Origin of the sequence: Rhizobium sp. Root483D2 (assembly GCF_001426685.1) — a bacterium.
Taxonomy (GTDB): domain Bacteria; phylum Pseudomonadota; class Alphaproteobacteria; order Rhizobiales; family Rhizobiaceae; genus Pararhizobium; species Pararhizobium qamdonense.
Map to the genome: position 1 here is coordinate 115,343 of NZ_LMFB01000009.1, position 48,543 is coordinate 163,885.

At 60.8% G+C, this 48,543-nt stretch carries 40 protein-coding genes (1 of these 40 running past the window's edge); 17 read left to right on the forward strand and 23 right to left on the reverse strand.

Going from position 1 to position 48,543, the window contains the following annotated elements; all coding sequences use genetic code 11:
- From ASD32_RS07160 to ASD32_RS07180, 5 genes are all read left to right on the forward strand, one after another.
- Window positions 1–564: the 3' portion of an alkaline phosphatase family protein gene (locus ASD32_RS07160; protein WP_060637330.1), read on the forward strand. 276 nt of this gene lie to the left of the window's left edge; 564 of the gene's 840 nt are visible here — the last part of the coding sequence; its start codon lies off the left edge, out of view; it ends in the stop codon at window positions 562–564.
- 132 nt (window positions 565–696) lie between these two features.
- Entirely contained in the window at window positions 697–1,599 is a 903-nt protein-coding gene (locus tag ASD32_RS07165) for a LysR family transcriptional regulator (protein WP_060637331.1), read from the forward strand.
- Window positions 1,600–1,734: 135 nt separating this feature from the next.
- Window positions 1,735–2,805 (forward strand): aldo/keto reductase, encoded by a 1,071-nt coding sequence (locus ASD32_RS07170; RefSeq protein ID WP_060637332.1) that lies wholly within the window; start codon window positions 1,735–1,737, stop codon window positions 2,803–2,805.
- A gap of 124 nt (window positions 2,806–2,929) precedes the next feature.
- A complete protein-coding gene (locus tag ASD32_RS07175; protein ID WP_060637333.1) occupies window positions 2,930–3,511 on the forward strand; it encodes a nuclear transport factor 2 family protein in 582 nt (193 codons plus the stop codon).
- Between the two features lie 116 nt (window positions 3,512–3,627).
- A complete protein-coding gene (locus tag ASD32_RS07180) occupies window positions 3,628–3,942 on the forward strand; it encodes an Atu4866 domain-containing protein (RefSeq protein ID WP_060637334.1) in 315 nt (104 codons plus the stop codon).
- An 80-nt stretch (window positions 3,943–4,022) separates the two neighbouring features.
- Here ASD32_RS07180 and ASD32_RS07185 read toward each other — a convergent pair whose 3' ends face one another.
- From ASD32_RS07185 to ASD32_RS07220, 8 genes are all read right to left on the reverse strand, one after another.
- Window positions 4,023–4,781 carry an SDR family oxidoreductase gene (locus ASD32_RS07185; RefSeq protein WP_244490118.1) on the reverse strand — a complete coding sequence of 253 codons (759 nt, stop codon included), beginning with the start codon at window positions 4,779–4,781 and terminating at the stop codon, window positions 4,023–4,025.
- A 14-nt stretch (window positions 4,782–4,795) separates the two neighbouring features.
- Entirely contained in the window at window positions 4,796–5,887 is a 1,092-nt protein-coding gene (locus tag ASD32_RS07190) for a glycerol dehydrogenase (RefSeq protein ID WP_060637335.1), read from the reverse strand.
- A complete protein-coding gene (locus ASD32_RS07195; protein WP_060637336.1) occupies window positions 5,878–6,651 on the reverse strand; it encodes an SDR family oxidoreductase in 774 nt (257 codons plus the stop codon). The genes ASD32_RS07190 and ASD32_RS07195 overlap by 10 nt, the downstream gene beginning before the upstream one ends.
- A 26-nt stretch (window positions 6,652–6,677) precedes the next feature.
- Window positions 6,678–7,346, reverse strand: a complete 669-nt coding sequence (locus ASD32_RS07200) for an HAD family phosphatase (protein ID WP_060637337.1) — start codon at window positions 7,344–7,346, stop codon at window positions 6,678–6,680.
- Window positions 7,343–8,845: an FGGY family carbohydrate kinase gene (locus ASD32_RS07205; protein ID WP_060637338.1), complete on the reverse strand. Its 1,503-nt coding sequence runs from the start codon at window positions 8,843–8,845 to the stop codon at window positions 7,343–7,345. The genes ASD32_RS07200 and ASD32_RS07205 overlap by 4 nt, the downstream gene beginning before the upstream one ends.
- Before the next feature lie 74 nt (window positions 8,846–8,919).
- Entirely contained in the window at window positions 8,920–9,843 is a 924-nt protein-coding gene (locus ASD32_RS07210) for an ABC transporter permease (RefSeq protein WP_244490137.1), read from the reverse strand.
- 62 nt (window positions 9,844–9,905) lie between these two features.
- Window positions 9,906–11,417: a sugar ABC transporter ATP-binding protein gene (locus ASD32_RS07215; RefSeq protein ID WP_060637339.1), complete on the reverse strand. Its 1,512-nt coding sequence runs from the start codon at window positions 11,415–11,417 to the stop codon at window positions 9,906–9,908.
- Between the two features lie 137 nt (window positions 11,418–11,554).
- Window positions 11,555–12,535, reverse strand: coding sequence for a substrate-binding domain-containing protein (locus ASD32_RS07220; protein ID WP_060637340.1), 981 nt, complete (start codon window positions 12,533–12,535; stop codon window positions 11,555–11,557).
- A 195-nt stretch (window positions 12,536–12,730) separates the two neighbouring features.
- On the opposite strand from ASD32_RS07220, the gene ASD32_RS07225 reads away from it, so the two are divergent.
- The 6 genes from ASD32_RS07225 (at window position 12,731) to ASD32_RS07250 (ending at window position 18,007) form a co-directional block, all read left to right on the forward strand.
- Window positions 12,731–13,354 (forward strand): glucose-6-phosphate isomerase, encoded by a 624-nt coding sequence (locus ASD32_RS07225; RefSeq protein ID WP_060637341.1) that lies wholly within the window; start codon window positions 12,731–12,733, stop codon window positions 13,352–13,354.
- 29 nt (window positions 13,355–13,383) lie between these two features.
- Window positions 13,384–14,037, forward strand: a complete 654-nt coding sequence (gene eda, locus ASD32_RS07230) for a bifunctional 4-hydroxy-2-oxoglutarate aldolase/2-dehydro-3-deoxy-phosphogluconate aldolase (RefSeq protein ID WP_060637342.1) — start codon at window positions 13,384–13,386, stop codon at window positions 14,035–14,037.
- Between the two features lie 65 nt (window positions 14,038–14,102).
- Window positions 14,103–14,984: a shikimate dehydrogenase gene (locus tag ASD32_RS07235; RefSeq protein WP_244490138.1), complete on the forward strand. Its 882-nt coding sequence runs from the start codon at window positions 14,103–14,105 to the stop codon at window positions 14,982–14,984.
- Window positions 14,981–15,919 carry an NAD(P)-dependent oxidoreductase gene (locus tag ASD32_RS07240; RefSeq protein WP_060637344.1) on the forward strand — a complete coding sequence of 313 codons (939 nt, stop codon included), beginning with the start codon at window positions 14,981–14,983 and terminating at the stop codon, window positions 15,917–15,919. Before ASD32_RS07235 ends, ASD32_RS07240 begins: the two co-directional genes overlap by 4 nt.
- A 4-nt stretch (window positions 15,920–15,923) precedes the next feature.
- Window positions 15,924–16,787, forward strand: coding sequence for an MBL fold metallo-hydrolase (locus tag ASD32_RS07245; protein ID WP_060637345.1), 864 nt, complete (start codon window positions 15,924–15,926; stop codon window positions 16,785–16,787).
- Between the two features lie 329 nt (window positions 16,788–17,116).
- Window positions 17,117–18,007, forward strand: a complete 891-nt coding sequence (locus tag ASD32_RS07250) for an SIS domain-containing protein (protein WP_060637624.1) — start codon at window positions 17,117–17,119, stop codon at window positions 18,005–18,007.
- Window positions 18,008–18,077: 70 nt separating this feature from the next.
- Here the strand turns inward: ASD32_RS07250 and ASD32_RS07255 are convergent, their stop codons facing one another.
- The 5 genes from ASD32_RS07255 to ASD32_RS07275 all read right to left on the reverse strand — a co-directional run bounded on the left by ASD32_RS07255 (window position 18,078) and on the right by ASD32_RS07275 (window position 24,947).
- On the reverse strand, window positions 18,078–18,683 hold the full coding sequence (locus ASD32_RS07255; RefSeq protein ID WP_060637625.1) for a nucleoside deaminase: 606 nt from the start codon (window positions 18,681–18,683) through the stop codon (window positions 18,078–18,080).
- Window positions 18,684–18,756: 73 nt separating this feature from the next.
- Window positions 18,757–20,229 (reverse strand): nucleobase:cation symporter-2 family protein, encoded by a 1,473-nt coding sequence (locus ASD32_RS07260; RefSeq protein ID WP_060637626.1) that lies wholly within the window; start codon window positions 20,227–20,229, stop codon window positions 18,757–18,759.
- 590 nt (window positions 20,230–20,819) lie between these two features.
- On the reverse strand, window positions 20,820–21,890 hold the full coding sequence (locus ASD32_RS07265; RefSeq protein WP_060637346.1) for a lipocalin-like domain-containing protein: 1,071 nt from the start codon (window positions 21,888–21,890) through the stop codon (window positions 20,820–20,822).
- Window positions 21,880–24,288, reverse strand: a complete 2,409-nt coding sequence (locus ASD32_RS07270) for an ABC transporter permease (RefSeq protein WP_156383086.1) — start codon at window positions 24,286–24,288, stop codon at window positions 21,880–21,882. The genes ASD32_RS07265 and ASD32_RS07270 overlap by 11 nt, the downstream gene beginning before the upstream one ends.
- A complete protein-coding gene (locus tag ASD32_RS07275) occupies window positions 24,288–24,947 on the reverse strand; it encodes an ABC transporter ATP-binding protein (protein ID WP_060637347.1) in 660 nt (219 codons plus the stop codon). Before ASD32_RS07275 ends, ASD32_RS07270 begins: the two co-directional genes overlap by 1 nt.
- Window positions 24,948–25,263: 316 nt before the next feature.
- Between ASD32_RS07275 and ASD32_RS07280 the strand changes: the two genes are divergently transcribed.
- The 5 genes from ASD32_RS07280 to ASD32_RS07295 all read left to right on the forward strand — a co-directional run bounded on the left by ASD32_RS07280 (window position 25,264) and on the right by ASD32_RS07295 (window position 29,412).
- Window positions 25,264–26,628: a cytochrome P450 gene (locus ASD32_RS07280; protein ID WP_060637348.1), complete on the forward strand. Its 1,365-nt coding sequence runs from the start codon at window positions 25,264–25,266 to the stop codon at window positions 26,626–26,628.
- 306 nt (window positions 26,629–26,934) lie between these two features.
- On the forward strand, window positions 26,935–27,087 hold the full coding sequence (locus ASD32_RS29450; protein WP_156383087.1) for a hypothetical protein: 153 nt from the start codon (window positions 26,935–26,937) through the stop codon (window positions 27,085–27,087).
- 134 nt (window positions 27,088–27,221) lie between these two features.
- A complete protein-coding gene (locus ASD32_RS07285; RefSeq protein WP_060637349.1) occupies window positions 27,222–27,419 on the forward strand; it encodes a hypothetical protein in 198 nt (65 codons plus the stop codon).
- Between the two features lie 280 nt (window positions 27,420–27,699).
- The gene (locus ASD32_RS07290; RefSeq protein ID WP_156383088.1) at window positions 27,700–27,885 is read left to right on the forward strand and encodes a hypothetical protein; all 186 of its coding nucleotides are present in this window, start codon (window positions 27,700–27,702) and stop codon (window positions 27,883–27,885) included.
- A gap of 264 nt (window positions 27,886–28,149) precedes the next feature.
- Entirely contained in the window at window positions 28,150–29,412 is a 1,263-nt protein-coding gene (locus ASD32_RS07295) for a sorbosone dehydrogenase family protein (protein WP_244490139.1), read from the forward strand.
- 126 nt (window positions 29,413–29,538) lie between these two features.
- On the opposite strand, the gene ASD32_RS07300 is transcribed toward ASD32_RS07295, so the two are convergent.
- Both ASD32_RS07300 and ASD32_RS07305 read right to left on the reverse strand, forming a co-directional pair.
- The gene (locus tag ASD32_RS07300; protein ID WP_060637352.1) at window positions 29,539–30,099 is read right to left on the reverse strand and encodes a DNA-3-methyladenine glycosylase; all 561 of its coding nucleotides are present in this window, start codon (window positions 30,097–30,099) and stop codon (window positions 29,539–29,541) included.
- 364 nt (window positions 30,100–30,463) lie between these two features.
- Window positions 30,464–30,733: a hypothetical protein gene (locus ASD32_RS07305; protein ID WP_060637353.1), complete on the reverse strand. Its 270-nt coding sequence runs from the start codon at window positions 30,731–30,733 to the stop codon at window positions 30,464–30,466.
- A gap of 137 nt (window positions 30,734–30,870) precedes the next feature.
- Between ASD32_RS07305 and ASD32_RS07310 the strand changes: the two genes are divergently transcribed.
- Window positions 30,871–31,146 (forward strand): hypothetical protein, encoded by a 276-nt coding sequence (locus ASD32_RS07310; RefSeq protein WP_156383089.1) that lies wholly within the window; start codon window positions 30,871–30,873, stop codon window positions 31,144–31,146.
- A gap of 104 nt (window positions 31,147–31,250) precedes the next feature.
- Here ASD32_RS07310 and ASD32_RS07315 read toward each other — a convergent pair whose 3' ends face one another.
- The 8 genes from ASD32_RS07315 to ASD32_RS07350 are packed head-to-tail and all read right to left on the reverse strand — an operon-like array spanning window position 31,251 to window position 48,315.
- Complete coding sequence (locus ASD32_RS07315; protein ID WP_060637355.1) at window positions 31,251–33,737, reverse strand: hypothetical protein; 2,487 nt, start codon at window positions 33,735–33,737, stop codon at window positions 31,251–31,253.
- 12 nt (window positions 33,738–33,749) lie between these two features.
- Window positions 33,750–35,516, reverse strand: coding sequence for a hypothetical protein (locus tag ASD32_RS07320; RefSeq protein WP_060637356.1), 1,767 nt, complete (start codon window positions 35,514–35,516; stop codon window positions 33,750–33,752).
- Window positions 35,504–36,418 (reverse strand): hypothetical protein, encoded by a 915-nt coding sequence (locus ASD32_RS07325; RefSeq protein WP_060637357.1) that lies wholly within the window; start codon window positions 36,416–36,418, stop codon window positions 35,504–35,506. Before ASD32_RS07325 ends, ASD32_RS07320 begins: the two co-directional genes overlap by 13 nt.
- On the reverse strand, window positions 36,415–38,694 hold the full coding sequence (locus tag ASD32_RS07330) for a hypothetical protein (protein WP_060637358.1): 2,280 nt from the start codon (window positions 38,692–38,694) through the stop codon (window positions 36,415–36,417). Before ASD32_RS07330 ends, ASD32_RS07325 begins: the two co-directional genes overlap by 4 nt.
- A 9-nt stretch (window positions 38,695–38,703) precedes the next feature.
- Window positions 38,704–41,397 carry a hypothetical protein gene (locus tag ASD32_RS07335; RefSeq protein WP_060637359.1) on the reverse strand — a complete coding sequence of 898 codons (2,694 nt, stop codon included), beginning with the start codon at window positions 41,395–41,397 and terminating at the stop codon, window positions 38,704–38,706.
- A 34-nt stretch (window positions 41,398–41,431) separates the two neighbouring features.
- Entirely contained in the window at window positions 41,432–44,023 is a 2,592-nt protein-coding gene (locus tag ASD32_RS07340) for a hypothetical protein (RefSeq protein ID WP_060637360.1), read from the reverse strand.
- Window positions 44,024–44,051: 28 nt separating this feature from the next.
- Window positions 44,052–45,860 (reverse strand): hypothetical protein, encoded by a 1,809-nt coding sequence (locus tag ASD32_RS07345; RefSeq protein ID WP_060637361.1) that lies wholly within the window; start codon window positions 45,858–45,860, stop codon window positions 44,052–44,054.
- Between the two features lies 1 nt (window position 45,861).
- Window positions 45,862–48,315 carry a hypothetical protein gene (locus ASD32_RS07350; protein ID WP_060637362.1) on the reverse strand — a complete coding sequence of 818 codons (2,454 nt, stop codon included), beginning with the start codon at window positions 48,313–48,315 and terminating at the stop codon, window positions 45,862–45,864.
- Window positions 48,316–48,543 lie beyond the last annotated feature (228 nt).

A 48,543-nucleotide genomic window follows, 5' to 3' on the forward strand; every position in this document is an offset into this window, starting at 1 on the left:
GGTGCCGTGACGCATTCCTTCTGGTCTACCTTCTTTCAACGTGCGCCGTTCGATATGGTGCGCGACATCGAATATGATGAGGCGGAAGGACCCATCCATCATGGCCGGTTTCACACGATGGCGGGCTATAATCATCAAAACCAGATGACCCCCAGCGATCTCGATCTGTTCGCAACGCTCACGATGCTGACCGAGCGCTATGCCATCGACTACGGTATCTTGCACACCTGCACGCTCGACAGCATGGGTCACCGCTATGGCCATGATTGCACGCAGATGGACGCGGCCTGCTTTACAATCGACGCGCAACTGGCAGCCTTCCTGCCGCGCTGGCGCAAGAATGGCTACGAGGTCATCGTCACGGCCGATCATGGCCAGACCAACCGCGGACATCACGGCGGCCATGACGATGAGATGCAGGACTTTGCCTTCTACTGGTTCGGCAGCGGCGAAGGCCCCCCTGCCGATACCCTGCTCGACCAGCTCGATCTCGCACCCACCGTCCTGTCCAGGCTTGGCGTGCCGATCCCGGCGAGCATGAAGGGCAAGCCATTCCTGTTTTGACGGCGGGCACCGGCATGAGCCATTGACTGGAACAAGCCGTGCCAGGCCGCCGGATGTTGACGTGCCGGTCAGAGTCGGCACATTGCCTGGTTTTGTCCAGCAATCACAGCAGTCAATGGCGGCCCTCATCTTATGGCAACGGATTTCACCGGTATTTCGATCTTCATCGCGGTTGCTGAAGCCGGCAGCTTTCGCCTCGCGTCCGAACGGCTCGGCGTCACGCGGTCGGCGGTGAGCCAGTCTATCCGCCGGATCGAAGACCGGCTTGGCGTTGCGCTGATCCAGAGAACCACCCGCAGCCTTATCCTGACCGAGGCAGGCCGCAAACTCTACGATCGTGTTGCGCCGGCGATGAGCGATGTCAACCAGGCGATCGAGGATGCCGGGGGCGAGGCACGGCCATCGGGAACGTTGCGGCTTGCGGTCTCGTCCATTGCCGAGCGCTTCCTGGATGGATCGCTGTTTACAGAGTTTGTGTGCGCCTGTCCGGATGTCACACTGGATGTGACCATCACCGACGAAACGATCGATATCGTCTCCGAAGGTTTCGACGCGGGCGTGCGATTGGGAGAGGTGCTGGAACAGGATATGGTGGCATTGCCGGTGTCGGGCGAGCAGCGGCAGATCGCCGTCGCCAGCCCGGGCTACCTCAAGCTCAATCCAGCGCCCACGCATCCGCGCGACCTGGTCGGACATCGCTGTATTGGCTGGCGCCCGTCCCGCGACGTCGCACCTTACCGATGGGAATTTACCGAACAGGGACGCGACTTCGCCGTCGCCGTTCAGCCTGCGGTTACGACGAACGAAATGCGGGTCATGGTCAACACGGCCCTCTGCGGCGGTGGAATTACCTGCGGAATGGAAGAGCTGTTCCAACCCTATATCGTCAGCGGCGAACTGGTGGCTGTGCTGCAGGACTATTGCCCGCCCTTTGCCGGCTTCTATCTCTTCTACCCCAGCCGACGCAACGTTCCGCCCAAATTGCGGGCGTTCTTGGATCATGTCAGACGCTGGCGTCAAACGGCGCTGCGATAGATCACCAGGCAGCATTGGTGACTTAATCTAACCAACCCATTCAGAAATGGTTAGCTGCCGCACCAGATGCAGATCGGCTAGGTTCTTGTTCAGGAAACACGGCGGCAATCCGCCGGCAGAACAAGGATTGAAAAGATGGAGTATAAGCAACTCGGCAATACGGGCCTGCTCGTATCCCGCCTATGCCTGGGAACGATGACATTCAGCGATGGCGGCGGCATTTATGCCCATATCGGCAATGTCGGTCAGGCGGGCGCCGACGAACTGGTGAACGCTGCCATCAACGCCGGCATCAATTTCTTCGATACCGCCGACATCTACTCAGACGGCCAGAGCGAGCAGACCCTCGGGCAGTCGTTCCGCAACCTTGACCTTGCCCGTGGCGACGTGGTGCTCGCGACCAAGGGCTATATGCGAACCGGACCTGGCCGCAATTCCATCGGTGCTTCGCGCAAACACATCGTGGAGGCTGTCGAAGCAAGCCTGAAAAGGCTTGGTACCGACTATATCGATCTCTACCAAATCCATCAGAGCGACAGCATCACGCCGATCGAGGAAACGCTGCGCGCACTCGATGACCTCGTTCGTCACGGCAAGGTGCGTTATACCGGATGCTCCAACTGGCCGGTCTGGAAAATTGCAACGGCGTTCGGCGCGTCCGAGCGTTTGAACCTTGCGCGTTTCGAAACCGTCCAGGCCTATTATTCGCTGGCCGGCCGCGACGTCGAACGGGAGATGATCCCGCTTCTTGATCATCAGCGCGGCGGCCTGCTGGTCTGGAGCCCTTTGGCCGGCGGCTTGCTGTCGGGCAAGTATGACCGGAATAACCAGACGCCGCAGGGTGCCCGGCGCTCGGGCTTCGATTTCCCGATCGTGGACAAGGAACGCGCCTGGAATATCATCGACGCGCTGCGGCCGGTCGCGCAGGCCCATGAGACCAGCATAGCACGGGTGGCTTTAGCCTGGTTGCTGTCACGCCAGGCGGTGACCTCGGTCATCGTCGGAGCAAAACGGCTCGACCAGCTTGAGGACAATTTGGCTGCAGCAGATCTGAAGCTCAGCGACGACGACCTGGCTAAACTCGATGCGGTGAGCCAACTGCCGCCCGAATATCCCGGCTGGATGGTGGACACGCAAGGTGCCGACCGGCTTGGGCCACTCGATCTGTGGAAGAACGCAAGGACCACGGCATCACCGCAGTCGTGATCCGTCGCCCCCATTGGCTCGCCTCCCGCGCTGAGCAAGGCTTTTCAGCCTGGCTCATATACCGGCAGCCTTTTCCCTCTCTCTCTCTCCAACATCCCAACAAAGGACTGACACAATGACCCCCATGTCACGGATATATTTCCCGCCTGCGGCAAGCCGCAACGTGGTCGCCGCAGGCCGCAACGTCGCGGCAAGCCGCAACGTGGTGGCCACATTGGTGTTCCTGGCCATCACCGGATCGGCACATGCCGAAGGCACCGTGGCGGCTGCCCGGCCGGAAATCCAGGGCACCGGCCTTGAGACGCAGAACAAGGCGATCGTTCGTTCGGCTTTTGAAACCTGGCGGACAGGCGGCAACATTTTTGCAGAGCTTCTCTCGCCCGACGTCGTCTGGACGATCCACGGCTCCAGCCCCGTCGCGGGCACCTACCGGGGTCTGAAGGATTTCACCGAGCGCGGCTCCAGCCCCCTGACAAGCCGTCTCAGCACCCCTATCTTGCCAGAGGTCCACACTATCGTTGCGGATGGAGACACGGTCATTATCCGCTTTGACGGCTCGGCAACGACAACCTCGGGCGCCCCTTACCGCAACCAGTTCGTCTGGATTTTCAAGATGAAGGACGGCTCCGTCGTCAAGGCCGAGGCCTTTCTGGATCTGGCGGCCTACCAGCGCGTGGTCGATAACAATGAACCTCGCGCCCAATAGGCACCCGCGACCCCTCCGGCATAGCGCGGCGGCCACCCCGCCCCTTGCCGGAGCCAGCCAAACGATCACAAAACCCACCCCACAACGGGGCAGCCAATCATCCTGGGAGACCAGCCATGCGGCATGTGTTTGCTTTCCTGATAACCGCCACTCTTTTTGCTCAAACCGCTCAAGCTGAGGACACCACCATGCAACCGCACCATCCCTATACCGGCCTCTGGGTGACCGACGATGGTCACGTCCGCCACGAACTTTTGCCATCAGGACGCTATGTCGAAGCACGCGGTACACGCGAACGCGCCTATGAGGGCCGCTACGAAGTCTCCGGCCAGCATATCGAATACTGGGACGACACCGGCTTCACCGCCGATGGCGACTTCGTGGATGCAGATACCCTGCATCACGGCGGCATGGTCTTGCGCCGGAGGTAGGCTTGTGGCCGGACGTTGCGAGGGCGTCTCCGGCGCGGCGCGAAATTTCGGATTAGACCGCCCAAACGGGGCAACTTTGGTCAGCCCGAGTGGTAGCCGCCATCGACCGGTAGCGTCACACCGGTGACAAATTGGGCGGCGGGGGAGGCGAGGAACAGTGTGGGGCCGACGAGGTCGGCTGTTGTTCCCCAGCGTTTCAGGGCGGAGCGTTCGGCGATCTTTTGCGCGCTGTCTGGAACAGACCAGAGCGCCCGGGTCATCTCGGTCTTATGATAACCGGGGCCGATTGCGTTGACCCGGACGCCGTCGCGGCCATATTTGTGAGCAAGAGCCCGGGTCAAACCGACGATCCCCGTCTTGCTCGCCGTATAGGCTGGCACTGTTTCATCGGCGAGATAGCTGAGCATCGAGGCAAAATTGATGATGCTGCCGCCCGATATCTTGAGCAATGGAAAAGCTGCCCGCGACAGCCGCATTGCGCTTGATAAATTGATGTCCATGACATCGAGAAATGTCTCTTCGTCCCATTCGGCATTGGGCCGCGCGACGCCCTGGCAGTTGACCAGCACGTTTAGGCTCGAGAAACCGGCGAAAAAGCTTTTGACGTCCTCATTGCTGCGGACATCGAGCAAGCGGAAATCGATAGCGGCATAATCCGCATTCGCCTGGCATTCGGCGATCTTTGCGGCGGACGAACCGCTGGCGACAACCGTTGCACCGGCGCGGGAAAAGCCTTCGGCGATGGCGAGCCCGATGCCGCTGGTGCCGCCGGAGATGACGACAGACTTTCCAGTAAACTGCTGTTCCGGGAACGCCTTGTTTTCGCTATCCATGGTCATATTCAACTTCCGTTTCAAATCAGTGTTTTCAGCGCGGCGACGACCATGTCTTCCGTGACCGGCATCGGCTCGTTATGGATGATTTCGCCCGGCCTGCAGGACCGCCGCGCGACGATCGCAAGCTTCTCATCCGACGCATCCGCAATACCGATATCGGCGAGCCGCACCGGAAGACGAACCTTGGCGCAGAAGGCGCGAACCCTTTCGAATTCGTCCTCAAGCCCATGCAGCTTCAGACCGGCGAGGACGCCGATCGCGACTTTTTCGCCATGCAAATGATGATGCACATCTTCAAGCTCGCACAGGCCATGATGAATGGCATGGGCGGCGGCAACGCCGCCGGATTCAAAACCGATGCCAGAGAGCAGGATATTGGCCTCCACGACGCGCTCCAGCGCCGGACCAGCCGTATTTGCATCGCATTCCGCAAGCGCCTGGGCCCCGTGCGCAAAGATGGTGTCGCGGCACAGGCGGGCAATCTCATGGGCAATCGAAATGCCCGGCATCGTCATGCAGTTGCGCGCCCCGCTGCGGCGGCAGGAATCGGCCTCATAGAATGTGGCGAGCGCGTCACCGATGCCGGCAGCCAGAAACCGGGCCGGTGCCTGGGTGATCAGCGCGGTATCCACCAGCACCAGATCGGGATTGCGCGGCAGAAACGTGTCATAGGCGACGGTGCCATCGTCGTTATAAATGACCGCAAGCGCGCTGCAGGGCGCATCCGAGGCTGCGATGGTCGGAAAGATGATGACCGGCAGGTCCAGATCGCGTGCCGCCGCCTTTGCCGTATCCAGCGCCTTGCCGCCGCCCGCCCCGATAATGACATCGGCGCCCGATTTGCGCGCGGCCTCCACGAGTGCTGCAATCTGGCTTTCGCTGCATTCGCCGCCATGGCGGATGCCCAGCGCTTCGATCTTGCCATTGCAGGCCTCGGTGACCGGTTCCACCAGCAGATCGAAGATGCCGTTGTCGAGCAGGATGGCGGCTTTCGATCCGTAGGACGCGGCCTCAGCACCCAGATTGGCGATGCTGCCGGGACCCTGAATATAGCGTCCGGGAAAGCGCGCACCTCTGGTGGCGACAGCCTCTGCTGCTCTTACCAGCATACATAACCTCCATCCGCCAGAACGATCGAACCGGTCATCAGGCTGGAAGCGTCACTGGCAAGAAAGAGAATGACGGACGCCACTTCTTCCGGGCGGCCCATCCTGTTCATCGGCGTGCCGCCGACCCAGTGCTTGTACATGTCCGCATCATCGTAGACATATTTGTTCATGTCGGTGTCGATATAGGTCGGAGCGACCGCATTGACGCGCACGCCGCGCGCACCCCATTCGGCAGCCAGCGACCGGGTCAGATGATGAACAGCGGCTTTCGAGGCATTGTAGTTTGCCTGTTCCTGCGGCCGGTTGACGATGAAACCAGACATCGACCCGACATTGACGATGGACCCGGACTGGCGCTCCAGCATCGAACGGCCGAAGGCGCGGCAGCACCAGAACAACCCGTTGAGATTGACATCGACGACCTTGTTCCAGACATCATCTGCCATGGTTTCGGCCGGGTGATTGCTGATGGCGATGCCGGCATTGTTGACGAGAATATCCACCCGCCCATGGCGCGCGACGATCGCATCGTGAACAGATTGGACGCGGGCAACGTCGGTGACATCGAGTTGCTCGCTATCGACGGAAAATCCTTTTTCGCGCATGCCGGCCGTCGAGGCGGCAAGCAGATCCGGGTTCATATCGGTCAGCACGACGGTCGCGCCTGCCTCCGCCAGGGCTTCCACGGCCGATAGGCCAATGCCGCGCGCCGCGCCGGTGACGACGGCAACCTTGCCCGTGAGCTTGAATTTGTCGAGATACATGGTGGTCTCCCCCAAAGGTTAAACGGTTAAGCGGCTTGAATGGCCGGCGATGTCTGCAGCCCGGCAAGCGCTGCGATCAGATTGAATGGATCGGCCGGCAAACAGCCACCGGGAAAAACGAGGTCGCCGCGATGCGGTTCCGGCCAGGCGATGACCCGCATGCCGGCCGACAGTCCCGCCTGCGCGCCGACAGGGCTGTCCTCGACCACGACACAATCCTGCGCCCGTACGTTCAAAAGATGCGCCGCGCGCAGATACGGCTCCGGGTCCGGTTTGCCTTGACGCACGTCATTGCGCGTCACGCTGATGAGGCCTGGGCGCGAAAGCCCGGTTGCCCGCAGATTGGCATCGGCGATCATCCGGTCCGAATTCGAGACGACAGCATAAGGGATATGGTGGCGTGCGAGCAGCTCAAGCACCGCATCGACGCCCGCGCGCCGTTTCAGGGAGGGTGCGAGCGCCAGATAGGCAGCGTGTTTTGCAGCCACAAGGTCATCCAGGGTGAGATTTAACCCAATCGCTTCGACCAGCGCCGCATGGCAGTCTGCCATCGACATGCCGGTGATACGCTCAGCAAAACCGTCCGGAATTGTTCGGCCATGCCGTGCCACGGCGTTAACGAGCGCGTCGTAATGCGTCGGTTCGCTGTCGATCAGCGTTCCATCCATGTCGAAGAGAACAGCGGAAATCGTCATGATGGCAACCTGTCGAGATCGTCGTAGAGCGCCTGGCTGTGATGATAGAGTTTTTCGAAGAAAGCCTGCATCGGACGATAGGTCTCAGCCCATGCCGGATCCGGCAGGATTTCCTCTGAAAAGGAAACATACCGGCCGGCGGCCGCTTCGATCGAGCCGAATTGCCCCGTTGCCGTTGCCGCCATCGCGGCACAGCCGACAATGCCACATTCGGCTTCCTGCGGAACCAAGATAGGGATGCCGTAGACACTGGCCTTGATCGTCATCCAGAGCTTGGTGCGGGCACCACCGCCGGATGCGATAATGCGTTCCAGTTTTTCGCCTGACGCCTCCTCCATGATGGTAATATGCCGTTTGACGGCAAAAGCTACGCCTTCGAGAACAGCGCGGTGCATATGCGCCAGCCCATGTGCTGCGGCAAGACCGAAGAACTGGGCGCGCGCATTGCGGTGGTCGCCGAAACGCTCGCCGGCCAGATAGGGTACGAAGAACAGGCGATCAGACCCCGCCGGCGCCTGCGCTGCCTTCTCGACGATCTCGCTATAGCCGAGCTGTTTTTCGTGAAAGGCCCGCCGCGCCCAGCGCATTGCATCACCGCCGGATTCCAGCAGCATGAACGCGCCCCAGTTGCCCTCCACCGTGCCGACATTGGAAATCGACGGATCGAGCAGCGGCTTACGGGAAATCGCTGTGATGATCGAGGACGTTCCCATCACCTCGGAACCGAGCCCAGGGCGGCAGACACCGGAGCCGAGCAAGGCCGCCGGATAGTCGGCGCAACCGACGAGGACAGGCGTGCCGGCAAGAAGCCCGGTTTCCAGCGCCGCAGCCTGCGTCACCGTGCCCAGCACGTCGAGCGGGTTGCGGATCGGCAGCAGCTTGCTCCGATCGAGCCCCAGCATGTCGCACATGCTCTCAGACCAGTTGCCGGTTTCAGGGTTCATCAGAAAGCTGGCGCAGGCCTCTGTACGGTCCATCGCCCGCTCGCCCGTCAGCCGCAGGTTGATGAAGTCCTTCGGCATCATCACGGCGGTGGCACGGTGATAGGCATCGGGATCGTTGTCGCGGATCCATTGCAGCTTGAAGGCCGGCCAGGCCGGCGTCGGCGGATTGGAGCTTTCGCCGAGATAATCCTGCGGGCGATGGGCGGCTTCGAATGCGGTGACGTGACCGATCGTGCGCTTGTCGTTCCAGAGCGGCACGGTCTCGCGGGTCAGCTGTCCGTCGTCATCGATCAGCACCGTTCCGTGCATCTGGCCGCAAGCAGCGATAGCGACGATCCGGCCGCGCGCATCTTCGACCTGGTCGAGCACGCTGCGGATTGCCTGGACCACACCGCGCCACCAATCCAATGGGCGCTGTTCCGACCAGCCAAAGGCTGGCACGATCTGTTCGTGCTCTTGTGCGGCAATGGCAAGCACGCGGCCCCGATCATCGACAAGGGCAGCGCGGACGCTGCCTGTGCCGACGTCGATTGCCAGTGAAAGGTCCTTGGTCATGGGCTCTGTCCGGAATGCTGATATCATCTGTCTGTTTCGCAAACGGCCTGCGAAACCATGGCTTGAAAGAGACCTTACCGCTTGAAGATCGTCGATGCATACTGAAGAAGCATCGCGCCGATGATGATGCAGCCCATGAAGACCTGCTGGTGATAACCAGGGACACGCGCCAGGTTCATCATGTTGGCGATGATGCCGAGAACCAGGACGCCGATCAGGGTATTGATGACGCCGCCGCGCCCGCCCATCAGGCTTGCGCCGCCGATGACGACGGCGGCGATAGCATCGAGTTCGGCGCCGACGCCGATATTGGCCGATCCGACGCCGGTGCGGCTGGTGGAGACGATGCCGGCAAGAGCGGCAAGAAAGCCGGAGATGACATAGACCGACATCGTATAATGGGCGACCGGAATACCGGACAGACGGACAGCTTCCGCATTCGAGCCGATCGCTTTGACCAGGCGGCCGAAACGGGTGAAGGCCAGAACGATACCGGCGATGGCGAAAACGATCGCCATCAGGATGATCGGATAGGGAATGCCGATCAGGGAACCGGAGCCGAAGCCTGTGATAAAGGCGCCGGCCTCACCCATGACGATCGGCTGTCCGGTCGAGACGATATAGGAAAGACCGCGCGCAATGGTCATCATGGCCAGCGTCGTGACGAAAGGTGGCAGCTTCAGGTAGGCAACGAGACCACCGGAGACGGCGCCGCAGAGACCGCCGGCGATCACCGCCGCACCGATTGCAACGCCAGGGGAATATTGCTGGATCAGAATGGCCGATATGACGCTGCCGAGGGCAGCGATGGAACCGACCGACAGGTCGATGCCGCGTGTCAGGATGACAAACAGCATGCCGACGGCCATGAGGCTGGTGCCCGAAATCTGGCGAAGCACGTTGACCAGATTTCGCTGCGTGAGAAAGACGTCGGACATCGACGCCGCCACGATCAGCAAGGCGATCAGGATCACGAACGTGCCGTAGCGATGTAGCATGCTGCTGATATTGATCGAGCGGCGCGGGCCGGTTTCGGCTATGTCTGTCATGGCTGTACCCATCAGTGTGCTGGTTCTTGTTGCAAGGGACCCGAAGTGCTGACCATCGCCAGCTTGAGAAGTTTTTCCTCCGAATAGTCCTGCGGCTCGAGGCTTCCGGTCAGATGCCCTTCCCGCATGACCAGCACCCGGTCGCACAGGCCGAACAGTTCGAGATGTTCGGAGGAAATCACCAGGACGGCGCGGCCTTCCGCAGCGAGCGACTTGATCAACGAATAGATCTCCGTCTTGGCACCGACATCGACGCCACGGGTGGGCTCATCGAAAATCAGCACGGCGCCATCGGCATGAAACCATTTTGCCAGAACGACCTTCTGCTGGTTGCCGCCTGATAGGCTCGATACCGGATCACCGAGATCGCCCGCCTTAATGCGCAGCCGCGCGGCAAGCTTTTCGACTGTGGCGCGTTCTTTCGCCCGCCTGATAAAGCCGAAGGCATTCACCAATGAGCCAAGTTTGGTCATCGTCGCATTGGTCCGGATCGGAAAATCGAGGATGACGCCCTGCTCCTTGCGGTTTTCCGGAACGAGCCCGATGCCGGCTCTGACACCATCTCTGGGCGAGCGTGGCTTGAACTCCTTGCCGTTGATCAGGATGCGGCCGCTCCTCGCCTTTTCTGCGCCAAAGATCAGCCGGACCAGCTCCGTGCGGCCAGCCCCGACAAGTCCGCCAAGCCCGACAATTTCGCCGGCTCTGACGCTGAGCGACACGCCCTTGACGCGGTTGCCGTCCGAAAGGTTCTCGACCTTAAGGACTTCCTGACCCGGACTGCGTGCGACATCCTCGCCGAACAGCGCCTTCAGCGAACGGCCGACCATCATGTTAATGACGTCCTCGATCCCGACTTCGGAGCGATCGACCGTCTTTACCGAGGCGCCGTCCTTCATGACGGTGATGCGATCGGCAATGCGGAAGACCTCATCCAGCCGGTGGGAAATATAGATGATGCCGACACCACGGTCGCGCAGCGTCCGGATGATGCCGAGAAGCCGTTCCGCATCACGCACGGCAAGAACGGCAGTCGGTTCGTCGAAGACGATGATGCGGACATTCCGGGAAAGCGCTTTGGCGATCTCCACCACCTGCTGGTGAGCCAGCGAAAGATCGGAGACGGTCATGCGCGGGTTGATGTCAAAGCCGAGGCTGGAGATCAAAGCGGTGGCGCGCCGGTTGAGATCGCCCCAGGAGATCAGCGATGGAATTTCCGCAAGAAAGATGTTCTCGGCGACGGTCAGATCCGTCGCAAGTGCCATTTCCTGATGGATAACAGCAATGCCGCGCTGCAGCGCATCGGCCGGGCTGCGAAAATTCTGCGGCTCGCCGCCGACTTCAACCGTGCCGCCGTCAGGAACATATTCGCCGCCGAGCACGCGCATCAGCGTCGATTTTCCGGCACCATTTTCACCCAGCAGCGCATGCACTTCGCCCGCACGCAACGCAAAATCGACGCCGCGCAGCGCATGCACACCGCCGAACGATTTGCGGATACCCGTCAGTTCAACAAGTTTGGTCATGACACAGGTTCTTCACGTACCCGGCGTCCTGGAACGCCACGGTCCGAAGCGAAAACCGGCTCCGGTCCGACATGGAAAAGGAGAGATAAACGGCGGGCGCTTTTATGCCCCGCCGTTCACCCGGGAGGATCAGCGGCTTAAAAGACAGCGTCTGCCTTGTAATACTGATCGACATTGTCCTTCGTGATCGCCACCGGCTTGGTGTACGTGATCTTCGGCGTGGCGGCGGGCAATGTTCCCTCGATGGCCTGCTTGGCCATATCGACGGCAGTTGCCGCGACAACGGCCGGGTCGTTGAGGCCGGTTGCGCCATAGGTGCCGCCCTTGATCATCTGGAGCGCTTCCTTCTGACCATCGGCAGCAGCAACCAGCAGCACACCGTCAAGGCGTCCGGCCTGTTCCAGCGCCTTCTGGGCGCCCAGAACCATGGAATCGTTTTCACCGAGAACGACGTTGATCTCCGGGTTGGCAGTCAAAAGGTCTTCCATCGCCTTCAGGCCGCCCTCATTGCCCCAGAGACCCCAGCCCTGGCCGACGACTTCGAAATTGGCGCGGCCTTCATTGCGGAGCTGGCCTTCAAGCAGGCCGGCGAGCACGCCGAGGCGGCGCTCCTGGCCGACTTCATTGCCCTTGTCGCCGGACAGGAGAGCGATCTTCAGGGCCTTGCCCTTGGTCTGATCCGCGATCCACTGACCAACGAGCTGGCCGTTCTGGCCGTTCGAAGACTGGATCAACGTGACGAAATCAGCCTTGGAGTCCAGCGTTGAATCGATGACGAAAACCTTGACACCTGCAGCCGATGCGGCATTGACGGCCGGAACGAGACCCTGGCTGTCGCGCGGATTGATGATCAGCGCCTGGATGCCCTGAGCAACCATGTCCTCGACATCGGCAATCTGCTTGTTGAGATCGTTTTGTGCATCAACGGCGATGATTTCGCAGCCGACTTCCGCCCCATGTTTTTTCGCCGACACTTCCTGTGCTGCAAAGTAAGGGGCATCGAGCGTCTTCATCGACACGCCGATCTTGCAATCGGCAGCCTGGGCCGCCGAAATGGCGGCGGCGGATACCGCTGCCGCAAGCGCCAGCTTCAATGTCGTCTTCTTGATCAGGTTCATGGAATTCCTCCTCCACTTGAATTTGAGCCGCCAGGTTTCCTCTGATGGTTTAAGTAGCGTAATTACATAAAATATCGACGTCAATATCGATATGGCGGATTTATTCAGCATTTTTGTAATTAAATGGCTAAAAAATTCTCTTGTGCGAAAATTGAGAATTATTTATGTAGTGAAATTACCAATTGGAGAGCTTTCATGTTACGGGAACCAATTTCCAGCACCGTCGATATCGACAAGGGCGGCATGAGCGGCAATACCGGCCGCTACGAAAAGCGGCTGAGCGCGCTCGACGGGCTCTATAAGGACCAGGCCGCTTTCAGCGCCCTTCTCGCATCCACCCGCGACCCCGTTGTCTATGATGTCGAAGACTTCAAGCCGGGCACGCATTCCGGAGATCTGATCTACGGCGTCACCCGGATGAATCCGGGCCGTGTCGGCAACGAATATTTCCTGACCCGCGGCCATATCCACGCCAAGGCGGATCGCCCCGAGATTTACTACGGGCAGAAGGGGAATGGCCTGATGCAGCTGGAATCGCCGGATGGCGAAACCCGCATCATCGAGATCGCCCCGCAAACCATCTGCTACGTGCCGCCCTTCTGGATCCACCGGTCCATCAATGTCGGCAACGAGGACCTGGTGATGGTGTTCGCCTATCCCTCCGATAGCGGCCAGGATTACGGCATCATCGAGACATCCAACGGCATGCGCCACCGCATCGTCGCAACGGCTGCCGGCGGATGGGAAATGATCGACAACAAGGCCTACAAGCCGCGCACCACCGCCACCGTCAACGCGCTGATGAAAACCTACGCCTGAAACACGCCCAATCCAGACAAGGACATGCCATGCTAAACCCGATTGATCTCATCGCCAGCCTGGGCGTCGTTCCCGTGATCGCCATCGAGCGCGTCGAAGACGCAGTGCCGCTGGCCGACGCGCTGCTCGAAGGCGGCCTGCCCGTTGCCGAAATCACGTTCCGCACCGAGGCTGCAGCCGATGTGCTCGCCACTATCCGCGACGCGCGGCCGGAACTCTGCATCGGCGCCGGCACTATTCTCGACCGGGATAACCTCGCCCGCGCCGTTGCATCCGGCGCGCGCTTCGGGCTGGCGCCAGGTTACGATCCCGAGATCGTCGATGCCGCGAAGGCAGCCGGCATGCCGTTTTGCCCCGGCATCATGACCCCGTCCGACCTGTCGCTGGCTGCAGCACGCGGCGTGCGCCTGGCGAAATTCTTCCCCGCAGGCATTGCCGGCGGCCCCAAGGCGCTGGCCGGCATTTCTGCCCCCTTCGCCCATCTCAATATCCGCTTCATCCCGACCGGCGGCGTCACCGAGACGACAATCGGCGAATGGCTGGCGCTGAAAGCCGTGGTCGCCGTCGGCGGCACCTGGATCGCCAAGACTGAAGACATTCGCGAAGGCCGGTTCGCCGAGATTGCAAAATCTGCAGCATCAGCCGTTCGCATTGCCAAGCAAGCCCTGGAGAAACGCGCGTGATCTATAGCCCCGCCACGCAGCCGACACTTTACTTCATCGGCGTGACCACGACCAAGAGCTCGATCATGAAGGTCTTTCCGGCCTGGGCGCAATTCCTCGGCCTGAAGGACGCTGTCATCAAGGGCATCGATTTCAAGCTGCATGACGATCCCGCTGCCTATCGCGCTGCCGTGGAATTCATCCGCGACGATCCGCTTTCGATGGGCGCATTGGTCACGACCCACAAGATCGACCTCTATGCCGCCTGCAAGGACCTGTTCGACGTCATCGATCCGCATGCATCCCTGATGGGCGAGACCAGCTGCATCTCCAAACGGGGCGGCAAGCTGATCTGCCATGCCAAGGACCCCATCTCGTCCGGCCTGTCGATCGATGGGTTTCTCGGCCAAGGATATTTCGGGAAGAACGGCGCCGAACTCTTTTCCATGGGCGCTGGCGGTTCCACCATCGCCATCACCTGGCATCTGATGCGGGCATCACGCGGACATGACGTGCCCTCGCGTATCGTCGTGTCCAACAGAAGCCAGCACCGGCTCGACGAAATCCGTGCCATTCATGCCGGGATCGAAACGGCGGTCCCGATCGACTATATCCTTGCGCCCAAAGCCGAAGATAACGATGCCGTTTTGAAAACCTTGAAGCCCGGCTCTCTCGTCATCAATGCGACCGGCCTTGGAAAAGACGCGCCGGGCTCGCCGCTGTCGGATGCGGCGGTTTTTCCGGAGCGCGCCGTCGTCTGGGACCTCAACTATCGCGGCGACCTGATTTTTCTTGATCAGGCCCGCGCGCAGGAAAAGGACCGGGCGCTTACCGTCGTCGATGGCTGGACCTATTTCCTGCACGGCTGGACGCAGGTGATCGCCGAGGTTTTCGCGATCGATATCCCAGCCTCCGGCCCCGTATTCGACCAGGTTTCCGACATCGCATTGAAGGCGGCAGGACGATGATCTCAGCGCAGCGCATACTTGTCACACCCCGGTCTCTGACGGCGGAACCGCATCCCGATATCGAGCGCTTGCGCGACGATGGATATGAGATCGTCTACTCCACAGCTGGAGCAATGCCTGCCGAGGACGAACTGGTGGCGCTGGTTCCGGGTTGCGTCGGCTGGCTGGCCGGCGTTGAGCCGGTCACCCGCCGCGTGCTCGATGCCGCAACGGACCTGCGCGTTATCAGCCGCAATGGCGTCGGCATCGACAATCTTCCGGTGGACATCCTGTCCGAAAAAGGCGTGAAAATCGTGATTGCCGAGGGCGCCAACGCCATGGGCGTGGCGGAGCTGACGATCGGTCTCCTGTTCAGCGCCTTGCGGGCCATCCCGCTTTCGGATGCGGGCATCAAGAAAGGCGGGTGGCCGCGCGTTCGCGGGCTGGAAATCCAGAACCGCGTGATCGGTATTATCGGCTGCGGCGCGATCGGCCGCGAAGTGGCGCGCATGGTGATCGGCCTTGGCGCTTCCGTCATCGCGTTCGACCCGGCCCGCCCCAATCTCGACCTGCCCTCCTCCCGGTTTTCCTATGCCGGCATCGACGATATTCTCGACAGCTGTGACGTGCTGACATTGCATTGCCCGCTGCCGCGCGACGGCTCCACCCTCATTTCACCGGAGCGGATCGGCCGGATGAAAAAGAGTGCCGTGATCATCAATACGGCGCGGGCGCGGCTGATCGATGAACCTGCCCTGATAGAAGCACTCGACGAAGGACGGCTGAGCGCCTATGCGACGGATGTTTTCGAACAGGAACCACCGGCATCCCTGTCGCTTGCCGCCCACCCGCGCGTGGTTGCCACCAGCCATATCGGCGGATTCACGGAAGAAAGCGTCGATCGTGCAACCCGCATCGCCGCCAACAACCTGATCGCAGCTCTGAAGGCGTCGTGACGCGATGACGGACAAGCTGGTCGAAATCCCGTTGGATCGCTCTCTTTCAAAGACACTGGCGCAGCCGGTTGCACCCGGCAACACGCGCCTTCATTGGCTTTGCCAGGCCGGGTTCATCATCGAGACCAACACGTTCCGCATGGTCATCGATCCCTATCTCTCGGATACGCTGGCGGAAAAATATCGCGGCACCGCCCGCCCCCATGAACGCATGATGCCGGCGCCAATCGCGCCGGCCGATTTGGCGCCGGTCGATCTGGTTCTGTGTACCCATCATCACACCGACCATATGGACCCCGGCACGCTGATCCCGCTGATGGCGGCAAACCCTCATGCGCTTCTCGTTGCGCCACGGGCATCCCTATCCACTGTTCGCGAACGCTCAGGGCTTCCTGACGGCCGGCTTTGCCTGATGAATGCGGGAGAGACGCTGACGATTGATAGCATCACCGTCACGGCCACCCGCGCCGCGCATGAAGCGCTCGAAACGGATGACGCCGGCAACCATCGTTTCCTCGGCTATCTCATCGATACCGGAAGTGTGCGTATCTGGCATTCCGGTGATTCCATCCCATTTGAAGGCCTCGCTGCGGATATCGCAGCGTTAAAACCGGATCTGGCCCTCTTGCCCGTCAATGGCCGCAAGGCTGAACTTTCCAACAATGGAGTGCCGGGGAATTTCACGCTGGACGAGGCGATCGGCGTTGCCACAAAGGTTGGCTGCACTGCGATGGTCGCCCACCACTACGGCCTTTTCGCCTTCAACACGGAGGATCCGGATCGTATCGATGCCGCAAGCGCACACACCGCTTCTCTCCGTGTTGTGCGGGCACGCGCAGCAATTGCACTCGAATGGCGCAACGGCTAGAGCGCTTCATCTTTAAACGGAAGCATTCTGCCGGAAGGAATTTCGGCCAGGACCAAGGCGGCTGGCGAAGAGCGCAGCAGAAGCTGCGGTCGAGACGGCCGCCGCCGGTCATGGCCGAAATTCATCCGGCCCTTCGGGTTGGCTGAAAACGGCCGTCCACTGTGTCGGATGGCTTGCGCGATGGGTCGGCATCGCTCTGCGCCATCCTTCGTGTGGAGCGGCCGTATTGAGCCAACAGAATCGCTTCCGTTTAAAGATGAAGCGCTCTAGCATTGAGCCGCACTGCGGCCAAGATCCGGGTGAATGCGAATGACATGAAGGCGGCTGCAATGGATACTGATACAGGCGCGGACCTGCGCACCAACCCGAACCGCAATGTCATCGAGGTGATCAGGACCATGCGCTCGCAATTGCGCAAATCCGATCGGAAAGTCGCCGATATCGTTCTGCAGGACCCGCGCCGCATCATCACGGCGACTGTTGGGGAAACGGCAGCCCTTGCCGAAGTCAGCCAGCCGACCGTCGTGCGGTTTGCAAACGCGATCGGTTGCAACGGCTTCCAGGATTTCAAGATACGGCTGGCGCAGAGCCTGGCGCTTGGAACACCCGCTACCCATTCCGTGCTGCTCGGCACGGATGAGCCTGAAGTCATCACCGAGAAGATCTTCGATTACACGATGACCAGCCTCGATTGGGCGCGCAATCATCTCGACAAGGCTGCCGTGCAACGGGCGATCGATCTGCTCTGCGAAGCGCAATACATCGAGTTCTTCGGCTTTGGCGCATCTGGAGTCGTCGCCCGTGACGCGCAGCAGAAGTTCCCGCTGTTCGGCGTTCCCTGCGGCGCGCAGCTGGATTCGCACCAGCAATTGATGGTCGCCTCGATGATGAAGCCGGGGGATATCGCCTTCGTCATTTCCAATACGGGAACAACACGCTCGATCATCGAGATCGCCCGCATCGCCCGCGAAAACGGTGCCAAGATTATCGGCATGACCGGCTCGGATTCGCTTCTGACCACCTATTGCGACGTATCGATCATCGTGGAGACGCTTGAAAATACCAATACTTACACCCCAACGATCTCGCGCATCGCAGCCCTCGTCGTCATCGACATTCTCTCCACCGCCGTCGGCATGCGCAGGCCGCAGGAAGAGCAGGCACGTGTCAGCCGCATGAAACGGCAGCTGACGGACATGCGCCGCATGCAGCCGCTTTAGACGCCCAAAGGGAAATTACACGATGCGCCACCGGGGTGTACCCGACAGCGGCGCATCGAAGGCATGACATTTAGCTGAGCGGGATTGCGTTGCCGTCCTTGCCCGCCTGGTAGACCATGGAAAGGTCGTCATATTTACGGCCGATGGCGGCCGCCCGGTCCTGCAGTTGCGACCGTTGCGGCTCCGGCGCCTGATCGATCAGGGCGTGGATTGATTGCCCCTTCCAAAAGGCATTCGTGCGGTTATAACCGCCGGGCTCCAGCGTGAAGACCTCCTTCAGGATTTTCAGGTCGTGGGGAATGGCGAAGGCATCGCGGGAATCCTCGTGGCTGAAGAAATAGAAGAAGTTGTCAAAGCCGGCCCAGGTGATCGCCGAAAGGCACATTGAACAAGGTTCGTGCGTCGATAGGAAAATAAGCTCGCGCGAGTCCGGCCGCTCGGAGCCGGTCATTTCATAAAACCGCTTCAACGTATGAACTTCCCCGTGCCAAAGCGGGTTTTCGGTCTCGTTGTTGGTTTCGACGAGAACGGTCGATAGATCCGATTTCCGCAGCAAAGCGGCGCCGAAAATCTTGTTGCCGGAGGCCACGCCCATCTCTGTGGCCGGGATGATGCCGGTCTCCATCGTTGAGAGCAGGGCATCCAGCAGTTTCAGTGTTTCATTGTGGTCAGTCATCTCATTGTCCTTGGAGATTTGCAGGCAATTGTCCGGGTGCCACAAGGGCCAGACCGGAATGTTGATGGGGGGCTCAATGGGCTTGAGCCGCAAGCAGCGGCACCTCGGCGCCCGCAGCGTCATAGAGTTTGCCGTTGAGGAAATAGTCACCGTCGTGAAGCCGGGCGATATCCTGGTAGCGGATACTCCGCTCGACGCCTGCGACGAACACTGACTGCTGATCGGAATTGCCCGATTTGATGTGATTGAACAGCAGGTTGAGCACAATTGCCATCAAGGCGGCAGAGCTGATGCCGGAATGGAAGATCGTGGCGAACCAGGCAGGGAAGTGCTCGTAGAAGCCCGGAGACGCGATCGGGATCATGCCGAAGCCAATCGAGGTTGCGACAATAACCAGGTTCATATTGTTGTTATAGTCCACTTTCGAAAGCGTGCGGATGCCGCTTGCCGCCACCGTGCCGAAAAGCACGATCCCGGCACCGCCAAGGACAGAGCTTGGAACCGCCGCCACCACGCGGCCCACGACCGGCAGGAGGCCCAAGGCAACCAGGAAAAGGCCGCCCGTTGCCACGACATACCGGCTCTTCACGCCGGTTACGGCGACCAGCCCGACATTTTGTGCAAACGCACTCTGTGTGAATGATCCGAAAACGGGAGCGATGATGCTCGACAGCATGTCCGCGCGCAGCCCATCGCCAAGGCGGCGGGAATCGACCTTGGTCTCGACGATCTCGCCGACGGCCAGAATATCCGCCGACGTCTCGACAAGCGTGACCATGATGACGATGAACATCGAGACAATCGCCGCGATTTCGAACGTCGGATAGCCGAAGTGGAAGACCGCCGGAAGCGCGAAGAACTGGCCGTTCGGCACCTGCGAAAAGTCGGTCATGCCGGCGACGTAGGCAATCCCGGTGCCGATGACGATGGCAAGCAGGATGGACAGCCGCGAAATCGAGGCGCTTCCGAGCTTGCTCAGCGACAGCACGATGGCAAGGGTTACGGCAGCGAGCTGGATGTTGGCGGGGCTTCCAAAATCCGGCGACTTGCTGTTGCCGCCCATCGCCCAGAACGCGGCGACCGGCATCAGCGTCAGGCCGATGGTCGTAATGACAATGCCCGTGACGAGCGGCGGAAAGAAGCGCGTGATTCGGGAAAAGACCGGCGTGATCAAAAGACCGATCACGGACGCCACGATGACCGCACCGAGAATGGCCTGGATACCGCCATTGCCGGAGATTGCAACCATGGTCGCGACGCCTGAGAACGAAACACCCTGCACCAGCGGCAGGCGGCTGCCGAAGAATGGCAGGCCAAGTGTCTGAAGAATGGTGGCAAGCCCGCCGGCGAACAGCGACGCCGTCACCAAAAGCCCGATATCGCTGGTGCTGAGCCCAGCCGCCTGTCCGAGAATAAGCGGCACGGCAACGATACCGCCATACATCGTCAAAACATGTTGAAGCCCATAGGCGAGATTGGCTCCCATGCTGAGCTTTTCATCTTCCGGCCGCGTGCCAACCGCACTGTCCTCTTCTTTATGTGCCAAGGTAAACTCCTCCATACCTTTGCAAGCGTCTTCGCTTTGGATTGCACCCCTGTCGATCAGGCGTTGCGGCAGAGCCATCGGGGCTAAGGCCATGCCGGAGCTGAACTCATGCCTGAAAGAGGGACCACTGCGGTTTGTGGCCATTGCGGCGCAAAAGGCGGGTGTCCCGGTCGCCGACAACGCGAACTGCGTGGTGAAAGAAGGTGTCGGATTGCATGCCTTACCAGCTCCATAGTTGCACCGGCTTTCCGGCCAGCTTCGCTAGGACCCTGTTCCGGAAGGTGCGAATTCCGGATCGTCATCAACACGTGTTGAGCGGGGTATTTCTGGCAGGTTTTTGCCTGCGATGTCACAAACGTGCATTCTTTTCGCGGAACCTGTCAACCAAACACCCAGGCGATGCCGCCGCCGTATCATGAACATTTCCGCATATCCCGGCTGAATATGGACCGCAATTCAGTGAATAAGCCAATTAAATCAGCGTGCCGCCATTTCCAAACGGCGTGTCGTCGATGCCATCGTCTCGAAAAAGACGAAACACCTTCGCGAAAATCAACGGAAATCTCCTTCGAGAAAACGACGCATCGCCGTCACTTGTAGCCCGTCATCTCCAGATATCCCCGGCCCTTATGCGTCCCGGAAATCCGGACTGGCCCCTCCCAATAGGGAAAACGCGTGTTCATCCAGGCATTGGGGTTCAAAGCCGATGCCGTGACGCTCAAGCCTTTTCCAGGGACGTCGATGGTCCAGGTGAGCGGCAGTTGACGGCCCGCCACCTCCTGGCTGCTCGTTGGCGTCAGAATGACCTCACCGGGCTTCAACGGCGCCGGCGTTCCGTCCGATGCGATCCACGTTCCCGTCACGTAGCCGGACTTGTCGTCACGCACACGGAAAGTCATCAGCTTGGTGCCATCATCGAAATGCAGCGAAAACCAGTCCCAGCCGCTCTGATTGTCAGACAGAGGCTGGCTTGACCATTCCCGGTCAAGCCAGGCCTTTCCGGTGACTTCAACATGTCCCTGTGGCGTATCCAGCGTTCCCGTGACCGAATAGAAGGGCTGCGAATAGTAGTAGCTGGCCTGCCCGGCGTTTGATTTTATCGAATAGCCGTTGTCACCATGTTTCACCAGCGGTCCATCTGCCAGAAGCTTGAGGTCGTATCGAAAATCGAGACCGCTGGCTGACAAGTCCAGGCTGGATAGACCGGATGCCGTGCCGGAAGGGCTCCTCATTGTCCAATCGTCGATAAAGGCTGAGAACGGATTTGCTTTCACACCCGCCTGCCCCACACCGCCGCGTGCCAGTTTTTCGGAGACGAAATGGTGGCTTGGCGTCGTCAGCGCCGCGTTGCCCATCCAGACCTGCGGGCTCGACCAGCCTGCGGCTTCGCCGGGTTTCAAGGCCGACCGGAAAAGCGTCCACTGGATGCCGTATTCGGTTCCATCCGGGCCTTTCAGATTTGCGGTGATGTACCACCATTCGATGCGAAAATCGGGATGCGCTCCAAAATCATCCGGAAATTGGAATTCCGTTCCGCGCTGCGGGACGGCAAAGCCATCCGCGCTGGTGCCAAGCGCTGCAAAGCCTTGCGCCCAGGCGGTTGCTCCGACCCAACACGAGAGAATGACCGCAATCAAAGCAGACCACGTTCTATCGTTCATTGGAAAACACCTTCAGAAGATCGGCCGGTGATATCTGCATCAGCCGCCGCAGCGGAATAAGCGCTGCCAGCAGCGCGGCGGCGAGCGCGTAGAAGCCCAGGACAACCCAATCCATCGGAAACAGATGCATCGGCAAACGCCATCCGAAAGCCTCGACATTGACGACGCTCAGCAGAACCCAGGCCATGCCGATCCCGACTGGCACCGCCGCAACGAAGGTGAAGACCGCAAGCAGCATGGTACGGGCAAGTTCGAGCAGGACCAGATGTCTCATGGTCAGCCCCAAAGCCCAGAGCGGCGCGATCTGCGGGAGCCGCATTCCCGATAGCGTCAGCAAACTTGCAAACATCGCCAATCCCGCGACGCCGAGCGTCATCACGTTGAGAACGGCGGTCACGGCGAAAGTCCGCTCAAAAATCTCCAGCGACTTTTCCTTGATGCTGGCCTGATCGACAACATTCTGAGAAGGAAGGTCGAATACCGATCGCAGCTCGTCAGCAATCGCATTCGGATCTGCAGCATCGATCCTCAGCGCATATCTGAGCCTCGGTGCTTCGGGATAATGAGCCATGAACCCGTCAAGGCCGACCATAGCCTGGGCCGTGGGGTTGCCATAGTCGGAATAGACGCCGACGACCACCGTCTTCCAGCCGCCGGGCAGAACAAGCGGGGCGCCGAGCTCAAGATGCGCCCGCCTGAAGAGCTGCTCGTTGATCAAGGCGCCGCTCCCGGCTTCGACCCTGTCCCAGACATCAGCTGCCTGTTGTAAAAGCGGCCAGTTCCGGCGGTAGAGCGGATCATCCTTGATCCCGAAGACCTGTCCCGTCTGTCCGGCGAAGTTCCCCTGCGTATTCCAAACCGGCAGGACCGCATCGACCCGCGTGCTTGCCCAGTTGCTGATCGCGCTGCCTTCCGCGTCTGATCGTGCGGTGACGTAGAGTTGGGCTGCCAGGCGCTGATCCAGCCAGCCGGTGAATGTCAGCCGGAAACTCGACACCATCGTGCCGACACCGACATTGGCAGATAGAGCAAGCAGCAGCGCCATCAGCGCCAGTGACAGGCCGGAAACCTGCTGGCGCGCATCCGCCCAGAACCATGACGACAGCGGTCCAGCCGCAAGCCTCTGGGCTGCAGCCAGAAGAAGACTGAGAACAACGGGCAGGAGCAGAACCGATCCCAGCAGGAGAGCGCCAAGAACGCCGAACCCCGCGACCAGGCCTATGCCCCATTTCGCCAGTCCGAAAGACAACAGCAGCAAGAGGATGGCAGCCACCGCCTGAAAACGCAAAAGCCCCTCCGACGCGAGCGCCCAGGCCCGGGGGTGTGCCGGCGCCAGGATCGGCATGCGCCAGACCCGCCAGAGGCTTTGCGCCGCCGAAACCAGCGTTCCGAGAATGGCGATGCCAAGACCCGTTGCCCACCATTCGGTCCGCAGCGTTAGCGTGCCCGGAACATTCGCTCCGTACAGGCCCTGAAGGGTCGCTGCCACATTTGGCAGTAAAGCCGACGCCATCAAGTATCCGAGTGCGATGCCCGCAAGGCCCGCGACAGCCGAGAGCGCCAGAAGCTCGGCGAGAAGCAGCCCGACCAGCGCGCGTGCCGAAAGGCCGATGGACCGGAGCGTGCGGAACGTCGATCGCCGCTGCTCGAAGGCAAGACCGATGGCGGAATAGACGATGAACAGCCCGACGGCGAAGGCCAGCATGCCGAAAGCCGTGAGGTTGAGATGGAAGCTTCCGGTCAGCCGCGAGAGATCCCCCTGCGGGTCCGGAGCCTTGACAATCAACCCTGCAGAGACGTCTTCAAGTGTGACGCGGCGTTCCTGCTGCTTGGGAGAAACGATCATACGGCTGATCATGGAAGGCTGGTTCAGGAGCGTCTGGGCAATGCCGATATCGACGATCGCCGTTGCGGGAGGAACGCTTTCGGATATAGTCAGCGGCGCCGGCTCTTTCCCGCGCAGGGATGCCGCAGTTGCGGCGTTCACGATCATGAGGCCGGGCGGTGATGTGAAGGCAATGAGGTCCCCGCCCCCACTGATGTCGACCTGGCTTGCACCCTCCGGTAAACTTATGGGGTCAAGACCGATGATATGCAGGCGGCCCGTCCCCATGCGGAGATCGCCTTCAAGGACCGGGGATACAAGCCAGCCACCTCGCCTCAGCGCGATGTAATCCGTCTGGGGAATCGAACTGCCATCCTGCGTGACGATCTGCGAAAGCCTGTCGCCGCCCAGCATCGCGGCGGCGCGATCATAGCTGGCGCGCGCTTCCGCATTGACCGCCTGCACGCCGGACCACAAGGCCGTCGCAAGCGACAGCCCGAGAAACAGCATCGCGAATTGGAGGGGCCGGCGGCGCCAATGTGACAGGAGCGCGCCCAATGCCGTTGCCAGCATCAGGCTATCTTTCCCGCATGAAGATGCATGCGATCGTCCAGCATCCCGGCCAGCCGCTGCGAATGCGTCGCCATCAAAAGACCAGCGCCGGTCTGCGCCACAAGTTCAAGCATCAGCGACAGGACGGCATCGCCTGTCGCCTCATCCAGGTTTCCCGTCGGCTCGTCGGCAAGAATGAGTTTCGGCTTGGCCGCAAGCGTCCGGCCGATCGCCACACGCTGTTGCTGGCCGCCGGAAAGCTGCTCTGGATATCGCGTGAGAAGACTGCTCAATCCCAGCCGCCCGGTGAGCGTGTCAAGCCACGTCCTATCCTGGCGTCCGGCGAGCCGGGCATGAAAGGAGAGATTGTCGCCAATGTTCAGTGACGGAATGAGGTTGAATTGCTGGAAGACCAGGCCGACGACGTTGCGGCGCATCGCAGCCCTGCCGGGCTCGCTCATATCAGCGATTTCAAGTCCATCGACGACGATCGCTCCGGCATCGGGCGCATCGAGCCCGGCGACGAGATGGAGAAGCGTGCTTTTACCACTTCCTGATTCACCCGTCAGCGCTAGCGTCCTGCCGGCTTCCAGCGTCAGGCGGATATCATTGAGGACATCCAGACGGCCTTCGGCCGTCGTGTAGGTTTTCCGGACGTTCTGGACTGAAAGAAGAGGCATGCGATATCCGAGTTGTGACGCGGTTCTTAACATTCATCCGTCAAGGCCGATCCGTCTACACGCTGATGTGATAAAGCTAGGGCTCCGGAAGCAGAAACCCAGCGAACAGCCGAAATGACGCTGGAAATTCCTGAGCCCACGGCTTGAAACGCCTCAGCCTGTCCATGGGTCCCCACCGGCCGGCAGGGGAGATAGCTTGTGTGCAGCTTTCCAAGACCTATGTTTAACACCAGGTGATCGCCGCAGTATGCCCGAGGGCGGCATGCCCTGACATAGCGATTTCAAAACTAGATTTAAGAACGGGATGGAGAACCGAATGGATGGGATCAACCAATCTTCCAAGCCTATGGGGCCTGTCGTCAGGACATCGACCCCAAAGGCTTTGGTCTCTCTGATCCGAAATCCGCTGGATGCTCTGCCACCGGAAATTTTTAATGAACCCATCGTTTTTTCGAAGATGGGCGGCGATGTGAAGATCTATATTGCCGATCCTGCCCTGATCCATGAAGCGCTTGTCAAGAACGCAGACGCGCTGGGCAAGGGTGAGCAGGTTCGCCGGGCATTGGGTCCTGCCCTTGGCCAAGGCTTGCTGACGGCGGATGGTGCCCATTGGAAATGGCAGCGGCAGTCGGCCGCCTCGGCCTTCCGCCATGACAAGCTGCTTGATCTGCAACCGGCAATGATTTCCGCAGCCGAGGCGACCAGGGACCGCTGGCTGGAAATGCCGTCAGGGAAAGTCGATGTCGGGCACGAAATGATGCGAACGACATTTGACATCATTGTCGAGACAATGATGTCGGGCGGTCACGGCATCGATGTCGGCAAGGTCGAAAAGAGCATTTCCGATTTCCTCGTGCCGACGGGGTGGACTTTCGCGTTCAGCGTGGTGGGCGCGCCCGAATGGATGCCCTATCCCGGCCGCCGGAAATCGCGGGCAGCCGTCACATTTCTTCGCTCGAGCCTTGCAGGGGTGATTGCGGACCGGCGCAAGAGCGGGGAAGACCGTCATGATCTTGTCTCCATGCTCCTGGCAGCGGTTGATCCGGAAACAGGCAGGACGATGAGCGACGAGGAGATCGTCGATAATCTCATGACATTCATCACGGCTGGCCATGAAACCACCGCACTCGGCCTGGCATGGACATTCGATCTGCTTGCGCGCCACCCGGAATGCAAGGAACGTGTGATTTCCGAGATCGACGCCGTGACCGCAGGAGCACCGCTGGCGTCAGAGCATATTGCGAAACTCACCTATACCCGCCAGGTCTTTTCCGAGGCCATGCGGCTCTATCCGCCGGCACCCGTCATCACCCGCACGGCCATGCAGGATTTCCGGCTTGGCGGCTTTCACATCCCGGCGGGGACGGTGATGTATGTGCCCATCTACGCCGTCCACCATCATAGGTCGATCTGGAAGAACCCCGAAGCGTTCGACCCCGAGCGTTTCACAGCCGAAAACACCAAGCAAAGACACCGCTATGCTTACATGCCCTTCGGTGCCGGGCCCCGCGTCTGCATCGGCAGCGCCTTTGCCATGATGGAGGGGGTTGCTGTGCTTTCGGTCCTGCTCAAGACATTCCATCTGTCTTCGACGACCGCCACACCGCCAACGCCTGTGATGAAGGTCACGTTGAGACCCAAACAGCGCCTGCTCATGCATGTGGAAAAGCGGCACGCTTAGCCACCCTGCCGCAAGCGTCTGCGGGATACCTGTTTGATGCGGGCATTCTGCGTGTCTATGCCGACGATGCCCGTTCCGGATCAGTCTGCCTGTCCGACATCGTTAACCGGGCGTTAACCAAGGGCGGACGCCGCTGAAACATTCAAGGGTATGTCGCGTTTCCAATCTGCAAGTTTGGGGAGCCGCATGGAAATAGATCGAATTGAATGGCTGCGCGAAGCGCGTCAGCCCCATAGTTACCGGCGAATGTACGGCCTCGTCGTCATGATCATAGCAAACGCCTCCACCACCCCGGCGGAGAAACGCATGGCTGACTATATCATGGGTCTCTTGAAGGATGTGATGGAACTGGCCGTGGCCAATGCGTCGATCCTGACGAAAGCCCGCATCGGCTTCACGCATCTGACGGAGATTGTCGTTGAAGCTGAATGCAACCAAACGACCAGAAACAGCGCATGACAGGTACCGGCGCGACCGTCAAAACAGAAGTTTCCTGTCTGACGTGAGAGAGCAGTTTGGCGGGAGATTGGAAAGACCAGTCAGGCACGGAACCATCCATCCCTTCTGCCCGTTTTGCGTCGAAGGAGAATGCCATGCCGATCAATGATCATGATAAATCAACGAGTGCTGACGATGTCAGCCCAAATGACAAGCAACCGGCCGCTGGTGTCGATGATGGGAGCATGGCCGCTGAGAAACGCAAGCCGACGTCAAAAAAGCCAAAGCCCAATGAACCCGATCCGGAGGAAGTGCAATATCCCGGCTATTTCAAGGGTGACGGCAGTCTCTGACGCAATAAACGAGATGCGGGCCTGGCAGGAATCGGGGCTATCTTTGCGGCGTCGTGATGTCGCAACAAACAATATGGCGCCATGATGCCCAAACGCCGTTCAGAGTTTCTGATCCTTGCCATCATCGTCGTTGCCATCGGCTTCGCGCTGATGGCTTTCATAGGCCCGATGTTGAAAGCGCTTGGCTGGCCCTCCTGAATGCCGTCAACATGGACGATGAGTGCCGGGCGTGTAGGGGATGGCTTGCAGTGCGGATGGAGGTGGGTGGGAGATTATGGAAATGCCTGAAAATCTGGAGAGCACTGACCGGCACGGGGAAAGCCGGAGTATCGTTTCCGCATTGGTTGCCGATGCGATCGACAGCCTGATGGCACAAGGCATGGGGGAACACGATGCGATCAGTGCTCTTGAAGCCGCGCTGCAGACCCGGCGCATCACATTGGACATGCAGATTGCCCAGGACTGATTGGAAAAGAGAAATCATCGGAGGCTCAACGCAGCCAGACCGAGCGACGCGGTGCGAAAGTTGGGGCCAACCGGCTTGGATGTACACAAACCGGCAAATCCCGAACGGACACGCGCAAACCGCTGGCAGAAGCCGTTGCAACAAATTGGAGCGCCGCGAGTTTAAAGAGCGCAACATAATCACACCTGTGGAGCTCTCCCTTTGAAAAAAATTGTAACCGGTTTGTTGGTCGTGGTTGTTATTGGCGCCGCAGCCGGCGCATATGTGCTGCTCGATCGCGAAGAGGCGACTGTTTCTGTTGATCAGGGATATGGCGCTTCGCCCGTTTTGCCGAAACCCAATCCGACCATCCTTCCAACCGTCAATATTGCCGAAGCGTCATCCTGGCCAGAAGGCAAGACGCCAACGCCCGCTGAGGGTTTCAAGGTCAACGCCTTCGCCAAGGACTTTGATCATCCAAGGTGGATTCATGTCCTTCCCAACAGCGACGTGCTGATTGCCGAGACCAACAAGCCGCCGAAAGAAGAGACCGGCTTCAGCCCCAAAGCCTGGGTCATGGGCCTCGTCATGGGCCAGGCCGGCGCGCAGGTGCCGAGCGCCAATCGCATCACGCTTGTGCGCGATGCCGATGGCGACGGGATTGCTGAAATCCGCTCACCCTTTCTGGAGGGGCTGAACTCCCCCTTCGGCATGACGCTGTCCAACGGCAAGCTCTATGTCGCCAATACCGATGCCATCGTGGCTTTTCCGTACAATGACGGAGATACCAAGATCACGGCGGCGCCTGAAAAGATCGCCGATTTGCCAGGCGGTCCCATCAACCACCATTGGACGAAGGATGTGATCGCCAGCGCCGACGGAACGAAGCTCTATGCGACCGTCGGCTCCAACAGCAATGTCGGTGAAAACGGCATTGCTGCCGAGGAAAATCGCGCTGCAGTTTTGGAGATCGATATTGCCACCCGCGCAGTCCGTCTGTTTGCGTCTGGCCTCAGAAACCCGAACGGCCTGTCCTGGCAGCCGGATAGCGGCGCGCTGTGGGTTGCTGTCAACGAACGCGACGAAATCGGCAGCGATCTGGTTCCAGATTATATGACGTCTGTCAAGGATGGTGGCTTTTACGGCTGGCCTTACAGTTATTACGGCCAGCACGTCGATACGCGCGTGACACCGCAACGGCCGGAGCTGGTGGAAAAAGCCATAGTTCCAGACTATGCGCTCGGTCCGCATACCGCATCACTGGGTCTGACATTCTACACCGGCGACCTGTTTGGCGAGAGCTACAAGAACGGCGCCTTCGTCGGGCAGCACGGATCGTGGAACAGAAAACCGCGAAGCGGTTACAAGGTTGTCTTTGTGCCTTTTGCGCAGGGAAAGCCGGCAGGACAGCCCCAGGATATTCTGACGGGCTTCATCGGCGGCGATGATAAAGCAATGGGCCGGCCTGTGGGCGTCGCCGTTGATAAAACGGGCGCGTTGCTTGTCGCTGACGATGTCGGCAACACGATCTGGCGTGTGACACGCTAACTGCTCTCGGAAATGGCGGGAGAGGCGAAGGCGTTCGCCGATTTACGCCGGTTTCTGCTCTGTGAAGGTTTGCCGACGCGTCATTTTCATCTGACGGCGGCTCCTATCAACATCCAAAGCGACCGATCACATCTTCTTGCTGAGAAACGGTGAACCCTTGATGCCAAAACGCCAGGGAACGTCAGCCGCCTTGGTAATACCAATACGAAGTCCGGCAGTTACCGCCGACGGCTTTGATGGGATGGTAAGACTGAACATAGCGTCGGAAAGGGACAGGCCATTGAGGCCGCCTGTAATGGCCAGCGCCTGGCAGAGGCGTCCGGGACCGGAACACAGCAGAGCAGGATTGACCATCGCCCGTCTCTGCCGCATCAGATCCAGGCCCGATACAGGCTCCAGGGCTCGGATCAAGACGGCGCTTGCCGTATGGCAGACGAAATTCAGGCACCAGTGAATGGCGTAGGAACGATAGACGTAGATGCTCGACGGCGGCCCGAACATTGCCCGGTTTCGAGGGGTCTGGCCGTTGTACGTGTGCGACGCCGGATCATCATCCGTATAGGCTTCGGTTTCGACGATCAGCCCGCCAACGCCGCCAACCGCAAATTCAGCGCCAATCAAATCCACCGCGACAGCGGGTGCAGGGCGATCGAAAAAAGCGTGCATCCATCCCCGGTCAACTGTCATCGATGCGTGTTTCCTGTCGTTTCGCTCGCTGCACAAAGCCACGCATGGCCGACTTTGAGAAGAGTGCCGGCCGTCGAATCGGCGTTCCTGAGGCGCTGCCCTACAATTTTTGCTCTCTCAGTCGATCCCGGTCGAGAAGTGATCGGCATTTACCATGTTGATTAAAGGGACGGTAACCCGCCCGGGTGTGTGCTGTGCGCCAACTGCATTTGGAGGATTTCACAAATGCCGCAAGGTTGGATGTTTATCGCAGCCCTGGTCGCCTGCGCACTCAGTCTTCTGGCCATCAAGAACGATCCGCCGGATGCACACCCATCCCCTTCGTTTGTCATGCTGAAGCGAACACCCTGATTACTATCGAAAGTCATGGATTGCCGCTCTTATCATCGGCTTTAGCCAATGTGTAATTCGCCCAGACGCTGCGAGAAATCTCTTCAAGCGTGGCGTAGTCGGCCTCGAAATCTTCCAGGAGCGTCAGAAAACCGCTCGTCTGCTCAATCTCCTGCGGGGTCAGATATCCCCATTCACACTCTTCGCAATGGGCATAAATGTCCTCTGTTGTTCCGTTGCGAAAGAGAAACAGCCGGCCTTGGCGGCAGAAGGGGCAGTTTCCGGCGTGATAGCGATTGAGCATGAATTTCACTCGGCCAAAGTGGTCGCAATATCCATCATGCGCTGACACTTGCCAGATGGAATCCTTTGCGACCTCGCATCGACGGAACTTTCGTTACTTTCTGCGGGTTTCCGTTGCGAGCAGTAAAGGAGAGACATGTGAGATACTTTATCGGCTTTGTCATGCAGGTCAAAGACCGCCCCCATCCCATTATCGAGACCGAAGGTCCGTCGCCCTGTTTTTCCGCAGGCCAGTTGGTCCGGGTCGAGCAACTGGGTGACACCTGGTTCCAGGTTCAGCAGGTCTACACCGAAATTCTGCCACAGCAGATCAACACCACCGTTCTCCTCGGCACCCTCGCCCCCGCCGGTGCGTTGTCAGCCGATGAGGCAGTCCCGATCCTCGATACAGAGGCGTGGACACCGACGGTGTAGTGTCGCAGGACGTCACATAGTTGCCAATCGCTTCCCGGTATCGCGTTAAACCGATGCAAGTTCCCGTGTACGGGATAACTGGCCTGGCGACCCGTGCCTGCCGCTCAGGGCAGGCCAACCACCAGCTTCAAGTCTTGCGTATCGGTGCGAACCCCGGCCTTCGGAACGCCGAAAGCCGTATATCCCTCGACCTCGTAGCTATAGGTAAAGGCGCCTTCGATGGGCTGCACCAGCATCACCGACTTTGGCGAGACGTCGCCTGGCCGGAAAATGACATCGTCGTGGTCAGCGTCCTCCCCTTGGCCGCGCACGCGGACACGGACGGCAACGAGCCCGGCCGCTTCGAGATTGGTATTGGCCAGTTCGATCCTGATGATGCGTGTTTGCCCGACGCCGTCACTGACCATGATCTTTTCGCCCGGCCTGATCTCACGCGAGGGCACTTCCAGAACGGTGCCGTCGGCCCGGACGACAGTGACGGAATATGTCACACCATGCGGTATGGGATCGAGCGTCGGGATGGAGATTTCGCGGGAACGGGACTGGTTCTGACTGTCCGGGCCAAAGACGGTGCGGCCGCGCCATTCGTAGCCGCGTGCGGCATCCACGTAAAGGACATCCACGCTCGCTTCGATGATGCTGGATGGATCGAGCAGCGACAGAACAGGGATCTTCATTGTGTTGAGAAAAGGGCCGGGAATGATCAGCGACATGGCTTCCGTGGTGATCGCGCCGCTCTCAATCCAGTCTGTCCGGTGACGCACATTTTCGTCCAGGAAATAGGTCACGCGATGCTTGAAGCTGTGGATCGCACCTTCCGGGAACCGCAGCTTCCAGTTTTTTGTGGGATCTCCTGGCTTGAACGTCATGGACCGTTCCGCCCGCATACCGACTGCGGGATCGTCGTAGACGAGATCGATCTGCACCTGCTGCACCGGCGCAATCACGGTGCTGCCGAGCGAGACCTCGATCTGCAGTTGATCGACGGCATCGAACGGATTGACCTGCGGCGCCTGGCCGGTCTCCACGATCCAGCCTGAAGTATAATGCGGTTCGTTGCCTTCCCAGTCGCTGTTTTGCGCGAAATGGATGTCCATCTTGTAGCGATAGCGCAGGTCGAGCGCATCGTTGAGAAAGGTGCGGAACAACTTTGCGCCATTGTCCTGGGGGGTGAACGTGATGCCTCCAACCTGCTCCGGCTGCACCCCGTCCGGCCGCACCCCGGGATATTCGATATTGATGCTCACCAACTCGATCTGGCTCGCGGCAAGGTCCGCGCCGAGCTGGAACTTTGCGTTCACATGCTTGAAAAAGTCGTCGTCGAGGGAGACATGCTTGATCGCGTGGGAGAGATCCATGCCATTGACGATGGTGGAAAACAGGCCTTGGGGCGCTGCCGTGCGCGACACCGCTGCCTGCATCGAATATTCGAACGAGCGCGTCTTCAACTCCTCCTGCTGGTACATTTTCAGCGAGAAGCCGATTTGCAGACCGAACTGAGTTCCATTCGCGGCGGGTTTTGCCGCGCTGTCCTGTGGCGCTGCCGCAGCCGTCGCGGACTTGTTGCGATCGGCGGTCGTCTGCGTGCCGGAGTCCAGCGAGGTCGGCGGCGCGCTCGGCGTCGGGGCGAGTGTCGTGGGCGCACCCATGGCCGGCCGCGTCGGCCCCTGCTGGCTCTCGGTCAGGGGGCCAAGCAGCGATTGCAGCGCACCGAGCATATTTGAGGACTGCCCCTGCTTCATGAAACTGGGCGGTTCAAGCGAAGATTTGAAAAAATCGCGCAGCAGTTCCGTCTTGAACCAGTCGAACGCCGCGTCGGCCTGTTTGCGGAAGTTTTCGTCGTCGGTGAAGTTGGTCACCTCGACCTTGATCGAGCCGTCCTCCCGCAGCTTCTGCCAGGCCATCCCGATATCGACGGCGGCCGTGATCGGGCCGACGCCGCCGCGGATGCCGAACTGCATTTCGAGATGGTTGTAGATGCGCTTGTAATCGGCGGTGATCTTGACGTTAAACGCCGGCCGCATCCCGAGATATTCCAGATCATAGATCACGCCGATCGGGCTGATGCCCGATTTCAGCGCAGCTTCCATCAACAGCGCGCCTTCATGGTCCATCATCACCCCGAAGGTGGCACGGTTACCACCGAGCAGCGATGGTTTGCTGGTGCCGTAGACCTCTTCGAAGAAGCTGACGCCCTTCGGCGTATCGGCCGCAGCACCGGGTGCCTCGGCCGTGTCCTTGGTGATGGAAAGGCGCACCGTCCCGCTGCGATAAGGCAGTGGCGCCAGCTCCACCGTGCCGTCGGCAAATTGCCCGAGCCGCCGGCGGACTTCCTTGAGCTGCACGTCATCGACGGAGAGATCGACGGTAAAGGCGAGGAACCCGCCACCCAGCTGCTGTTTGGCTTCCGGCGTCAGGTTGGGATTGTCGGTGATATCGCGCTGATAAACGAGAAAGACGAATTCCGGCACGCCCTCGTTCATGGCAAGACGCGGCCGCTCGCAGGCATAATAGAACAGGTTCGGATTGGCGTGATCGCGAAAGAGTGTCAATCCGGCGATCGAGCCGACTGGTGAATCGAGATACAGCATGGCCTGACTCCCTCAGATGATGGCCGTGTCCGGCGTGAAGTACCAAAATATCCATTTGCGCAGATCCGCATCGGCGATGGATTCGAGCGTCGAAGCCGCGTTTTCGTAGCGCCGTGGCGGATTGGTGGCGGTGCCGCCATCCACGCCTGCCGGCAAAGATCCGGCATATTGCGGGTTCTTGAAGAAAAGACGTCCACCCTCGTGGCGCAGCGCGAGCACCGCGTGGCCGCCATAATTCTTGCCAGCCGGCGGCGGCGCCCAGGGCGGCACGCCCCAATAAGTGGCGACGAGCAGCGGCTGTTGCTTGGCCGGCAGGGCCGCGAATACGCCATCCGCCAGGGTTGATTGAATGCTTGCAGTCGTCGGGGCGTTGGTTGGCGCCACGGCCGATCCGGTAAAGCTCACACCGAACAGCGCTTCAAGCAGCCGCTTGGTCTGGTCGGGGAAAAGCCCGTTGTCATGGACATATTTGAACATCGCCTTGGCACTCGTTTCATTGCCGGTATCGGCGGGAAAACTGCTGCCATGGGAGAACTTGATCGCCGCCCCCTGGAAGGCGAGCTCGGCATAGTTGCGGGCATAAAATCCCGTCGATGCCGGCGCGCCCGCTTGCGAATAGCGCGCGATCTGCAGGATGCCGCGCGGCAACGCGGCGACCGAGCCGTTGGCCAATTCGGCTTTTGCCGCCGAGCTCAGCCAGCCAATCTGCAGCCGGACATATTCGGCCGGATTGACGGTAATCAGCATCGTCTGGATGGACGTGGGCACGCAGGTGCCCGCAGCCCCCTGGTTGACCCGCCCATTCGGATCGAGCACCTCATGCAAGACATCCGCAACCAGTTCCTCGCGGGTCATGACCACAAGGTCGGGATGGATGTGTATGGTCAAAAGCTCCAGGAGAAGCGACAGCAGCGTCTTGCCACCCTTCAGCGCCATCTTCTTGAGGATGGGCGTTTGCACGGCGCTGCCGGTAATCGCCTGGCGTGACAGGAGTACCGGAATATCCTTGCGGATCTTGCTGCTGAGCAACCACAGGCGCAGCACATCGCCACGCTCGGCAACCGTGAACCGCTTGAACTCGGGATGCGCGAACACGGCGGCCAGCGACAGGCGGCCCGGATCGTTTTCCGGCAGCTTGCTCCAGATCGTGTTGAGGATGGTGCTCCACAAGTTTGGCAGAAACGGAATGCCGCCCATCGCCTGTACGGCGGCGGCGTCCGGCACGACGCGGGAGGCTGCACTGGCCGACAGCGCCAGGATACCGATATGGGGTGCAGCCATTGCGGACGCATTATCGACAACGCCGCTGTCATCCGGCGGCGGCAGCGTGACGCGTTGCGCGCCGAGCGCGTGGTCCGGCGGCCATATCTCAGCCTTCGAGCCACCGGGCGGTGTCACGCTCACGCGGTAATAGAGGTTGCGCGAAAATGTGCTCGATGGCGGCGAGTTCAGCGTCTTCAGGCTTTCCTCGACATAGGCTTCCCACAGGGGCTTCGGTATCACCCAGGTGGCGCGATTGGCATTCAGCGTGATGCGCTCGCCCGGCACATTGACGGTCATGGCGCCGCCGCGGTCGCGCTCCATCGTGCCGCTGATGCCGTCGGCACTGCAATAGTAGCGCAAGAGGTCGGGATATTTTGCAGGGTGCAGCAACGCCTGCGGATCCCAGGCCAGCTCGACCACCGCCTCGCCATTCTCGTTGCTGTTGATCTCGAACACCGGTGGATCGCCGCCGCCCGGCCAGTTCGGTATGAAAGGATGGATTCTTACCCAGCCCATGTCAGCCTCCTTTGATAACCCGGTACATTTTCGGAGGACACCAATGCCGCCCCGAGATAAGCCGTCGCGGCCACGACGCGTCCCTCGCACACGTCCACCTCGACCGCCCGGCCGGTGGACCCTGATTTTCCTGTCTCGCAGCCCGAAAGAAGATCGTGCAAAGCGCAGGCATAGCCGCCGTCACCGCCATGAGCGGCGATCCATTGCGCCAGGCGCTGTCGCTTGGCAGCACCTTCCAGCGCCCACGCCCAGCGGGTGGAGCCGAAGCGCCATACGGGCGTAGGCGCCGCGACATCGATCGACAGGCTCCACGGCCCCCTGCTGCGCGCAAGATCAAAGCCGTGCACCAGATTGAGAGAGTGCGCGGCCGCTACCCAGTTTTCCTGACCGATCATTGGCGCCAGCAATGCCGCCACATCGACATGCCGGTCGATCTGCCACGCGATGCGCACGCAGCCACGGCTGTCCCGGCCAACCGAATAGACCCTGCCGAACGGCCCCACCGCCCGGTGCCAGGTTTCGAAACAGGCGGTTGCAGCCGGGTCGTGCGCTGCTGCGGCAATCCGGGCCTGGGTGACTGCGGCCTGCCCGCGCCCGCGAAACATCCGGCGCTCCAGATGGACCTGCTCGCCATCGGGACCGAGCCGGCAACCGGTCCAGTCCTGGCAATCCGCATCGATGCCTGCAAGCACATGCGCCTCCCAGGTCCGCCGCCCCGGCGCCGTCACGGCGACAAGCGTGCTGGCGCCGCCGTCGATGCACATTCGGCCTTCCGACGAGCGGGCCCCCGCCCGGCCAAGTCCTTCATAGGCGTCCTGCGCCTCGCTGCCGAGGCCGGCAAGCAGCGCGCTCAGCCAGAGGACATCGACCCGGCTATCGGATGTCTCTAAAATCGCCGTCATGCCGGCGGTACCGTTGAAATGATGGGAAAACTGTCCCGTGCGTTGATTGGCCCGACCTTGCGGTCAAAGCCGCTGACGGTCTTGTAGGTCACCGTATAAGTGTAGTCGCGCAGCGCCGGATTGCGCAGATTGAGATCGAGCGACCCCGCGTCTCCGGGCGCCGCGAAAATGAGGTCCCTTTTTGCCCGATAGTCATTGGCCGCATCCTCATAGGCGAGCGCGACGCTGATACGCTCGACGCCGTTCTGGGAAAAAGGCGGGCCGATCAGCTGCGGGCGGATAGACCAGGTCCGCGCCGTCCTGTCGCCGATCAGAAGCGACGGAGCCTCGGTCTCGACCCAGTCGGTCTCCAAGAGCGAGCCGTCCGTCTTCAAAAGGATGAAACTGTAGCGGTAGCGGGCGCGCGCACCCGGCGCCCGGCGGAACTGCCATTCATGGTCGTCATTCACCGTGTCGGCCGAGATGTCGATCGTCTCGCTTTCGAAGATGTCGTTGGCACGGTCGGCATATTCCAGGCTGACGATGGCATGCTGGAAATCCTGGCGGTCGGTGACCATAAGCTTGATATGGACCAGATTTTCGCGCGGATCGTTGAGCGTCACCAGCGTTCCCGCCGGCCGGCTTTCCTGGTTGATCGTGCCGCCCTCATGCAGGAACTGCGCGTCGTAGAGCGCCTCTTTCGGCGCGCCCTTGCGAACCCGGAACTCCGCAGTCCACGACGGCACGGTGGAGGTCAAAAGCTTCGAGCGGTCATATTGCCAACCGGTATCCGGATCGGTGTATTTCAGGCGGACCAGCACCTCGGGAAAACGTTCCGGCTTGAGCAGGGAAGACCGCTGGAACTCGTAGGAACGCTGCTCGATCAGCATCTCCGGATTGATGGTCACTTCCCGGCCCTCGGCCTCCAGCCAGTCCGACGTCACGAGGACGTCGCTGCCGACAACAGCCCCCGGCCCGAAAGCCACCGTATAGCGATAGTGGAAACGGGTGCCGAGCGCGGGATCAAACCAGTTGCGCACCACGCCCTTGCGGTTTTCCTTGTTGAGCACAAGGCTGAACGTGCGCGCATCCGCAGCCGGCCGTCCGCCGGAAAGGCCGCCATAGACGATATCGACGACGATATGGGCAACCGCATTGTCGGCGAACTCGGCGACGGCGATGACGCCGAGTTCCGAGATTCTCCAGACATCGTCCTTGTCATCGACCACCGTGATCACCTGGTCACGCGTGAGGTTCAGGTCGCTCCAGAAAACGCTGAGATGGCCCTGCGGCGCAATCATGCGCTCGACGGCGCGGTAGGTGGAAACATCGGCCTCGAAGCTGCGGCGCTGCTCGACATTCAGCTCGCGCTTCGATCCCCCAAATTGCATCGGCAGTCCGGTATCGCGCACGCCGGAGATCAGCGAGACGATCGACCCCGGCGTATCCTTGTCGAGGAGCGCCTTCGGATTGATCTTCGGCTCGAAGAATTTCTCATAGATATACTGCGTCAGCTGCTTGCGGACTTCCTTATATTCGCCCTCCATCCCCTCGTCGCCGACCCCCTCGATCGAGGCGGTGAATTTGATGATCCGCTCCTCCTCCAGCTTCTCGACGATCTTTTCGACCTCGTCGTTCCAGAAGAAGATGCGCTCCTGCTCGTAGTCGCGGATATATTCGTAGACCAGGTTCCAGTCGGCCTCGACCTTGACGTTGTAGGCGCGCTGCATCGCCACGTAGTTGAGTTCGTAGACGACACCGGCGGGGATGAAACCATCGAAGGAGCCGAGGATGAAGCGCGTTCCCTTGGCCGTCAGCTCGACACTGAAAATCGCCCGGTTATCGGCATAGAGTGCGGGCACGCCAGAAGATTCTAGAAAGCTCACCCATTCGCTTTCAGGCACGTCCTCGCCGGGCGGCGGATCGCCCGGCAATGCGCTCTTGCGGTCGAGAAACGTCATCCGCACCTTGCCGGAACGGTACTGCAGTGGCGCCAGCCGCGGCAGATCGTCAAGATCCATGTCCTGCTTGATGCGCGCCGCCACACGCTTGAGGCGCTCCGGCTCCCAGTCGAGCACCGTATCGAACAGCAGGAAGCCCGCCGCCACCTCGTCGTCGGTCGCATCGAGGTTTTCAAGGATTTCCTTGTAGACGATCAGCCGTACCGCCGGGCGGCCTTGCTCGTCGGTGCCGATGCGCGGCCGGTTCGGATAATACCAGAACTGCTGCGGATCACTGTAGTCGCGACCGACGACAACGCCCTCATATTCGAAGAAAGGTGGGTTGAGGTACAACATGATCGTGCCTCACGCCGCCTGGACATATTTGGGAATGGTAATCTGCGTCTTGTTCGACAGGACCGGCGGGTGCGTCACGATCTGGCCATCGGCCAGATAGTAGACCATCTCGACCTGATAGGATTTGGGCGCGGCGGCATCCACCTGGAGCCGGAACTCCTGCGGCGTCGCATCGATGAAGCTGAAGGTCTTTTGCACGTCCTGCCCACGGGCCGGATCGGAATAGCCGATATTGACCTCCACCACCGGCGTCTGCATGAAATCGATCATGCGCGGCACGAAGGAGGCGACGACCTCCGGCACAAGGAGCTTCGGCACGGTAACCTTGGTGTCCGGCGAGGTTTCCTCGGCCCGTTCCACCACCTGCCCGTTGGCGCAGTTATAGGTATACTTGACCTTGAAATCTTTCTTGGCCGGATTGCTCAGCGGCACCGACCAGGTCTGGATATCCTTCGAGGTCAGCGCGAAGGTCTCGCTTTCATTGATGCCATTGGCCGGATCCTCATAATGCAGTCCGACCTCGACCACCGGCGTCACGCCAAAATCCAGCATGAACGGCGATACATCGACCACCAGTTCCGGCGGCTCCTTCACGGCAACCTGCACGGTGCTGTCACCGTCGCCGTTCAGCCAGCCACTTTCTTCGCTGGAGCCATCCTTGAACGTCGTGACGACCTGGTATTCGAACTTGCGCGGACCGCCATTGGCGACGTAGACGGCAAACTGCTTGAACTCTTCCAGCGTCTTCAGCTGATAGAAAGCTTCGGCCATGACGCCATTGCGGACATCGGCATAGCGTACCGTGACGACCGACTGCACGACCTGCGCCCAGCTCCTGCCGCTCGGCACCAGCAGAACATCGAGACGGTTTTCCGAGCGCGGCTCGTTGACGAGCGCGGTATCGGCCGAAGTCTCCATCCACTCGCCGGCGATCGTCTGGCCGTTCTTCAGAAAAAACGTGGAGCGATAACGGACCGGCTTGCTGCGCGGCTTGAAGATCCAGTGCGAGAACCGTTGTTCGGCCGCCGCCGCATCCAGCTTCATCATGGTGCCGATCTTGGGAACACCGTGTGTGCTATCCTCATACTCGACCTCGAGCTGTACGCTCTTGGTGACCGTGTCGAAGCTGATATCGCCGACCTTGAAGGAGACATCGATCTTGCCGGGCGGTGTGACGCTGAGGCTAAGGCGGTTGCTTGCCTTCGCCTCCCAGGTGCTCCAGTCGCTCGGCTCGTGGCCGCGATAGCCGATGCGCCAGCGGCAACGATATTCGCGCTTCGCCCCGATCAGGCTCGGATCCCAGGCGAATTCCTTCTTGTCCTTCGTGAAAATGAAGGTCGTCGCCTTGTTCACCGGCTGGCCGTTCTCATCGGTGCCGCGATAGTCGATCTCGACTTCGACGAAGTCGATCGGGTCCTTGTCCCAGTCGATACCGAAAACCCATGCTTTGAGATCGAGCGTCTGGAAGAAGGGATCGTCCAGATCGATCTTGCGCACATATTGACGGATCTCCTGCGGCGACAGGCCGTGCAGGAATGCCTGCAGCGTGCCTTGCGGATTGATCTCCTGCTTGCGCGTGCTCGCCATCGTTTCTTTATGGGTAAACGTCTGGAAATCCATGCTCATCTCGGTCTTCAGATAGAAGACGTCGCTTTCGCGATTGACGAACTCACGCGTCGGATCGTCTGCCGCCGGCACTGGCGGCGGCTTCTTGTCGGCCAGCCGCTTGGTCAGCGCATCCTGCACGGATTTCATGGCGTCCGACCGCATCTGGTTGACCAGATCCTCCGGCACATCCGGCCAGCCAACGTCGATTTTCACATCGACGAGGCCCGAGGAGACAGCCATTTCCATGTTCTGTTCGGAATGGGACACCGTGTCCTCGTCGCAGCCGCCATCGTCAAAATCGTGAAAGATGCCCTTCACGGCGGCGTAAACACTGCGCGTATTGGCCGATGCGACGACGCTGACCGGGGGAACACGCGCCACAAACTTCAGATTGTAGGTGATCTGGATCGGCGTCAGATCGGTGACGCCGGTGCCATCGGGATCGACCAGCGTCTGCACCATGAAGGAGGCGCCGGCCGGGGTGAGGTCGAGATTGGCAGAGGCGACATTGGTGCCGACCAGGGAGGTCTTGCCTTCGGCGAGCCGGTTGGAGACCAGGTGCTCGCTTTGCGGTGCCGAGACCTTGAACGTGCCCTCCACCCAGGTCGGGCTCGCCAGCACCACTTTCGGCGGCTGGTCGCCGGGAGGTGCTTCCGGCGCATCGGCTCCAAGGCCGAGCAGCACGTCATCGACACCAAGCGAAACCGAGGTGCTGAGGCGCGGCAGGTTGTGGCTGCTGTTGATCCGGTAGCCCTGCACGCTCTTTCCGGACTGATCGGCAAGGCGCTTCAGCTCGTGCCACATCTGATCGACATCTTTCTGGAGCTGCTGCTTGATGACCTCTTCATGCGCGGGATCAACGCGCATTTCGACGTCAAGCACCATGTAGCCGCCACCGCGCGGCAGGTCGGGATTTTCTTCCCGGTCCTGATCGCCGAAGGAATAGGCGATCAGCAGGAACACCGGCTTGCCCGCGTCGTCCTTGCGGATGGTGACGTAATTGGGGACCAGATAGAATTTCCAAAACAGCGTGTCGTCCTGATAAACGGTGACGCGCTGTTCCTGGAAGGTGCGCCATTCGGGTAATTTCAGCATGCGCGTGTCCTCCTGGACAGGGTTGGCTTGAATGTCATGCGGACGGGCGGTAGGCCGGCACCACGATCCGCGGGATGGTATTGGCAGCCCACTCACCTTGCTTTTCGATTCCGTCGGTGAGGAAGTATGTGATCCGGCTGCGGAAGCCGGTGACGCGCGCGTCGCGTGTCGGTACGACCCAGGACGCCGTCGGCTCCGATATCGTCATCGTGAGCGAATGGCTGAGATCGACATCATTGTCCGGATCCTGATAGCGCAGATCCACGGCGACGATCGGTGTCGCGTTAAAATCGACGAGTGGCGCCAGGATCTGTACCTGCAACTGCCCAGCGCTGACGGCACGGTAGGCTGGCAGCACGATGACGGGATCGGTCTCATGCCGTTCGGCAAGCTGGACCGGATCGCGGCCAATCGGAAAATGCGTTACCCGGTAGCGAAAGGCGACGGGCGTGCCATTGGCGGCTTCGACATGCCAGGTTTGCGGCGCCTTGTCGCGGAAGACCAGCGTCTCGCTCGCTCCACCGGGCACGTCATGAATGATGGTCACCTCGGTCAACGGGCACTCGGCAAATTCCAGCGCGTCCGCCACCACCGTGACCATGATCCCCGATCGCTGGATGTGGATCGGCAGCACCGGATCGCCGGAATTGTCCTGCCAGCCCTGTTCAAGCAGATCGCCATTGGCAAAGGACGCGGTCCAGCGATAGCGGTAACCGCGCCGGGCCCGGTCGCGCAGGTAGACGCTCCAGGTGGCGAAAGCCCCCAGCGTCTTCAACGTGATGGTATCGCGGATCGAGACGGCGTTGGCGCGGTCCTCATATTCGAGATCCACCATGACCGCGACCACATCGGCCCAGCCATTGCCAGACGGCAGCAGACTGACGTCCAGCACCGCCTCGCTCGGCTGGTTGACGACGAGCTGGCGTCCCTGCACCGGGGCCCACTCGTTGTTCTCGATCACATCGCCGGAGTGAAGGTCGAACCGCACCTTCGCCATCACGGGATGCGTCTGCGTCGCGTCTATCCGTCTCCTGTAGATCATGGAAGGCTTTGTGATGTCGAGGATCGCGACCATCTCCTCGCGCGGCACGCCAGACGCGGCATCCTCGTATGCAAGGGTGACCTGGACGCTGCGCACCAGCGTCCCGTAGTCGATGGCGCCGGAGACAACTTCGATGTCCAGCATGCCCGGCGCCTCGATGGAGACCGGTACACGCGGCGAATGCGTCACCGTCCACTCGCTGAAAGCACCAGCGCGCCCGCCGGCCAGGATCGAGCGCTGGCGCCAGCGAAAATCCCGGATGCCACCGACGACCGCTGTACGCCAGGTCTGCGGCACCGTATCGCGAAAGCTGAGAACTGTGCCGGTCGCGTGCGGATTGCCCCGCTCGTCGATGGCCTCATAGGCTAGCTCGACCTCCACATGATCAAGTAGGTCAAGCTCCCCGAACACCTGGATGACGGTCTCGATCGTTGCAAAAAACGGGTCGTCGAGGCGCAGTTTGCGCACATGCCGCTTTCTGGCCGCAAGGTCTCCCGGCAGCAATGTCTGCATGGTTCCGCGCGGGTGGATCGTCCACGGCACCACGCTGCTCTGCTCCAGGTCGAGCGTGATCGACATCGTCTGCTGGTCGATCTGCTTGCGCACCAGCTTGCGGCGCCCAACCAAGCGGCGGCGTAGCGGTGGGATCACCGGCCGGCCATCGGCGGAACGTTGCGGCGTGGCTCCGGCATCATCGCCGCCCTCAAGGCTGAAGAAGCTGTGCTGAACCAGCTGCTTCACCAGATCGAAGGCATAGGCGCGCAGTTCGGCGATGACCTCCTCGGGCAACGATCCGGACCCTGTGTCGATCTGCACGGTGACCGCGCCGGACAGAGTCAGCGATTCCGTATCGACATCTGTGTTCGAATAATCATAGCCGGTACAAGCGGCAACGCTGCGGCCACGGAACTGCTCCTCGATATATTTGTACATGCGCTCTGCATTCACTTCGAGGTGAATACGGGCAGGTGGCAGCCGCGCCCAGAAGCGCAGGTCGTAAGCGATCTGGATCGGCGTTTCGTCCGCAGCAGCATCGTCCGCCAGAAGCGTCTGTTCCATGAAGGCGGCGCCTGCCGGCGTCAGATCCATGGAGAAGCTGGTAATATTGCCCGCCAGCAGCGACGGTTCTGATTCTGCCACGCGCGCTTCAATAAGCGCGGCACTTTGCGGCGCATCCATCGACACCACGCCCTCCGTCCAGGTGGGTGTTGCGAGCTCGATGGCGGGCGGCTCGCTGGTGCCGGCGACGCCCGGCCTTGCCTGTTCCTGCGGCGTGCCGTTGCGCAGCCGGTTCCATTCGGCCGCCACGCGCGGCTTCAATGTGTCCCGCACGGCTGCAAGCTCCGCCTCGGCTAGCTCGAAAGTCGTGTCGAACGACAGGTAGCCGCCGCCGGCGGGCAGATCGGGTTTCGCGGCGCGGTCCTCATCGGAGAGCGCATAGGATAACAGCAGAAACACCGGATCTCCGGCATCGTCTACGCGCAGACGCGGCGCATCCGCCACCGGATAGAAGCGGTAAAAGAGAGTGTCATCGGCGTAGATGGTGACCTTGCCGATGCGATCGATGGACGGAATCAGCAGCATGGCGGCATTCCTTCGATTGGGGTCATGCTCATGGATCGACCTCCGCACTTGGCAGGATCACGTTCAGGGCGGGGTCGCCCGCGCGTTGCCATTCACCGGTTACCAGCGGCAGCGTGGCGCCATCCGGCATGCGGGGTATGTGTTGCAAGCGGTATTCGTAGGTCAGGAGATCGAAGCGCGAGGCAGCCCAGCACCGCCACTCCGCACTCTCCCCGGCTTCGAGCGAAAACGATCGCTGCCGCCCCGTCGGGTCGCGCAGGGTGATTGCGACATAGGCAGCATTGGCTGCCGTGTCCGGCTCGAGCGAAACCAGGACGACGCCGGGTTCCAGCACATCGAGCATTTCCGGGCGCAGAAGAAGTGAACCTTCGGCAGCACCTTCGTAAATGACCACCTTGGGGCCTTCGCCCGCGTCTCGATGCGCCACGACCCGCGCGACAGGGGGTAAGGGCTGTGTCACCCAGGCAAGATTGGCTTCGGGCGCCTCGCGCATCAGGTCCGCCAGGCAGAGCACTTCGCCATCACCGGCAATGCTCACCTCGATGCGCGAGGCGCGTTCGAAGAGGCCGGGCATCGCGGAGATGGCCAACGTCTCGAACCCCGCATCTTCCGCGGTCCAGGCGACCGCGCTACCAACCTTTAACGCCTGCCGGCCCAGTGGCCGAGGCAGCGCCGGCACCGTCCCCGCGATCGGCGACAGCGTTGCGGCAATCGTCGCGGAGAGTGCAAAAGCGTCCGTTAACGCCGGATAGGTGACCGCAAAGCGATGGAAGGCCGGCGTTGGCGGATAGATGAAGCTACGCTGCTGCGGCACACCGCCCGGCCCGCTGGCCACCACATCGACCTGAACGCGCCGGACAAAACGCGCATCGAGCCCAACCGGGGCAATCAGCGTGACCGGTACGACCGAGAACGGAGCGATTGCTGAAAATGCCGGAAACATGGCCGCACGCGCGGCTGGATCCAGCGCGCTGATGAAACTGCGCAGGGACCAGCGCCCCTGCCAGGTCCGGACGCTGCGGCGATAGACGGAGAGGTCCCAGCTGCGGCGGCCCTCCACGGCAATATCGCCACGCCACTGATAGCGCGGGGTTTCCCAGGCATCGACGGCGGGTAAAGCGGCGAGAATATCACCCCGGATCGCCATTGCCAGAAGACGGCGGAGCGCCGACCCATCGGCCAGACGTTCTCCTTCCAGCCGCTCCAGCCGGAAGGGCGAGCCGTTTCCTGTGGGTGCCGAAAGCATGGCCGCCTCGATCTGTTCACCGGTGGCCCCCTCCCCCTCCAGCCGCAACAGCGATGCGATCTCGTGCAGGTCGGCGCTCACCAGTACCGGCATGGGCTCTTCCAGCCCCTCGTAAAGCGCCTCCACTTCAACCTCGATATCGCCGGCGTCCGAAGACAGCAGCGCATCGAGCATCTGGGCGGTACGCGCATCGAAGAGATGCTTCTCGACCATCAACGTGCGGCTGGACAGACGGGCCGGTTTCCAGGCATCAGGCAGGTCCACATCGGGGAACCCTGGAACATGGCTGCGCAGGCGCGCCCGTGCCGCAATGAAGCCGACGAGGCGGAGTACCCAGCCATCGGCGGCGGCCGCGCCCAAAAGTTCAGGGTCGAGCGTGGCAAGGTCGAGTTCGAGATGCATCAAACCACCGGAGGCATCGATGGCCGTGTCGCGAAAACGGCTCAACGCAAAACGTGGCGTGCCGTCGGCCTCACGCGCCGCAGTGAGGCCGCGCGGGAGCACATGCAGCACGCGCGGCTGCTCATGATCGGGAAAGCCCTCGCCCGGACGGATCGGCGCCAATTGGGGAAGATCAAAAAACATGATCACCTCACGCTCCCGCCGGAACGATCGCGACCGCGCCAGCACCCAGACCGTCTATCCACGGACCGGCTCGGCCGCAGATATCGGCTGATGCACCGTGAAGATTGGTGACGCGGTAACGATAGTGCTCGGATCGCGGCCGGTGCAGCAGCCAGTCGAGGATCGGCAGGCGCAGCGGCACGTCGTCGGTGAGCGTTGCGGCATCAAGGACAATTTGCGTGTCGCCCTCGAACTCGATCATCACCGCCGCAAGCGCCTCCGTGTCCCCAGGCATGACCTGGCCGAAATATATCGGATCGATTGAAAGGGAGAGCGTGAATGTCTGGCTGGAGAAGCCGCGATTGACCATGATCGAGGGCAACAGCAAAGGCATGTCGGGATTGACCGTCATGCGCAGGACGGGATTGAGATCCGTAAGGACAGTACCCGGGGGATCGAGCCGGTAATCGATGTCGGCCTGCGCGCCTGCTGCAATCTGCAAGCCGGGGCTGGCATCCGGAAAGGCCAGGCCGTCGCCGGCCGGGGTGGCAAGAAACTCGGCAATCGTCAGCGGGCTCTCGATGCGGTTGCGCACCGTGACGCGGACCCGGCCGGCGCCCACGGGACCGCGAAAGCTACGCTCGAGGAGGACACCGCTCGCCTCGTGCAGCGACAGGCGGATGGGGATGGAGGTGTTGGCAGCGCCCGGTAGCGAGGCCGTCACCAGCCCGTCGAGGCCGCCGCTCTGTAGCGCCGTGATCACCGCTGCCAGCGCCTCAGGTGTCAACTGTACCTCGTCGATGATCCCGTCATCGAGGCTGATCGTGGCTGCCGTCCGCTCGCTCTCAGTAAAGGCGGTACCGGCATCATCGGGCAGCCGCAGCCGCAGCGCCGCCTGCTCAGGGATCAGCGCCGAGAGCACGGCGCCTTCGCCCAGAAAACGTTTCAGCCTTGCCAGCACCGCGCGGTCCAGATAGGGCACGGCGCGATAGGCCAGATGGGCGCGATAGAGAATTTTATTCTCGTTCGCGTCCGCGGCCTCAACGACGTCGAAGAACGCGATGCTGACGGCTGGGAGGTATGGCGCCTCTTCACGGCGCGGTATGCGGAATTCCTGTGGCTCGTAATAGTAACGGCCGGGAAAGGCCGTATCCTGATAGTAGACAACGGGCGGGCGGCCTTCGCCTGCATCAAACTCCGCCCGCAACAGCACGCGCGTCATGCTCGGACGCAGATCGCCGGGCACATCGAACATGTAAGCGTTGACATCGACATCGAAGTTAAACGCGATGGCCTGAACGGCCTCGGCCTGGGTGCGGATGAGCGCCGGGCGGCCCATTTTGTCGATGAAAGCGCTTGTTGGCACCACACGCCGCGCGCCAACCCGCAGATCGCTGATGTCGAGCGCTTCGCTGAGATCGGGGCGGAACACCTGCGTCAGCATTTCACGCGAAGTGGCGGGCGTCAGATCAAGCGGCGCCACCTCCATCATTGCGGGCAAAGGCGCATCGAACCCGCGCATCAGCACGGCTGTATTCAGCGTATGCACGGTGCTGAGATGCGCCGCAGAAACGCCCTCAGAAACAGTGCTAAAGGGCTGCCGCAGGACGCGGCGCGCCAGATCTTCCCGGCGCCAATGCGGCTGGGGTCTGTCGCGTGCAGGGCGCACATGGCGCCATTCCGGCGGCTTGATCATCATCGTCAAAAGCACGCCGCGATCGAGAAACCGCACCTGATCCTGCACGCCGAAATCGCTCGGAATGATCTGCCGCCATGTGCGGCGGCCAACCGTGGCAAAGCAGCGCAACTCCAGCCGGCCTTTGGCTGCTGGATCGGTCATCGCCGACCAAAGCTGATCGAAATCAGCCTTGGTGTTGAGATCGAACACAAGCTGCGACGTCTCGCCATCCACGCGGTTGACGGCACCGAGCGGGATCGACAGCCAGCTCTCCGCAGGCGTGTCCGTGCCGTTCTCCACGGGAACCGAATATACGATCCTTGCCGAAACCTCGTGTGCGATCTCCTTGATCGGATGATCGGCGGTGAAGCCCGGCATGCGGCGCTGGAACCCCACAGTAAGGCGCGCAATAGGCCCGCCCGGCTCTGTGCTCGCCAGCCATTTGAGGCTGGCAGCATAGCGTCCGCCGGTTTCCTGGAGCGCATAGACCGGCAGCACGAAACTGAAACCGGCATCATTGGACGCCGGATAGGCTGTATCTGGGGACAATGTGCCATCCGGGCTCAGCGCAACAGCATCCTGTCCCCGCGCCCCGTCTCCCGAATCCGCAACGCTAAACTCTGCGGATCCGGGATCAGGCGCCCCAGCGTCAGTGATCTGAATATCGGTGATCGGACCGGTGCTGTCTGGATCGATGACGATGGGAAGCGGAAACACCACCGGCTTGCGCCGCCGCACCCCGTCCCGCAACGACCGGACCGACATGTCGCGGTTTATGACGTAAAGTTCGTCCGCCCTCGACATTGATCAAGTCTCCCATCGCCAATCGATGAGCAACCATGCGCCGAACTCGGCATGCGGAATGTGAGCTAGCTCACACAGGTTGAGAAAAATTAGCAAATCGCGATATTCGCTTGTCTGGAAGGCCTATCCTCTGGCAAGTTAGAGCCTCGTACGATCAATGAGGCGCATTCTGTTGCCTCAAATCGGCCGATCCACCAGAAGGATGGCGCAGGGCGATGCCGCTCCATC

Coding starts and splice junctions, on each gene's coding strand:
- ASD32_RS07330 (WP_060637358.1), bottom strand. CDS start 38,694: ATGTTGTACCTCAACCCACCTTTCTTCGAATATGAGGGCGTTGTCGTC.
- ASD32_RS07270 (WP_156383086.1), bottom strand. CDS start 24,288: ATGCTGGCAACGGCATTGGGCGCGCTCCTGTCACATTGGCGCCGCCGG.
- ASD32_RS07275 (WP_060637347.1), bottom strand. CDS start 24,947: ATGCCTCTTCTTTCAGTCCAGAACGTCCGGAAAACCTACACGACGGCC.
- ASD32_RS07215 (WP_060637339.1), bottom strand. CDS start 11,417: ATGACCAAACTTGTTGAACTGACGGGTATCCGCAAATCGTTCGGCGGT.
- ASD32_RS07190 (WP_060637335.1), bottom strand. CDS start 5,887: ATGCTGGTAAGAGCAGCAGAGGCTGTCGCCACCAGAGGTGCGCGCTTT.
- ASD32_RS07240 (WP_060637344.1), top strand. CDS start 14,981: ATGATCTCAGCGCAGCGCATACTTGTCACACCCCGGTCTCTGACGGCG.
- ASD32_RS07200 (WP_060637337.1), bottom strand. CDS start 7,346: ATGACGATTTCCGCTGTTCTCTTCGACATGGATGGAACGCTGATCGAC.
- ASD32_RS07170 (WP_060637332.1), top strand. CDS start 1,735: ATGGAGTATAAGCAACTCGGCAATACGGGCCTGCTCGTATCCCGCCTA.
- ASD32_RS07305 (WP_060637353.1), bottom strand. CDS start 30,733: ATGCTCAATCGCTATCACGCCGGAAACTGCCCCTTCTGCCGCCAAGGC.
- ASD32_RS07290 (WP_156383088.1), top strand. CDS start 27,700: ATGCCTGAAAATCTGGAGAGCACTGACCGGCACGGGGAAAGCCGGAGT.
- ASD32_RS07220 (WP_060637340.1), bottom strand. CDS start 12,535: ATGAACCTGATCAAGAAGACGACATTGAAGCTGGCGCTTGCGGCAGCG.
- ASD32_RS07165 (WP_060637331.1), top strand. CDS start 697: ATGGCAACGGATTTCACCGGTATTTCGATCTTCATCGCGGTTGCTGAA.
- ASD32_RS07280 (WP_060637348.1), top strand. CDS start 25,264: ATGGATGGGATCAACCAATCTTCCAAGCCTATGGGGCCTGTCGTCAGG.
- eda (WP_060637342.1), top strand. CDS start 13,384: ATGCTAAACCCGATTGATCTCATCGCCAGCCTGGGCGTCGTTCCCGTG.
- ASD32_RS07320 (WP_060637356.1), bottom strand. CDS start 35,516: ATGGGCTGGGTAAGAATCCATCCTTTCATACCGAACTGGCCGGGCGGC.
- ASD32_RS07185 (WP_244490118.1), bottom strand. CDS start 4,781: ATGACCATGGATAGCGAAAACAAGGCGTTCCCGGAACAGCAGTTTACT.
- ASD32_RS07340 (WP_060637360.1), bottom strand. CDS start 44,023: ATGCTGCTGATTCCGTCCATCGATCGCATCGGCAAGGTCACCATCTAC.
- ASD32_RS07210 (WP_244490137.1), bottom strand. CDS start 9,843: ATGCTACATCGCTACGGCACGTTCGTGATCCTGATCGCCTTGCTGATC.
- ASD32_RS07325 (WP_060637357.1), bottom strand. CDS start 36,418: ATGACGGCGATTTTAGAGACATCCGATAGCCGGGTCGATGTCCTCTGG.
- ASD32_RS07205 (WP_060637338.1), bottom strand. CDS start 8,845: ATGACCAAGGACCTTTCACTGGCAATCGACGTCGGCACAGGCAGCGTC.
- ASD32_RS07300 (WP_060637352.1), bottom strand. CDS start 30,099: ATGACAGTTGACCGGGGATGGATGCACGCTTTTTTCGATCGCCCTGCA.
- ASD32_RS07350 (WP_060637362.1), bottom strand. CDS start 48,315: ATGTCGAGGGCGGACGAACTTTACGTCATAAACCGCGACATGTCGGTC.
- ASD32_RS07265 (WP_060637346.1), bottom strand. CDS start 21,890: ATGAACGATAGAACGTGGTCTGCTTTGATTGCGGTCATTCTCTCGTGT.
- ASD32_RS07195 (WP_060637336.1), bottom strand. CDS start 6,651: ATGTATCTCGACAAATTCAAGCTCACGGGCAAGGTTGCCGTCGTCACC.
- ASD32_RS07335 (WP_060637359.1), bottom strand. CDS start 41,397: ATGCTGAAATTACCCGAATGGCGCACCTTCCAGGAACAGCGCGTCACC.
- ASD32_RS07175 (WP_060637333.1), top strand. CDS start 2,930: ATGTCACGGATATATTTCCCGCCTGCGGCAAGCCGCAACGTGGTCGCC.
- ASD32_RS07245 (WP_060637345.1), top strand. CDS start 15,924: ATGACGGACAAGCTGGTCGAAATCCCGTTGGATCGCTCTCTTTCAAAG.
- ASD32_RS07315 (WP_060637355.1), bottom strand. CDS start 33,737: ATGCTGTATCTCGATTCACCAGTCGGCTCGATCGCCGGATTGACACTC.
- ASD32_RS07235 (WP_244490138.1), top strand. CDS start 14,103: ATGAAGGTCTTTCCGGCCTGGGCGCAATTCCTCGGCCTGAAGGACGCT.
- ASD32_RS07250 (WP_060637624.1), top strand. CDS start 17,117: ATGGATACTGATACAGGCGCGGACCTGCGCACCAACCCGAACCGCAAT.
- ASD32_RS07225 (WP_060637341.1), top strand. CDS start 12,731: ATGTTACGGGAACCAATTTCCAGCACCGTCGATATCGACAAGGGCGGC.
- ASD32_RS07255 (WP_060637625.1), bottom strand. CDS start 18,683: ATGACTGACCACAATGAAACACTGAAACTGCTGGATGCCCTGCTCTCA.
- ASD32_RS07180 (WP_060637334.1), top strand. CDS start 3,628: ATGCGGCATGTGTTTGCTTTCCTGATAACCGCCACTCTTTTTGCTCAA.
- ASD32_RS07285 (WP_060637349.1), top strand. CDS start 27,222: ATGCCGATCAATGATCATGATAAATCAACGAGTGCTGACGATGTCAGC.
- ASD32_RS29450 (WP_156383087.1), top strand. CDS start 26,935: ATGGCTGACTATATCATGGGTCTCTTGAAGGATGTGATGGAACTGGCC.